Origin of the sequence: Nocardiopsis sp. NPDC006198 (assembly GCF_040613895.1) — a bacterium.
Classification (GTDB): domain Bacteria; phylum Actinomycetota; class Actinomycetes; order Streptosporangiales; family Streptosporangiaceae; genus Nocardiopsis; species Nocardiopsis tropica.
Map to the genome: position 1 here is coordinate 57672 of NZ_JBEXSY010000020.1, position 57671 is coordinate 115342.

Below are 57671 nucleotides of genomic sequence, written 5' to 3' on the forward strand. Positions count from 1 at the left end.
GGGGGAGGCCCCGGCATGGTCATGAAGCCCGAGCCCTGGGGTGAGGCGCTCGACGAGGTCGTGGCCGGGGCCCCGGCCCGCCTGATCCTGCCCACACCCAGCGGCCGCCCCTTCCGGCAGGCGGACGCCGAGCGCCTGGCGGGGGAGGAGAGGCTGGTCTTCGGGTGCGGGCGCTACGAGGGCATCGACTCCCGGGTGGCCGCGGACGCCGCCCTGCGGATGCCGGTCGAGGAGGTCAGCATCGGCGACTACGTCCTCAACGGGGGCGAGTCCGCGACGCTGGTGATGGTCGAGGCGATCACCCGCCTGCTGCCGGGTGTTCTCGGCAACACCGAGTCGGCGGTCCAGGACTCCTTCGCCTCCGGCGGCATGGAGAACCTGGTCGAGGGGCCGGTGTACACCAAGCCCGTCATGTGGCGGAACCAGGAGGTGCCGCCCGTGCTGCTGTCCGGCAACCACGGGGCCGTGGACCGCTGGCGCCGCGACCAGGCGCTCCGCAAGACCGCGCGCAACCGGCCGGACCTGGTCGGCGCCATGCCGGAGGAGGCCCTCGACCGGCGTGACCGGGAGGTCCTCGCCGAGGAGGCCGTTCGGGAAGCCACCTGACATGTGGCAAACTGGGTGGGTTCCCCCTTGGTGACCCATGGCATCCGCATGCCGGCGGCACGACGTCGGCCTCTGTGACGGTCACCGGGTGGTCCGAATGTCCAGACCCGTACGGGCCCTCGCCCGCGCAACCCTCCCCGCACCACGCCGGGGACAGGGCGCGGAGCGCTATCGATGAGGAATCGCGAGATGCACACCGCCATCCAGGAGCTCGAGAAGGCTCAGCTCCGCACCGACGTCCCCGAGTTCCGCCCGGGTGACACGCTCAACGTCCACGTCCGCGTGACGGAGGGCACCCGCACCCGTGTCCAGGTCTTCAAGGGCGTCGTCATCCGCCGTCAGGGCTCGGGCAACCGCGAGACCTTCACCATCCGCAAGGTGAGCTACGGCGTGGGCGTGGAGCGCACCTTCCCGATCCACACCCCGGCCATCGAGAAGTACGAGGTCGCCGCCCGCGGCCGCGTGCGTCGCGCCAAGCTGTACTACCTGCGCGACCTGCGCGGCAAGGCCGCCCGCATCCGCGAGCGCCGCGAGCCCGTCTCCAAGTAGTCTTCCGCTCCCTTTCGGAGCCGAACGGCCCTCTTCCCGCACGGGAGGCAGGATAGGCTTCGGCTCGATGAGCAAAGACGAGAGGGATCCCGGCGCGGACGGGGTCCAGGACGAGGATTCCGCCCGGCCCGGCCCGGAGGAGCGAAGCTCCACCACTGGCTCCCGAGTCCCTGAGGACTCGGGAGCCAGTGGTGTCTCCGAAGTCGTTGGTCAGGAGCCGGAGGAGAAGGCGGACGCCGAGATGAGCAAGTCCCAGAGCAGTGAGAAGAAGGGGTCGTTCTGGAAGGAACTCCCCATCCTGATCGTGATCGCCGTGGTGTTGGCGTTCGTGATCAGGACCTGGGTGATGCAGGCGTTCTACATCCCCTCCACATCGATGGAGAACACGCTGCTCGTCGGCGACCGGGTGCTCGTGAACAAGGTCGTCTACCAGATCCGCGACATCGAGCGCGGCGAGGTCGTCGTCTTCAACGGCAACGGGTCGTGGGACGACCCGAACACCGTGACCGTGCCCGAGCCGACCAACCCCGTCGCGGGCGCCTTCAGCTGGGTGCAGCAGCAGCTGGGCGCCGCGCCCACGGGCAAGGAGTACATCAAGCGGGTCATCGGGCTCCCCGGCGACACCGTGGAGTGCTGCGACGAGCAGAACCGCATCCTGGTCAACGGCGTCCCCCTGGAGGAGGACGCCTACCTGTACCCGGGAAGCGTGGCCAGCCACACCGAGTTCGGCCCGGTCGAGGTGCCCGAGGGGCACCTGTGGCTGATGGGGGACCACAGGGCGATCTCCTACGACTCCCGCCTCAACCAGAACAACCCCGGTGGCGGCGCCGTCCCGATCGACCACGTGGTGGGCCGGGCTTTCGTCATCATCTGGCCGTTCAACCAGGTCGGCGGTCTGGGCGTTCCGGAGAGCTTCGAGGCCGTCGACGCCGCGGCCGGGTGACGCCGTGACGGGTCCCGGTCCGAAGACGGATCGGGACCTCCGGAGGGTTCCGGTGACCGATCCGTCGAAGGAAATCTGTTCCACGGGGCCCAGAAGTCCGTTCCGTGACGCATGATGGATCTCGGAGCGTCTTGATGTCCCCCCGACGCGTGGGTCCTCCCACGCGGGGAACAACCGGGGCGGTGGCGGTGTACACGTGATGAGGAGACCGGCACACCACGACCGGAGAGTGCGACGAAAGCGAGCGCGTGGATGAGTTCTGAGGACCTGGAGAAGTACGAGGCCGAGATGGAGCTCCAGCTCTATCGCGAGTACCGGGACGTCGTCGGGCTGTTCAGCTACGTCGTGGAGACCGAGCGCAGGTTCTACCTGACCAACAACGTCGACCTCCAGCCGCGTTCGACCGAGAACGGGGAGATGTACTTCGAGGTCGTGATGGAGGACGCCTGGGTCTGGGACATGTACCGCCCGGCGCGGTTCGTCCGCAACGTGCGCGTGGTGACGTTCAAGGACGTCAACGTCGAGGAGATCCAGAAGTCCGACCTGGAGATGCCTCCCGCGGACGGCGGCCGGGGCGGTCCCGAGCTGCCCTGACCCGAACCGTGCCCCGGGCATGACCGGTCCCCGGGGCGGCTCCCCGTCGCGGCCCTCGTGCCCGGGGCAGCGGCCGGTTCGTCCACAGGAACGAACTCCCCCTGGCGCGCCGGACGGCGATCACCCACCGTTGTAACGGGAGGTGGTCGACCGTGGACAGGTGGGCCGGATACCGGAGGACACTGGGCGGACGCGGGGAGGACCTCGCCGCGGTCTTCCTGCGGAGCGCGGGCATGCGGGTGGTGGACCGCAACTGGCGGTCGCCGTCGGGGGAGATCGACATCGTGGCCCGCGACGGACCGGTCCTGGTCGTCGCCGAGGTCAAGACCCGGACCTCCGTGCGGTACGGGCACCCCGTGGACGCCATCACACCCGACAAGCGGCGCCGTCTGCGCCGCCTCGGGAGGGCGTGGGCGGCCCGGCACCGGGTCCCGGCCGCGTCGCTGCGGGTGGACGGCGTCTGCGTCCTGATCACCGGCGGGCGCGTGTTCGTCTCCCACGAGCGGGGGATGACGTGATGACCCTCGCCCGCGCCCACTGCATCACTCTGCTGGGGGTCCAGGGGCACATCGTCGAGGTGGAGGTGCACCTGGGCGGCGGCGACCCCGGGGTGACGCTCGTGGGGCTCCCCGACGCCGCGCTGCGGGAGGCCCGGGACCGCATCCGCGCGGCCGTGGCCAACAGCGGCGAGGAGTGGCCCAGCGGCCAGATCACCATCAGCCTGTCCCCGGCCAGCCTCCCCAAGGCGGGCAGCCTCTTCGACCTCGCCATCGCCGCCGCCGTGCTGTGCGCCACGGGCGCGGTGCCGCCGGACCGCCTGGCGGGCACCGTCCTCATCGGCGAGCTCGGACTCGACGGGCGGGCGCGCCCGGTGCTCGGCGTCCTTCCGGCGATGGTCTCCGCCACCGAGCAGGGCTACCGCGGGTTCGTCGTGGCGCGCGGCAACGCGGCCGAGGCCCGCCTGGTCCCCGACGTGGAGGTGACCGCGGTGGGCAGCCTGATGGACCTGTGCCAGTGGCTGCGCGGGGAGTTCTTCCTGGAGGAGGCCGCCGGGCCGGAGGCGCCCTGTGCCCGGGAGCCGGACGACCCCGGGCCGGACCTGGCCGACGTGCTGGGCCAGCCGGTGGCGCGCCGGGCGGTGGAGGTCGCCGCGGCGGGCGGGCACAACCTCATGATGCTCGGCTCCCCGGGCACGGGCAAGAGCCTGCTCGCCGAGCGCCTGCCGACGGTCCTGCCCGGACTGCGCCCCTCCGAGGCGCTGGAGGCCACGGCCATCCACTCGGTCGCCGGGATGCTCCCCCGGGGCTCGCCCCTGGTCACCCGGCCCCCGTTCGCCGCCCCGCACCACACCTCCTCCCGGGCGTCGATCATCGGCGGGGGCAGTGGCCACCCCGGGCCGGGCTGGGTGTCCAAGGCCCACCGGGGAGTGCTGTTCGTGGACGAGGCGCCCCAGTTCGGGAGGGGGGTGCTGGACTCCCTGCGCGAGCCGCTGGAGCGGGGGGAGGTGGTGTTGGCCCGCGCCTCCTCCACGGTGACCTTCCCCGCCAGGTTCCAGCTCGTGATGGCCGCCAACCCCTGTCCCTGCGCCAGGCCGGGCAGCATGTGCACCTGCCCGCCGGGGGAGCGGCGCAGGTACTTCTCCCGGCTGTCCGGGCCGCTGCTGGACCGGATCGACCTCAAGGTCGACCTGCAACCCGTGACGAGGGCCGAGCTGCTCGCCGACCGCGCGTTCGCGGAGTCCTCCGCCGTGGTCGCCGCCAGGGTGGAGAGGGCGCGCGCCCGCGCGCTCGCACGGCTGGCGCACACGCCCTGGACCACCAACGCGGCGATCCCCGGCGCGCGGCTGCGCCGGGACTTCCCGGTCGAGCCCGCCGCGCTGCGCGTCCTCGGACGGGCCATGGACGCCGGGCAGATCAGCGCCCGCGGGGTCGACCGGGCCCTGCGGGTCGCGTGGACGCTGGCCGACCTCGCGGAGCGGGACCGCCCGGGGGAGGAGGAGACCGCCTATGCCTTCGCGCTGTGGACCGGGCGGGCGTGGTGAGGCGGGGCGGCGATCCGCGCCCCGGGGTGCGGGCCGGTGCGCTCCGGAGGGGTGCAGCGGACACGGGTGGAAGGGGAGCACGGTGACCGTACGGGACTGGCAGGGGGAGGCCGACGCCCGGGCGCGGGCCTGTCTGACGGCGGTCGCGCCGCCGGGGGACCTGTGGCTGGGGGCGATGCTCGCCGAGCACGGTGCGGCCGGGGTGTGGGCGGGGCTGGTGGCGGGGGAGCCCCCGCCGTCCGTGCCGGTGGAGGAGGACGAGGACCCCGACCCGGAGGCGTGGGCCCGGCTGCGCCGCCGCTGGGACGGGTGGAGCGCGGCCGCCGCCCGGGTCGACCCCGACGGGCTGCTCGGTGAGTCCGCGGCGGCCGGGATCCGGTTCGTGGCGCCGGGCGACCCCGAGTGGCCCGGCCGGCTGGACGGCCTCGACCTCCCCGGCGGTCGCCGCTCGCACGGATTGTGGGTACGCGGCGGCGGGGACCTGCGCAACCTGTGCCTGCGCTCGGTGGCCGTGGTGGGCGCGCGCTCGGCCACGGCCTACGGCGAGCACGTGGCGGCGGAGATGGCCTACGAGCTGGCGGAGCAGGACGTGGTCGTGGTCTCCGGCGGCGCGTACGGGATCGACGGCGCCGCGCACCGGGCCGCCCACGCCAACGGGAGCACCGTGGTGGTACTGGCCTGCGGGCTGGACGTGGACTATCCGCGCGGCCACGCGGGCATGTTCGCGGACATCGCGCGGACCGGGGTGCTGGTGAGCGAGAGGCCGGTCGGCGCCACGCCCCGGGCCAAGGACTTCCTGATCCGCAACCGGCTGATCGCGGCGCTCACCCCGGGAACGGTGGTCGTGGAGGCGGGCAGGCGCAGCGGCGCGCTCAACACCGCCTCGCACGCCGTCGAACTCCACCGGGTGCTCATGGCGGTGCCCGGTCCGGTCACCTCCGCCATGTCGGTGGGCTGCCACGTCCTCCTCCGCGACTGGCAGGCGGGCTGTGTCACCTGCGCCGACGATGTCGTCGCCCAGGTCGGCGCGGTGGGGGAGCTGCCTCCGGAGAGCGGACCGGTGCGGGTCTCGGCCCACCTCGACGCGGAGAGCGCCCGGGTGCTGGAAGCGGTACCCCGGGCGGGGGCCGGTCCCGCGGTGGTCGCCGCCGCGAGCGGGACCTCCCTGGACGTCGCGATGCGCTCCCTGGGGCTGCTGGCCGCGGCGGGGCTGGTCGAACGGTGCCGGGCCGGATGGCGGCTGCCGCGCTGACGGAGGAGGCCGCGGCTCCGTGCCCCGCAGCGGGGCGGACCTTCGACCGTAGGGGGCGGCTGCCGCGCGGGGCCTGCCGTGCGGGGCCTGCGGTGGTGACCCTCGCGCCGCACGGCCCTTCTGCGGTGTGGGGCAGCCCGCCCCAGGGGCTTCCCGCCGACCGGGGCCTGCCGCTCGGGGCCGCCGCCGGGCGGGGCCCGCTGCGGCGCAGCCGCGCGGGGCGGCTCGGCGGGCGCCGAACCGGGCACGGATAGCGGGGCGCGATGGCGGGTAGGGTTCCGCCATGGCCAAACCGTACAGTGACGTCGTGCTCGCGGACGGCCCGCTGCTGTTCGTCTCCGGACAGACCCCCGAGGCCCCCGACGGGGACGTCGCCGGAGGGGTCGAGGGACAGACCCGGCAGGTCTTCCGCAACATGGAGCGCGTCCTGGCCCGCCACGGGGCGGACCTGGGACACCTGGTGAAACTCACCTACTACCTCCGCCACATCGCCGACCTCGACGAGTTCCGCAGCGCCCTGGTCGACTGCCTTCCCGGGGAGCACCGCCCGGCCGGGACCCTGGTGGAGGTGAGCGGCCTGGTCAACCCGAGGTACCTGGTGGAGATCGAGGGCGTGGCCTGCCTGCCCCGGGAGTGAGCGTGCTGGACCGCTTCGCCGCCCACCTGTCCGGTGAGCTGGGCCGCTCACCCCACACCGTGCGCGGGTACCTCGCCGACCTGCGCTCCCTGCTGGCCTTCCTGGAGGAGAACGGGTACCGGGTCGAGGACCTGGACGTGCTCCTGGTGCGCGGTTGGCTGTCCCGGTCCCGCGACGCGGGGGCGAGCCGAGCCACCGTCTCCCGCCGCGTGGCGGCCGTGCGCGCCCTCACCCGGTACCTGCACCGCGAGGGGGTGCTGGCGGCCGATCCCGGCCCGCGCCTGTCCGGCCCCTCCCAGCGGCGGTCCCTGCCGGCGGTGCTGGACGAGGGGCAGGCCGCCGCGGCCCTCTCCCGGCCCCCGGGGGATGCCCCCCTCGACCTGCGCCGCCGGGCGGTGGTGGAGGTGCTGTACGCCACCGGCGTGCGGGTCGCCGAGCTGTGCGCCCTCGACCTGGCCGACGTGGACCGCGAACGCGACACGGTGCGCGTCCTGGGCAAGGGCGCGAAGGAGCGCACGGTCCCCGTGGGCGCTCCCGCGCTGGACGCCCTCGACGCGTGGCTGTCCGGCGGACGGCCGGAGATGGCCTCGGCCGCCGGCGGCGCCGCGCTGTTCGTCGGCGCGCGCGGCGGCCGGCTGGGGGTGCGCCAGGCCCGTGAGGACGTGCACGCGTACCTGCGCGCCGCCGGCGCGGACGGGGCCCCGCACGGACTGCGGCACAGCGCCGCCACGCACCTGCTCAACGGCGGGGCCGACCTGCGCAGCGTGCAGGAGTTCCTGGGCCACGCCAGCCCGCGCAGCACGCAGATCTACACGCACGTGTCCGTGGAGCGCCTGCGCGACACCTACCGCCGGGCCCACCCCCGGGCCTGAGCGGACCACCGTGTCCGCCGGCCGCACCCGCGTGCGGGCGGAGGCTGCGTCCCGGCCGTGCCCGCCCTCATCACCCCGGCGATCGCATCCGCGCGCGGGCGGAGGGCGTCGTGGTGCGCGATGCCGGCCAGGACACCGATCGGCCGCACCCGCGTGCGGGCGGAGAGCCCTCTGCCCGTCTCCGGGGCGCACCTCCCCGGGGCCCACCGGCGGGTGCGGGACGGCTGCCGCGCTCCTTCGCCTCCGGCCGACCCGCGGGACCGCCCCCTTCCAGGGGCCCAGGGGCGCCGGCCGGTGCGAAATCCGCCACTCCGCGCCCGCCGGGCCGGGAGCGCCTCCGGGACGCGCGCCTGCGCCCGACCCGTGTCCCCGGGGCCGCACCGCCGGAGCGGGGGCGGTAGGAGTGAAGGGCGCCGACCGCACGGGGCCACCGGGCCGGCGGGGGTCCGGCCCGGGCCGGCCCGAGGGGGAGGAGCCGGACCTCGCCGAGGCCGAGCAGGCCGAGCGGGTCGAGGTAGTCGTCGCCGCGGAGCAGGCCCCAGTGCAGGCAGGGGCGGTCGCGGCAGTGGGGTGGGGCGGCGGCCAGGACGCCGAGGAGGTCCCCGGCGGAGACCGGGTCGCCGCGCGCCAGGTCGGACTCCACCGGGAGGTAGGTGGTGCGGAGGTCCCCGTGGGCGACGCTGACCAGGGGTGTCCCGGCCACCGTGCCGGCGAAGCGCACCCGGCCGGAACCCGCGGCGTACACCTCCTGCCCGGGCTCGGCGGCCAGGTCCGCGCCCAGGTGCCCCGGGAGCCAGCGCTGCTCGGGAGGGTCGAAGGGGCGCAGCACCCCGGGGGCCGGGGACAGGGGCCAGCGCCAGCCGGTGTCCCCCGACGCGGGGGAGGCGGGCGACCACAGGAGCGAGGCGAACAGCAGCGGGAGCAGGAGGCGGGAGAGGTCCATGCCTCCAGGGTCGGGGAGGGGGGGCGGGGGCCGCCAGGGGCTTGCCGGCAACTGTGGACAACCCCGGCCCCGGGGCGCCGGACGGGGGCGCGGGGTCACTCGTAGGCGCAGCACAGGTCCGGTGTGTGCCCGGCTGAGGATAGAATCGTCCGTGGCCCGTCGGGCCGATCACAATACGCACGTCCACGCGCCTCCTCACGGAGGGGTCGTACCTACGGTCCACCCCGCTTCGGCGGGATGGCGGTGCGGCCGGGGCGTCAGGCACAACCGACGGCGGAGAGACTCTCTCCGCCACCGCAAGGAGGACCAGTCATGGCCACAGTCGTGACGACTCGCCAGCTCCTGGAGAGCGGCGTCCACTTCGGGCACCAGACCCGTCGCTGGAACCCGAAGATGAAGCGCTTCATCCTCACGGAGCGCAACGGCATCTACATCATCGACCTCCAGAAGTCGCTGGCGCACATCGACCGCGCCTACGAGTTCGTCAAGCAGACGGTCGCCCACGGCGGCACCGTCCTGTTCGTCGGTACCAAGAAGCAGGCGCAGGAGGCCATCGACGAGCAGGCTCGTCGTGTCGGCATGCCCTTCGTCAACCAGCGCTGGCTGGGCGGCATGCTCACCAACTTCTCCACCGTCCACAAGCGGCTCCAGCGCCTCAAGGAGCTGGAGGAGATCGACTTCGACGACGTCGCCGGCTCCGCGCTCACGAAGAAGGAGCTCCTCAACCTTCGCCGTGAGAAGGAGAAGCTGGAGCGCACCCTCGGCGGTATCCGCGACATGTCCCGCGTGCCCAGCGCGGTCTGGATCGTGGACACCAAGAAGGAGCACATCGCGATCAGCGAGGCTCGCAAGCTGAACATCCCGGTCGTCGCGATCCTCGACACCAACTGCGACCCGGACGAGGTCGACTACCCGATCCCGGGCAACGACGACGCCATCCGCTCGGTCAGCCTGCTGACCCGCGTGATCGCCGACGCCGTGGCCGACGGCCTCATGGCCCGTTCCGGCGCCTCCGAGGGCACGGGCGAGCAGAAGGCCGCCGAGGAGCCCCTGGCCGAGTGGGAGCGCGAGCTCCTGGAGGGCAAGACCGAGACCGAGGCCGCCCCGGCCGCGGACGCGGACGCCCCCGAGGTCGACAAGGAGCTGACCGAGGCCCCGGTCGAGACCCCGAAGCCCGAGGTCGAGGCCGCGATCGAGTCCGAGGCTCCGGCTGAGGCCCCGGCCGAGGCCCCGGCGCAGGAGTCCACCGAGGGCTCCGCCGAGTAGTCAGCGGTCCCAGGGACGACGGAACACCCCCGGTGCCGCCCCGCCTCCGGGCGGGGCGGCACCGGGGGTGCACGTCCAGGCTCCGCTCCTCTTTCCGAACAGACTCTCCACTCCAAGGGAATCCGAGAACAGTCATGGCGAACTTCACCGCCGCGGACGTCAAGAAGCTGCGCGACATGACCGGCGCGGGCATGATGGCCTGCAAGAAGGCCCTGACCGAGGCCGACGGCGACATCGACAAGGCCGTCGAGGCCCTGCGCGTCAAGGGTGCCAAGGACGTCGGCAAGCGCGCGGAGCGCACTGCCGCCCAGGGCATGGTCGTCCTCAAGCAGGACTCCGAGGGCAAGGCGACCCTCATCGAGCTCAACTGCGAGACCGACTTCGTCGCGAAGAACGACCAGTTCATCGCGCTGGCCAACCAGGTCGCGGACTTCGTCGCCGCGCACGAGAGCGACGACCTCGCGACCGTGGCCGCCTCCGAGATCGAGCCGGGCACGAGCCTCCAGACCTTCATCGAGGGCAAGGGCGCCGTGATCGGTGAGAAGCTGGAGTTCCGCCGCTTCGCCAAGTTCGACGGCGTCTACGTCGCCAGCTACCTGCACAAGTCCGACCCGGACCTGCCCCCGACCATGGGCGTCCTGGTCGAGCTGGACAAGGCCGACGCCGAGGTCGGCAAGGACCTCGCCCAGCAGATCGCCGCCCTCGCCCCGCAGTACATCGGCAAGGACGACGTCCCCGCCGAGGTCGTGGAGAACGAGCGCCGCATCGCCGAGCAGACCACCCGCGAGGAGGGGAAGCCCGAGCAGGCCATCCCCAAGATCGTGGAAGGCCGCCTCAACGGTTTCTTCAAGGACGTGACGCTGCTCGGCCAGCCGTTCGTCAAGGAGAACAAGAAGTCCGTCCAGAAGGTCGTCGACGAGGCCGGCGTGACCGTCAAGCGCTTCGTCCGCTTCAAGGTCGGCCAGGCCTAAGAGCTTTGAGATGATGGAGGTGCCGGGGAGACTACTCCCCGGCACCTTCGGTGGATATGGGCGGATTTCGGAGCACGCGCTCCCTGTCCGCCCTCAGCAGGAACACTCGGGGGACCCTGTGCCACTCGGGGACGACAAGGGAGGCCACAGGCCGTGAACGAAGCGACGATCACCGAACCGGCGATGCACGATTCCGGTTGGAAGCGCGTGATGCTCAAACTCTCCGGGGAGGCGTTCGCCGGCGGGGGCGGACTGGGCATCGATCCCGAGGTCGTGCAGTACGTGGCGGAGTCCATCGCCGAGGCGGTCTCCGAGGGCATCCAGGTCGCCGTGGTCGTCGGCGGCGGCAACATGTTCCGCGGCGCGCAGCTCACCGAGGGCGGCATCGAGCGCGGACGCGCCGACTACATGGGCATGCTCGGCACCGTCATCAACTGCCTCGCCCTCCAGGACTTCCTGGAGCGGCTCGGCGTGGACACCCGGGTGCAGACCGCCATCCACATGAGCCAGGTCGCGGAGGCCTACATCCCGCGCCGCGCCATCCGCCACCTGGAGAAGGGCCGCGTGGTCATCTTCGGCGCCGGTCTGGGCGCCCCGTTCTTCTCCACCGACACCACTGCCGCCCAGCGCGCCCTGGAGATCGGCGCGCAGGCCGTCCTCAAGGGCACCCAGGTCGACGGGGTCTACGACTCCGACCCGCAGCGCAACCCGGACGCGGTCAAGTTCGACAAGCTGAACTACAACGAGGTCCTCACGAAGGGCCTCAAGGTCATGGACGCCACGGCGGTCAGCCTCTGCATGGACAACGGGATGCCCATCGTGGTGTTCGACCTGATGAGCCAGGGCAACATCCTGCGCGCGGTCCGGGGTGAGAAGATCGGCACCATCGTGGGGCCGACCACCGCCTGACACCGGCCCCAGGGCCGCCAAGAAGCCACGAACACCACAGCCGAGAACCGGGAGCGCCACATGACCGAAGAGACCCTCCTCGAGGCCGAGGAGAAGATGGAGAAGGCCGTGACCGTCGCGAAGGAGGACTTCGCGACGATCCGCACGGGCCGTCCCACCCCGGCCACGTTCAACAAGATCACCGTCGACTACTACGGTGCCCGGACGCCGATCAACCAGCTGGCCTCCTTCTCGGTTCCGGAGCCGCGCATGGTGGTCATCTCCCCGTTCGACGTCAACTCGCGCACCGACATCATCAACGCCATCCGCAACAGCGACCTCGGGGTGAACCCGTCCGACGACGGCCAGGTCATCCGCGTGGTGTTCCCGGACCTGTCCGAGGAGCGCCGCAAGGAGTACGTGAAGGTCGCGCGGACCAAGGCCGAGGACTCCAAGGTCTCGATCCGCAACGTCCGCCGCCGTGCCAAGGACACCTTCGAGAAGGCCGTGAAGTCGGGCGAGCTGGGCGAGGACGAGGCGCACCGCGCCCAGGCCGAGCTGGACGAGCTCTCCCAGAAGTACGTCGCGGCCATCGACGAGGTGCTGAAGCACAAGGAAGCCGAACTGCTCGAGGTCTAGCCGGTGACGACTTCTTCCAGCGGCTCCGGAGGCGATGACCACTCACCGGAGCACAGACCCGACGCGGGACCGCAGGACGATCCCGACAGGGCCGGCCAGCGCTTCGTGCTGCACAAGCCGGGGGGCGAGCCGGTCAGGACCGGCCGCAACCTCCCGGTGGCCATCGCGAGCGGGTGCGTCCTGGGCGCTCTCGTCTTCTTCTCCATCTTCCCCCTGCCACAGCTGTTCACGATCATCACCTCCCTGGGGGTGCTGATCGGGCTGCGGGAGCTCAACCGGGCGTTCGCGGGCAAGGGCACGACCCTCGCCCTCGTACCCCTGGCCGTGGGCGGCGTCGCCATGCAGGTGGCCGCCTACTTCGGGGGAACCGAGTGGCTGGCGGGGACCACCGCCCTGACCGCGATCATCGTGCTGGTGTGGCGGCTGCGCGGCGGGGCGGACGGGTTCGTGGCCGACGCCTCGGCGAACCTGTTCACCCTGGTGTACCTGCCGTTCCTCCTGGGCACGTGGCTGCTGCTCGTCTCGCATCCCGAGGACGGCCAGTACCGGCTGGTGACGTTCATCGTGGTGACGATCTCCAGCGACATCGGCGGCTACTTCGCCGGGATCATGCTGGGCCGGCACAAGATGGCGCCGGTGATCAGCCCGAACAAGACCTGGGAGGGCTTCGGCGGCTCCGTGGTGGGGTGCGCGGTCGCCGGCGCCCTGTGCGTGACGCTGATGCTGGACGGCCCCTGGTGGGTCGGCGCGGTCCTGGGTCTGGCCGTCGTGCTCGCCGCGACGGTCGGGGACCTCATCGAGTCGCTGTTCAAGCGCGACCTGGGGGTCAAGGACATGGGCCGGTTCATGCCGGGCCACGGCGGACTGATGGACCGGCTGGACTCGCTCCTCATCGCGGGTCCCGTGGTGTGGATCGTGCTCAGCCTCCTCCTCTAGGGGAAGCACGGAGGACCGTGTCGAGGGGGCGGACCCGGGGGGTCCGCCCCCTCGGCGTCCCCGGTCGGGAGTGGCCGGTGGCGGGGCGTGTGGATACGCTCGTCGGGTGGAAGAACCGCTGATCGAACGAATGCGTGTGTACGGCGAGACGATCTTCGCCGAGATGACGCGCCTGGCCATGGAGACCGGGTCGGTCAACCTGGGACAGGGTTTCCCCGACACCGACGGTCCCCGCTCCCTGCTGGAGGGCGCCTCCCGCCGCGTCCTGGAGGGGGTGAACCAGTACCCCCCGGGGCCGGGGAGGCCGGAGCTGCGGCAGGCGGTGAGCCGGTACCGGGCCCGCCACTACGGCATCGAACTGGATCCCGACAGCGAGGTCTACATAACGGTCGGGGCTACCGCCGGCATCGCCGCCGCGATGCTCGCCCTGGTGGAGCGCGGCGACGAGGTGATCGTCTTCGAGCCGATGTACGACTCCTACGCCGCGATGATCACCCTGGCCGGGGGTGTGCGCAGGTCGGTGACGCTGCGCCCCGACGCCGTCTCGGGGCGGTTCACCTTCGACCCGGAGGAGCTGCGCGCCGCCGTGGGGCCCCGCACCCGCATGGTGCTGGTGAACTCGCCGCACAACCCCACCGGCACGGTCTTCACCCCCGACGAGCTGGAGGAGATCGCGCGGGTGTGCCGGGAGCACGACCTGATCGCGTTCACCGACGAGGTGTACGAGTTCCTGACCTTCGACGGCAGGCCGCACGTGCCGCTGGCGACCCTCCCGGGTATGCGGGAGCGCACGGTGTCGGTGTCCTCGGTGGGCAAGATGTTCGCCGTCACCGGCTGGAAGACCGGCTGGGTGATGGGACCGGAGCCGCTGGTCAGCGCGGTGCGCACGGTCAACCAGTTCCTGACCTTCTCCGCCAACGGCGCGCTGCAGCTGGCGGTGGCGGACGCGATCGACGGCGAGTGGGAGTGGGTGGCGGCCCAGCGCGCGGCCCTCCAGGGCAAGCGCGACCGCCTCGCGTCGGGCCTGGCCGCCGCCGGGTTCGAGGTGAACGTGTCCGAGGGCACCTACTTCGTGATGGCCGACATCCGCCCCCTCGGGTTCGGCAGCGGGCTCGACGTGGCGAGGGCCCTGCCCGCCGGGGCCGGTGTCGCGGCGGTGCCCGCCCAGGTGTTCTACGACCACCAGGAGGAGGGGGCGCACCTGCTCCGCTTCGCGTTCTGCAAGAGGGACGAGGTCCTGGACGAGGCCGTCTCCCGGCTGACCGCGTGGCACGGGCGCGGGGCCTGAACCGCGACGGGGCGCCGCCGGACCCGGCACGCGGTCCTCCCGGCCGGGAGGACCGCGTCCTCATGTGCGGGGAGCGCCGGCGCGGGCGTCCATCGCCTCGACCAGGCGGCGCTCGGCGTCCGCGCCGGGGGCGATCCGGGGGAGGCGCCACAGGAGCGCGGCGCCCGCCGCCCACCACAGGGCGACCATGAGCCACTCGTGGGGCCAGCCCAGAGCGGCGGGCATGCCGGGCAGGTACAGCAGGAACAGCCCGAAGGACAGGACGAGGGCGGTCACGCCGACCGGCACACCGGCCGGGACGGTGAAGGGCCGCTCCATGGCGGGGTCGCGACGGCGCAGCACCAGGAAGCTCACGACCACCAGCATGTAGGCGGCGACGATGTTCATGCCGCCCGCGTTGGTGAGCCAGACGAGCATCGGGCGGCCGAAGAACGGGGCAGCCAGGGACAGCGCCCCGATGAACAGGACGGCGTTGGAGGGCGTGCGGAAGCGCGGGTGCAGGTGGCCGAACCAGGCCGGGAGCATCCGGGCCCCCGCCATGGCGAAGACGAGGCGGCTGCCCCCGATGAGGAAGGCGTTCCAGCTGGTCAGCAGTCCGGCGATGCCGCCGAGGACGAGCAGGTCGCCCATGGCGTCACTGCCCCACAGGGCGGCGACGGAGTCGGCGGAGGCCAGTTCGGACGCGGAGAGCTCGGCGGCGGACAGCCCGGCGCCGGCGGTGAGCACGACCATCACGTACCAGGCGGTCGCGCAGAACACGGAGACCACCAGCAGCGTGCCGACCATGCGGTGGGGGATCCTGATCTCGGAGGCGGACTGGGGGATGACGTCGAAGCCGACGAACAGGAACGGGACCGCCACCAGCACCACGAACACGCCGGGCACGCCGCCGGTGAACAGGGGTTCCATGTTCTCGGCGGAGCCGCCGACGAACGACCCGGTGAGCATGACCGCGCCGACGGCGACCAGGAACAGCACGGCGACGACCTGGAAGGCGCTGGCCGGCCTGATGCCGACGTAGTTGACCGCCGTCATCAGCACGGCGACGACGACGCCCACGGCGACGAGGTCGGCGTGCACGTCGTATCCCGCGACGGTCCACAGGTGCCCGACGCCCATGCCGGGGAAGAGGTAGACGAGGGTCTGGGGGACGGCGACGGCCTCGAAGGCGACCACGGACACGTAGCCCAGGACCATGGCCCAGGAGGCGGCGAAGGCGCCCCTGGGGCCGATGGCGCGCATGGCGTAGTGGTGCTCGCCGCCCGCGTGGGGCATCGCGGAGACGAGTTCGGCGTAGGTGAGGCCGACGAAGGCCATGACGACGCCGCCGATGACGAAGGCGAGGGCGGCGCCGAGGCTGCCCGCCGCGCCGATGAAGTCGCCGACGAGCACGATCCAGCCGAAGCCGATCATCGCGCCGAAGCCGAGCGCGAGCACGTCACCCCTTCCCAGGACCCGGACGAAGTTCTGGCGCTTGTCGGTCATGGGCGATCCCAACGCTCGTGCCTGTGATGGGGGACACAAAAGCACGTCGGCGGATCAGAGTGAAGGTGTCGTTCCGGACATATTCTCCCGCCCTGTTGTCCAGGCAGTCGCAAGATCCGATGATCCTCTGTCATGCCGGACGGGGGAGGGCGGCCATGGAGTCACGCACAGTGGCCGGAGGTTCGGGTGTCGCGCCTGGTCGGTCGCGGGGCGCTCGGGGACGGGGCCGTGCGGGTCACGGCGGGTGTGCGCGGAAGGGCGGTCGTCGGCGGCCCCGGACGGCCGCCGCGACACGTCGGCCCCGTGTGGCGGGCGAGGCCGGGCCCCGGCCGCCCCCACGGGCGGCCGGGGCCGTTCGGCGGAGCCGGCGCGCGCCTACCGCTCGGGCTCGAACCAGACCGCTCCCAGGGGCGGGAGGGTGATCGGCGCCGAGTGCGGCTGGCCGTGCCACGGGGTCGGCTCGGCGTCGACGTGCGCCGGGGCGGCGTGCCCGGAGCCGCCGAACCTCGTCTCGTCGGTGTTGAGGACCGCGTTCCAGCGGCCGCCGGACGGCAGGCCGATCCTCCGGTCCCCACGGGGCACGGGCGAGAAGTTGACCGCGCAGGCCAGCACCGAGCCGTCGTCCCCGTGGCGCAGGTACGAGAGCGTGTTGCCCTCGTGGTCGCCGCCGTCCAGCCACCGGAACCCCGCGGGGTCGGTGTCCCGGGACCACAGCGCCGCCCTGGGCCGGTAGAGGTCGTTCAGGGTCTTGACCAGGCGCTGGACGCCCGCGTGGTGCTCGAACTGGAGGAGCCACCACGGCACGCCCTCCTCATGCGACCACTCGTCCCCCTGGGCGATCTCCCCGCCCATGAACAGGAGCTGCTTGCCGGGGTGCGACCACATGAAGGCGAGGAGCGCCCTCAGGGTCGCCGAGCGCTGCCACTCGTCGCCGGGCGGCTTGTTGAACAGCGAACGCTTGCCGTGCACCACCTCGTCGTGGGACAGGGGCAGCACGTAGTTCTCGCTGTACGCGTAGACCATCGCGAACGTGACGTCGCCGTGGTGGTACTTGCGGTGGACCGGTTCCTTCTTGACGTACTCCAGGGTGTCGTGCATCCACCCCATGTTCCACTTGAACCCGAAGCCGAGCCCTCCGCGGTCCACCGGGGTCGTCACGCCCGTGTACGCCGTGGACTCCTCGGCGATCATCGCGACGTGCGGGTTGCGCCGGTACACCGTGGTGTTGAGCTCCTTGAGGAACCCGATCGCCTCCAGGTTCTCCCGCCCGCCGAACACGTTGGGCTCCCAGGCGCCGGAGTCGCGGGAGTAGTCCAGGTAGATCATCGAGGCCACCGCGTCCACGCGGAGGCCGTCGACGTGGAACTCCTCCAGCCAGTACAGGGCGTTGGCGACGAGGAAGTTGCGCACCTCGGTCCGCCCGTAGTTGAAGATCAGCGTGCCCCAGTCGGGGTGCTCGCCCCGCCGCGGGTCCGGGTGCTCGTACAGCGCGGTCCCGTCGAACCGGGCGAGAGCCCAGTCGTCCTTGGGGAAGTGCGCGGGCACCCAGTCCAGGAGCACGCCCACCCCGGCCCGGTGCAGGGAGTCCACCAGGTACCGGAACTCGTCCGGCGACCCGAAGCGCGGCGTGGGCGCGTAGTACGACGTCACCTGGTAGCCCCAGGAGCCGTCGAACGGGTGCGCCGTGACCGGTAGGAACTCCACGTGCGTGAACCCCAGGTCGGTCACGTACGCGACCAGCTGCTCGGCCAGCTCGACGTAGCCCAGGCCCGGGCGCCAGGAGCCCAGGTGCACCTCGTACACGCTCATCGGGGCCCGGTGCTGCTCCACCCCCTTGCGCTCGGCCGTCCACGCCTGGTCCCCCCAGGAGTACGACGACGTGGTGACCACCGACGCGGTGGCCGGCGGCACCTGCGTGCGGCGCGCCATCGGGTCGGCCTTGTCCCGCCAGTGCCCGTCCGAGCCGAGGACCTGGAACTTGTACAGGGCTCCGTCGCCCACCCCGGGCAGGAACAGCTCCCACACACCGGAGGAGCCCAGGCTGCGCATCGGGGATCCGACGCCGTCCCAGTGGTTGAAGTCGCCGATCACGCGGACGCCGCGCGCGTCCGGCGCCCACACGGCGAACCCCGTGCCGGGCACCTCGCCGATGGGGGTGTCCTCGACCCGGGTGTGCGCGCCGAGGGCGTTCCACAGCTCCTCGTGGCGGCCCTCGCCGATCAGGTGCAGGTCGAGCTCGCCCAGGGTCGGGGCGAACCGGTACGGGTCGGCGGCCACGTGCTCGGCGGCCCCCTCGGCGTAGCGGGCCGCGATCCGGTAGTCGGGCGGGGACCCGAGCCCCTTCCCGGACACCTCGCCGGAGAAGACCCCGCGGTGCAGGTGTTCGAGGCGCACCCGGGAGCCGTCCCGAAGCACGGCGTGCACGTCCAGCGCGCCGGGGCGCAGGGCCCGCAGCACGGTCCCGCGGCCCTCGGCGTGCGGGCCGAGCAGGGAGTGCGGGTCGTGGTGGCGGCCCTCGACCAGCCGGTCCAGGGCCGACAGGAGTGCGGGGTCCGGCTCGGCGGCCCTCCGCCGGGCGGCGGGAGCCCCGGTCCCGGACCCGCGGGCCGCCTTCGCGGGGGCCCTCCCCGTGCCCTTTCCGGCGGCCTTCGCCCCCCGGTTCCCCGGTGCGGGCTTCCCGCCGGAGGGCTCCGGCCCCGCGGAGGAGGGGGCCCCGGCCGCGGGGGTGCGCGCGGCGGCCTTCGCCGCCCCCGCAGTCCTCCCCGTCCCGGACGCGGCCTTTCCGGCCTTCCCTGTGGTGGTCCTCGCCGCCGCGGTCCCCTTCGGGGCGGCGGTCCCCGCGGTCTTCGCGGAGGTCCCCGTCTTCGCGGCGGCGGGTGTGCTGTCGGCCGAGGTCATACGGCTCCGTAGTGCTCGTTGCGGTCGGTCGTCACGGGTCGTGGTGTGTGTGCGGGCGGTCCCCCCGAACGGGAGGGGCCGCCCCGGGCTATCCGGGCACGGGCGGCGCCGCGGCCGCGGCGGCGATGGACTCCAGCGGCACCCGCAGCCAGTTCGGCCGGTTCCGGGCCTCGTACAGGACCTCGTACACGGCCTTGTCGAACTCGAACGCCCGCAGCACCGCCAGGTGCTTGTCCGGGTCAGGTCCGCCCCCGTCCGCGTAGCCGCGGCAGAAGGCCTCCCGGTTGTTCCGGGCCCAGGCGCGGGCGGCCCACTCCAGTTCGGGGTCGTCCGGGTGCGCCACCAGCAGGAACCCGGCCGCGTAGTCGAAGGAGCGGAGCATCCCCGCCACGTCCCTCAGGGGGCTGGACAGGCGCCGGCGGTCCCGGACCGGCATGGTGGGCTCGCCCTCGAAGTCGAGGAGCACCCACCCCTCCCCGGTGCGGACGACCTGGCCGAGGTGGTAGTCGCCGTGGATGCGCTGGATCGGCAGGGGCTCGTCCACCTCGGCGAAGTCGGCGTAGGCCGCCATCACGCGGGGAGCGTGCTCGGCCAGCTCCGGTACCTCGGCGCCGGCCGTCGCCAGCCGCTCCACCATGGCCTGCGCCAGCTCCCCGGCCCCCGCCGGGGAGAGCACGTCCGTGGGCAGGGCCCCCGCGAGCGACCGGTGGACCCGGGCGGTGGTGCGTCCCAGCCGCGCCGCCTCCCCCGCGAAGGCGCTCTCGCGGTCGGTCCCCGCCCCCTCCAGCAGGGCGCGCGCGCCGGCGGTGGCGAGCACCCACCCGTCCGCGGCCTGCGGGATGAACGTCTGCAGCATGGCCAGGGTCGTGGGCGTCGCGTACCCGGGCAGGTCGGCCTCGATCCACCCGCACGGCCGGGCCGCGTACGGGGACCCGGACAGCGCCATGTTGAGCTCCAGGTCCGGGTTGGGGCCCGGCCAGAGTCTGCGGAAGGTCTTCAGGACGTAGTCCTGTCCGAAGACCAGCGACGTGTTGGACTGCTCCCCCGTGAGCATCCGCCCGGGCGAACCGGTGCGGATCCGCTCCCCGGGCAGGGTCCGGAACCGGACCTGCCCGGAGAGGCCGGGGGCCGCGGGCAGCGCGAACCGCTCCAGGAGGAGACCGGTCAGCTGTGCGTCGTGGGCCGCGTCGTAGACCGCCTTCGGCCTCCCGCAGGCGGCCCGGCACACGCCGATGGCGGCACGGGCCAGGTCCGGCGGCAGGGAGCCCGGCGGACGCGAGCCCAGGAGCACCTGGTAGCGGGAGCTGTGCCCGCGCTGCCCGGTCCGCACGACGAGGACGTCGAGGCCGGGGCCGTCCGGTCCCGTGGTCACCAGGGTGTGTCTGCTCTCGATCCGGATCTGCTGGATGGGGATCCCCTTGCCGGAGAACCAGCGCTGCCGGGGCAGCCAGGCTGCCAGGAGCTCTTCGAGTTGGGACATGTCAGAGAGGACCGTTTCCCTTCCCGCCACCGCCCCGGTCCGTCGGCTCCGGTACCGGGCCGGGGGCGGCCGGTTCGGCGGCGGGCCGGGCGGGGGTCCCGGGCGCGCCGTCGCGGAGCGCGGGCACGGTACCGGCCGGGGCGCTGGACGTCGTGGTGGCTGTGGCGCGGCGCTCCGCGCCGGGCGGGTCCGCCGGGCGTCCGGCGGCGTCGAAGGCGGTGCGCACGCTGACCCCGGCGGCCGGAAGGCCGTAGGAGGGCAGCCCGTCCCGTTCACCGTCCGTTCCCGCCGGCTCGTGGTCCGCGGGGAGCTGGAACCAGTAGAAGCCGTGGCCGGGCAGGGTGAGCAGGTACGGCAGTTCCCCGATCTCGGGGAAGCGCACGCCCCCCACGCACTCCACCGGGCTGACCCCGGCGTAGCGGGACAGGTCCAGCTCGACGGGCTGCGGGAACCTCGACAGGTTGTTCACACAGAGCATGCGGTCGTCGCCGTGCTCGCGGATGAACGCCAGGACGCCGGGGTTGGTGGCGTTCAGCTCGGTGAACTCCCCGGTGCCGAACACGGGGTGGCGCTTGCGGATCTGGATCATCCGGCGGGTCCAGTGGAGCAGCGAGCCGGGGTTGTCGCGCTGGGCCTCCACGTTGAGCGCCTGGTAGCCGTAGACCGGATCCATGATCAGCGGCAGGTACAGGCGGGCCGGGTCGCCCTTGGAGAACCCGGCGTTGCGGTCCGAGCTCCACTGCATGGGCGTGCGCACGGCGTCGCGGTCGCCCAGCCAGATGTTGTCGCCCATGCCGATCTCGTCGCCGTAGTAGAGGACGGGCGAGCCCGGCAGGGACAGCAGCAGCGCGGTGAACAGCTCGATCTGGTTGCGGTCGTTGTCCAGGAGGGGCGCGAGCCGCCGCCGGATCCCCACGTTGGCGCGCATGCGGGGTTCCCTGGCGTATTCGGCGTACATGTAGTCGCGTTCCTCGTCGGTGACCATCTCCAGGGTCAGCTCGTCGTGGTTGCGCAGGAAGATCGCCCACTGGCAGTTCCGCGGGATGGGCGGGGTCTGGGCGAGGATCTCCGAGATCGGGAACCGCTGCTCCTGCCTGACCGCCATGAACATGCGCGGCATCAGCGGGAAGTGGAAGTTCATGTGGCACTCGTCGCCGCCGGACCCGAAGTCGCCGAAGTAGTCGACCACCTCGGAGGGCCACTGGTTGGCCTCGCTCAGCAGCACGCGGTCGGGGTAGAGCCGGTCCACCTCGGCGCGCACGCGCTTGAGGAACTCGTGCGTCTCCTTGAGGTTCTCGCAGTTGGTGCCCTCGCGCTCGTACAGGTAGGGCACGGCGTCCAGGCGGAACCCGTCGATGCCCAGGTCCAGCCAGTAGCGCAGAACCTCCAGGATGGCCTCCTGGACGGCGGGGTTCTCGAAGTTGAGGTCCGGCTGGTGGGAGAAGAAGCGGTGCCAGTAGTACTGGCCCCGCACCTCGTCGTAGGACCAGTTGGAGGTCTCGGTGTCGACGAAGATGACGCGGGCCCCGTCGTAGCGGTCGTCGGTGTCCGACCACACGTAGAAGTCCCCGTACGGACCGTCGGGGTCCTCCCGGGAGGCCTTGAACCACGGGTGCTGGTCGCTGGTGTGGTTCATGACGAGGTCGGTGATGACGCGGATGCCGCGGCGGTGCGCCTCGTCGAGGAGCTCCACGAAGTCGGCGGTGCGGCCGAACTCGGGGAGGATCTTGAAGTAGTCCGAGATGTCGTATCCGCCGTCGCGCAGAGGGGACTCGTACATCGGCAGCAGCCAGAGGCAGTCGATGCCGAGCCACTGGAGGTAGTCCAGTTTCTGCACCAGCCCCGCGAGGTCGCCGGTGCCGTCGCCGTTGGAGTCGAAGAACCCCCGGGCGAGTACCTCGTAGAAGACGGCGTGCTTGTACCAGTAGGGGTCACCGGTGCCGCCGGAGGACATGAGCGGGCCGGTGGCGGCCCCGGTGGCCGGGGCGAGCGGACCGTGTTCGGCGTGTACGCGTCCGCCGGGGCCGTGCTCGTCTTTGCTCATCTGCTGCTCCCCACCAAGAATGTTCGACATCGGTTCAACGGGCGTTCCGGGCACGGGCGGGGGCCGGCGGGGGTGGCCCGCCGGCCCCGGTCCGTGGTCCGGGGCCGCTATCTGCCGTTGACGGTGAACACGTGCGCCGGCCCGGTCGCGGGGTCGAGGCGGACGTAGTTGTCCGCGCCCCAGGTGTAGGAACGACCGGTCAGTTCGTCGGTCACCTCGAGTTCCTCCTCCCACGTGTGGCCGATGGACGGCAGATCCAGGTGCACGGTCGCCTCGTGGGCGTGGTGCGGGTCGAGGTTGACGACGGCGATGACGGCGTCGTCGGGGTCGCCGGGCCCCGCTCCGGGCCGGTGCTTGGAGAAACAGATCAGCTCGGGCCGGTCGACGTGGTGGAAGCGCAGGTTGCGCAGCTCCCGCAGGGCCGGATGCGAGCGGCGCAGCTCGTTGAGCCGCGTGATGAGCCCGCTGATGGACTCCCCGGCGGCCTCGGCCGCGGCCCAGTCGCGGGGCCGGTACTGGAACTTCTCCGAGTCCAGGTACTCCTCGCTGCCCGGGGCCGCCGGGGTGTTCTCGCACAGCTCGAAGCCGGAGTAGACGCCCCAGGAGGGGGAGAGCAGCGCCGCCAGCACCGCGCGGACCTCGAAGGCGGGCCGTCCGCCGTGCTGGAGGTAGGCGTTGAGGATGTCCGGGGTGCAGGGGAAGAGGTTGGGGCGCAGGTAGTGGGCGGTCTCCCCGGTGAGCTCGGTGAGGTAGTCGGTGATCTCGTCCTTGCCGTTGCGCCAGGTGAAGTAGGTGTAGGACTGGTGGAACCCGACCTTGGCCAGGGTGCGCATCATGGCGGGGCGGGTGAAGGCCTCGGCGAGGAAGAGCACGTCGGGGTGCTCCCGGGCCACGTCGGCGAGCAGCCGCTCCCAGAAGGCGACCGGTTTGGTGTGGGGGTTGTCGACCCGGAAGATCCGGACCCCGTGGTCGATCCAGTGCTGGACGACGCGCCGGATCTCCGTGTACAGGCCCTCGAAGTCGTTGTCGAAGTCGAGGGGGTAGATGTCCTGGTACTTCTTGGGCGGGTTCTCCGCGTAGGCGATGGAGCCGTCGGCCCGGGTGGTGAACCACTCGGGGTGCTCGGTGACCCACGGGTGGTCGGGGGAGCACTGGAGGGCCAGGTCGAGGGCGATCTCCAGGCCGTGCTCGGCGGCCTCGCCGACGAACGCGTCGAAGTCGGCGAGCGTGCCCAGGTCCGGGTGGACGGCGTCGTGGCCCCCCGCGGCGGACCCGACCGCCCACACCGAGCCGGGCTCGCCGGGGCCGGCGGACAGGGCGTTGTTGGCGCCCTTGCGGTGGCTCGTGCCGATCGGGTGGACGGGGGGCAGGTAGACGACGTCGAAGCCCATGCCGGCGATGGCGGGCAGGCGTTTGGCGGCGGAGGCGAAGGTCCCCGAGCGCTCCTGCCCGGGGGCCGTGTCGACCTGGGCGCCCTCGGACCGGGGGAAGAACTCGTACCAGGAGCCGAAGAGCGCCCGCTCGCGGTGGACGACGACCCCGGTGCGCCCGGACCTGGTGACCAGCTCGCGGATCGGGTGGTGTTCCATCCCGTCCAGGACCTCGGGGGTGATCGCCGCGGCGAAGCGGTCCAGCGGGTCCGCCGAGGCGTCCCTCAGGACCTCGGCCGCCCTGGTGAGGGCGGGGTTGCGGGGCACGCGCCGGCCGGCGCGTGCGAGCAGCCGGGCCCCCTCCTCCAGTACGGGCCCGGTGTCCTGGCCCAGGGGGAGTTTGACCCGGGCGACGCGGTGCCAGGTGGTGAAGGGATCGGTCCACGCCTCGACCGAGAAGGACCACGTCCCCTCGGAGGGGAGGCTGATCTCGGCCTCGTAGCGGTCGGTGCCGGGCGCGTGCTCGCGCATGGGCACGAGGCGTTCGCGGCGGCCCCGGGGGGAGTACACGACGACCCCTGCGGCGAGGGAGTCGTGGCCCTCCCGGATGACCGTCGCCCCCACGGTGAAGTGTTCCCCGGGAACTGCTTTCACCGGACCGAGGTCGTTGTCTGGAGAGATGTCGAGGATGGGCAGGCGTCCGATCACTGGCTACACCGTAATTGTCGTGGTTCGGGCGTTTCTGGGCGCGAGCGGTTTATGGCAGGTGAAAATAACCTGTTGTTAATCCGACGCAAGACGGAGTTAACGAAGATCCGGAACGGAAACTGTCCGGATTACGGCTTCGGTTCCCTCTGCTGTCTATCGTCTGCCCTCTTGTGGTGTTTGGCGGAGTGTCGGGGCCGGATAATTTGTGTGTTCCTCATCACACTGGCCGGAAGGCTTGGGGCCTGGTATTTGTCGGGTTTCACCTGGGTAAACCGTACATATCAGTCATAAGGAACCAGGGGATTCAGGTGCCTCTGTGGTTGTTTTCTGATGGTCTGTGGTGAAAGGACGGAAAATTCGTCGGTCGTGTTGGGTGGCGGGTCGTCCTGGGTAGGGATCACCGAATGCACCCTGGGTCCGCCGGGCTGTATTCCGGACATCAGGGTGTGTCGGAATGATCGCCCGGGGCCCTTTTGTCGCGAATTCGGGCATGCTCTCCGCGGGCGCCGTCCGCCGAGGTTGTTTCGCCCGGATGACGAGTGGACCGCGCACCCGTTTCGCGGCCTCCCGCGGGTGCGTCGGGGTCGGGCGCTTTGCCGCGGATTGGGCAAGCTTTTCGATGACACGCCCGATTCGGCCTCCCGGGCTTTGCGGTACCCCTGCGAGCGTGGAGGTCGCAGTGCCCTGTCTCCGCGCGCGCGACGCGGACGGGGCGTCACACGGCCGAGGGGGGCGACGTGACGGAGCCGAACCAGGACGGTCCTCCGCAGGGGGAGCGGGGCCAGGACGGGGGTCGGGCCCCGCGGCACGCGCGGGAGGCGGGAAGCCCCGGCCGCCGTGGCCGGGGGGCCGACGGGCCCGGCGCGGCCGCCGGAGGCGCCTCCGGGGCGCCGCGCTGGAGGAGGTGGGCCGACCGGGCCGTCCTCCCCCTGGTGGACCGGCTCCGGGAGCGCGTGACCGCACTCGGCGACGCGGTGGAGCACGGGAGGGGCGCCGGTGACGGCGACCGCCCGGACGGAGGCCGCAAGGACGCCGTCCTGCGCCTCACGGGCACGGGAGCGGTCGCCGGTCTCCTGACCGCCGCGCTGGTCATGCCGTGGGTGGGCGGGCTGGGGCTGATCGGAAGGGACACGGCCGCCGCCTTCATGGCCCTCCCCAGCGACCTGGAGATCTCCCCGCTGGCGGAGCGCGTGCTCCTCACCGACGTCGACCACAACCCGATCGCGGAGGTCGCCGACCGCGAGCGCGAGGTGGTGCCCCTGGACGCGGTCAGCCCGTGGGTGCCCGCCGCTCTCATGGCGATCGAGGACGACCGGTTCTACGAGCACTCCGGACTGGACCTGCGCGGTGTGCTCAGGGCCGCCATGCGCACCGCGCAGGGGGACACCCAGGGCGGGTCCACCATCACCCAGCAGTACGTCAAGAACCTGCTCATAGAGCAGGCCTCCACCGAGGAGGAGGTGGAGCGCGCCAGTGAGCAGACCCTGGGCCGCAAGCTGCTGGAGCTGCGCCACGCCATCGACATCGAGGACCGCCTCACCAAGGACGAGATCATGGAGGGCTACCTCAACCTCGCCTACTTCGGGGCGGGGGCGTACGGCATCGAGGTGGCGGCCCAGCGGTACTTCTCCGTCTCCGCCGCCGACCTGGACCCGGCGCAGGCCGCCACCATCGTCGGGCTCGTGCGCAGCCCCTCGTTCTACGACCCGCTCAACAACCGCGAGGCCGCGCGCGAGCGCCGCGACCTGGTGCTGGAGCGGATGGGCGCGACCGGGCACCTGGACGCGGCGCAGGTCGAGGAGTACGCGAGCCGGGGGCTCGCACTGGACCCGACCCCGCGCGGAGGCAGCTGCTACCACTCGGAGCAGCCGTTCTTCTGCGACTTCGTCATGCGCTGGCTGCGCGGCTCCGACATCCTCGGGGAGCTCCAGGGGGAGCGCGACGAGGCGCTCACCAAGGGCGGCATCACCGTGCGGACCACGCTCGACGGGGAGACGCAGCGGGCCGCGCAGGAGGCCATCGAGCGGTACGTCCCGGCGGAGGAGTCCACCAAGTTCTCCGCCCAGGCCGTCGTCGAGCCCGGCACCGGCCGGATCCGGGGCATGGCGCAGAACCTGCGCTACGGGTTCGACGACGAGGCGCTCGGCACGACCTCCATCAACCTGGCGGTGGACAGCGAGGCCGGCGGTTCGCTCGGCTACCAGGCGGGGTCGACGTTCAAGACGTTCACCCTGGCCGCCGCCCTGCACTCCGGGCTGGGCTACGGCACCAGCTTCTCCTCGCCCGAGAGCGTCTCGGTCGGAGGGCTCGAGAACTGCGACGGCGGCGTGATGTCCGGGTGGAGTGTGAGCAACGCCGGGGAGAGCGACGGCGGCCGGCACAACATGATCAGCGCGACCAAGGGGTCCGTGAACACCTACTTCGCGCAGCTCCAGAAGCGCGTCGGCCTCTGCGAGACCTCGGAGATGGCCGAGCGGGTCGGCATCCACCGCGCCGACGGCCAACCGCTGGGGGTCTGGAGCTCCTTCACCCTGGGGGACCAGGAGGTGTCCCCGCTGACCGTCGCCAACGCGTACGCCACGTTCGCCGCCCGCGGCACCTACTGCGAGCCCGTCCCGGTGGTCTCCGTGCGGATCGGCCGCGAGGGCGCCGAGGGCACCCGGGAGGTCGAGGCGCGCACCGACTGCGAGGAGGGCAGGGTCGAGCGCGACGTCGCGGACGGGGTCAACCACCTGCTCCAGCAGACGTTCAAGGGCGGCACCGCCAACGGCCTCGGCCTCGACCGCCCCGCCGCGGGCAAGACCGGCACCACCGACAACGCCGCCTACGCCTGGTTCGCCGGCTACACCCCGAACCTCGCGTCGGCCGTGGTCGTCGGCGACATGCGCGGAGGCGAGGAGAACCCGCTCCAGGGCGTGACGATCGGCGGGCGCTACTACGGCATCGTCTACGGCGGCACGCTGCCGGGCCCCATCTGGCAGGCCACCATGCGCGGGGCCACGGCCGACCTTCCGGCCGAGGGCTTCGCCCCGTCGCCGAAGGCGTTCGGCAACCCGTCGGCGACGCCTCCCAAGGGCGGGGACGACGAGGGCGACGCCTGACCGCGCCCGCCGGCGGGCGCGGCCGGACGGGGGCGGGAACGGGGGCCGTGGGGAGGGAACACCCCGCGGCCCCCGTTGTTGACGCATAATGGAGGGAAACCGACAGGGGAGCGCGTGAGCGCTGAGAGTGCGGCACCCGGCCGCAGACCCTTACACACCTGATCTGGGTCATGCCAGCGAAGGAAGTCCTAGGAACCCGTCTCCGGCGGCGTGCTCCCGCGCACCCGGGACGGACCCGGCGCGCGGCACGTCCTCCGGCGTCGCTCTTGGCCACATGGGCCCTCGTCCACCCCGACGAAGGGACACCACCTGATGAGCACCGAGACCGGGCGTACCGGATTCTGGCGCGACGTCCTCGGACGGCTGCGCGGCTGGCGCACCGTCGACATCGTCGTTGCGGCCGTGATCGGCGTCGCCGTCGGCGTCGTCTTCTGGCTCTGGAACATCGTCTGGTCGGTCACGACCCCGCTCTTCGTGGGCTTTCCCCCCGCGCAGGCGGCGGTCTACGGAATGTGGCTGATCTCCGGCGTCCTCGGCGGACTGGTCGTCCGCAAGCCCGGCGCGGCACTGCTCACCTCGATCGCGGCCTCCCTGGTGTCGGCGGTGCTGGGGACGCAGTGGGGGGTCATGGTGATCATCGACGGGACGCTCCAGGGCCTCCTCCCCGAGCTGGTCTTCCTCGCCTTCGGCTACCGGCGCTGGGGCATGGGCGCGGCAGTGCTCGCGGCGGCCGCCGCCGGCCTCTCCCCGGCCGTTCGCGACAACCTCGTCTACAACGTGACCTGGCCCCTGCACTTCCAGCTCGTCTACGGCGTCATCGTCGTGATCAGCTCGGCGGTCATCGCGGGCGTCGGCGCCCGCCTCCTCACCACCGCGCTCGCCAGGTCGGGCGCGCTGGCCCCCTTCCCGTCGGCCAGGGGCTGACCCGTGGCCGACCACGACCGCCGCGGCCCCTCGGGGGCGACCGCGGAGCACCCCGCGGCACCGCCCCCCCTCCGGCCCCCCGGAGGGGGCGGCGCACGCGTCGAGCTGTCCGGCTGGGGGTGGCGCCACGCGGGCCGCGAGTCGTACGCCCTGCGCGGGGTGGACCTCACGGTCGAGCCCGGTGAGCGCGTGCTGCTGCTCGGCGCCTCCGGGGCGGGCAAGTCCACCCTGCTGCACTCCCTCGCCGGACTCACCGGCCCCGACGGCGCCCTCAACGGCGACCAGGAGGGGACGCTGCTGGTCGACGGCCTCCCCGCCGACCGGGGCCGCGGAGGCGTCGGCCTGGTCGGCCAGGACCCGGAGACGCAGCTGGTGATGGCCCGCGCGGGCGACGACGTCGCCTTCGGCCCGGAGAACCTGGGGGTGGACCCCGCCCTGATCTGGCCGAGGGTGGACGACGCGCTCGACGCGGTCGGGTTCCCGTACGGGCGGCGCCACCCCACCGGCGCGCTGTCGGGCGGTGAGAAGCAGCGCCTGGTCGTCGCCGGCGCGCTCGCCATGCGCCCGCGCCTGCTCCTCCTGGACGAGCCCACCGCCAACCTCGACCCCGCCGGGGCCGCCCTGGTGCGCGGTGTCCTGGAACGCCTGCTCGCCGAGACCGAGGCGACCCTGCTCCTGGTCGAGCACCGGGTCGCCGACGTGGTCGGGCTGGTGGACAGGGTCGTGGTCGTCGAGCCGGGCGGCGGGGTGGTCGCCGACGGCGATCCGGCGGCCGTGTTCGCCGCGCACGGGCGCTCCCTCGCGGAGCAGGGCGTGTGGGTCCCCGGGCACGAGCCCTCCCCCGGCCCGGCCCCCGCGCCGGGCGGCGGCCCCCGCGTCGAGGCGGTGGGCGTCGCCGCGCGCACCCCCTTCCAGCTGGGGGCGGGCGCCCCGCCCCGGAGGACCGTGCTGGAGGGGGTGGACCTCTCCGTCGCGGCCGGTACGGCGACCGCCCTGACCGGCCCCAACGGTGCGGGCAAGTCCACGCTGCTGACCCTGCTGGCGGGGCTCTCCCGACCCCACAGGGGCGCGGTCCTGCCGCGCGGCCCCCTGGCGGAGGCCGACCGGCGGCCGCTGGCGCGATGGCCCGCCCGGCTCCTGTCCCGCCACGTGGGCACCGTGTTCCAGCACGCGGAGGACCAGTTCGTCACCGGCACCGTGCGGGACGAGCTGCGGTTCGCCCCGCGGCGGGCCGGGGCGGACGGGGCCGGGACCGAGCGGCGGGTGGACGAGCTGCTGGAGCGGCTGCGCCTGACCGGCCTGGCCGACGCCCACCCCTACACGCTCTCGGGCGGCGAGAAGCGGCGGCTGTCGGTGGCCACGGCGCTCAGCTCCGGCCCCTCGCACGCGCCCGGAGTCCTCGTCCTGGACGAGCCGACCTTCGGCCAGGACACCCGGACGTGGACGGAGCTGGTCGAGCTGCTGGGCGGGCTGAGGGCCGAGGGGTGCGCCGTCGTCGTGGCGACCCACGACGAACTTCTCCTGCGGCACTTCGCGGACGTGCGGGTGCGTGTGGCGGGGGGCCGCGCGGTCCCGGGCACGGTGGGGGAGGCGGAGCTGTGAGCGTCTCGGAGGACCGGGGCCGCAGGGGCGGCGTCCCCACCCCGGACGCGCCGGGCGCCGGGGGAGCGCGCCGCTGGCTCGTCCGGCTCAACCCGGCGGCCAAGCTGCTGGCCGCGCTGCTGCTGGGGCTCGGACTGGTCCCCGCCGTGGACGCGGTCACCGGCGGGGTGGTGCTGGCCGGCGTTCTGCTGGTCCTGCCCTTCAGCGGGATCGACCGGCGCACCCTGCTCGTCCTCGGCGGCCCCTTCCTGCTCATGGGACTCTCCAGCGGGCTGGTCAACTACCTGTACGGCGAGCACGGCGCGGAGGGGGCGCTGGGCGCCGCGGTGCGCCTGCTCGCCATCGCCCTCCCCGGCCTCCTCGCGGCCGTCAGCAGCGATCCGACGGAGATGGCCGACGGGCTCGTGCAGAGGTTGAGGGTGCCCGAGCGCCCCGCCATGGGCGTGCTGGCGGCGCTGCGGCTCATCCCCCTGCTGGCCGACCAGTGGCGGACCGTGACCCTGGCGAGGCGGGCCCGCGGACTGGAGGCCGGGCGCAACCCGGTGCGGATGGTCACGCTGTTCTTCGGCAGGCTGTTCGCGCTGCTGGTGCGGTCGATCCGGACGGGGACCCTGCTGGCGACGGCGATGGACGCCAGGGCGTTCGGCACCGGGCCCCGCACACGGGCCAGGGAGAGCCGCTGGCGGGTCGGGGACACGCTCCTGCTCGCGGGTGCGGCCCTGCTGCTCGCGGGGGCGTACGCGCTGTCCGCGCGGCTCGGCACCCTGGTGCTGCTGTTCTCCTGACCCGGGTGATTAGGTGGCCCGGACAGTGACGTCGAAGTGGAAGAGGTGGAGTTCGTGGGCGAGTTCGTGCGCGTGGAGACCGATCCGGACCACCCGGCGGTGGCCGTCATCCGGTTGGACCGGCCGAAGGTCAACGCGCTCAACGCCGTGCTGACGGCGGAGATCGCCGAGGCCGCCACGAGGGTCTCCGCGGACCCCGCCGTGCGCGCGGTGGTGCTCTACGGCGGCGAGCGCGTGTTCGTGGCGGGCGCCGACATCAAGGAGATGGCGGACCGCACCCACGCGGAGATGCTGGAGTACGGGCGCAACCTCCAGAACGCCCTCACACTGGTGTCCCGCATCCCCAAGCCCGTCGTGGCCGCCGTCACCGGGTACGCCCTCGGCGGCGGGCTGGAGCTGGCGCTGGCCGCCGACTTCCGGGTGGTGGGGGAGGGGGCCCGGCTGGGCGTGCCCGAGATCCAGCTCGGCGTCATCCCCGGGGCGGGCGGCACCCAGCGCCTGCCGCGCCTGATCGGCCCCGCCCGGGCCAAGGAGATGATCTTCAGCGGCAGGCACGTGCGGGCGGAGGAGGCCGGGCGCATCGGGCTGGCCGACGAGATCGTCCCGGACGGGGACGTCTACCGGGCGGCCGTGGCCCTGGTGGCCCGGTACGCGGAGGGGCCCGCCGTGGCGCTGGCCGCGGCCAAGGAGGCCGTCGACCGGGGCCTGGAGACGGACCTGGACTCGGGACTGGAGATCGAGCGCCTGCACTTCGCCGGGCTGTTCGCGACCGAGGACCAGAAGAACGGGATGCGGAGCTTCGTCGAGCAGGGGCCGGGCAAGGCGGTGTTCAACGGGCGCTGACGCGGGCCTCCGCGCAGTTCGGGGCGGGGGTCCCGGCCGCTCGGGCCGGTGCGCCCGCCCCTCCCTTCCCCAAAGCTTTGTTGTTTTTTGGCATGGTTTTAGTCATTTGTCAGGTTAAGTAGCGATACAGGACCTGCTCCGGTCGTCCGGATCCGGCCAGTCGAGACGAGCGGGGCGGAACCGCCCACGCCAGTTTTCCGTCATACTCGGTGGTGGTCGTCCGAGGGCGGACGGGCCGCCGGCCCCCCATGACCCTCCGGCGGTCCCGAACAGACCACACAGGTCCGAGACGGGCCACACAAGCCAATGTTGACCCATCCCCCGGCCGATAAGCTGGACGTGGTGGTATGCGGTCTTTTGAGGGGATGAGTTCTCGATGGCAATGTCGGCAGGTTTCCCCACGGGTGAGGAGCTGCCGGAGCGCATCGGCCACTACGTGATCCGCCGCCGTATCGGGCAGGGCGGAATGGGCGTGGTGTACCAGGCCGAGGATCCCCGGACCGACCAGTTCGTCGCGCTGAAGGTCCTCAAGCCGGAGGTCGCGGGCGACCACATCGCACGGGCCCGGCTGGCCCGCGAGGTCGAGACCATGCGGCGGGTGCAGAGCCCCAACGTGGCAGAGGTCATCGACGCCGACACCCAGGCCGAGCTCCCGTGGGTGGTCACCGAGTACATCCCCGGGCCCACGCTGGACGCGACCGTCACCGACCACGGCCCGCTCCGGGGCCGCGCGCTCACGCGCTTCATCACCGGGCTCGCCCGGGCGATCCAGGACATCCACGCGGTGGAGGTGATCCACCGCGACCTCAAGCCGGGCAACGTGATCATCTCCAACGGCGAGCCGATCGTCATCGACTTCGGCATCGCGCACGCCGTGGACGGCGCCAAGCTGACGCAGACCGGCACGTTCGTCGGCACCCCCAGCTACCTGTCCCCGGAGGTCATCGAGGGCACCGACCTCGGCCCGGCCACGGACATCCATGCCTGGGGCGGCACCGTCGCCTTCGCCTCCACGGGACGCCCGCCCTACGGCGCGGGCTCCTTCGAGGTCATCTTCTTCCGCATCCTCAACGGCGAGATCGACATGGACGGGATGCACGAGGCGCTGCGCCCGCTGGTCAACCGCGCCGTCTCCCGCGACATGCGCAACCGCCCCACGGCCGCGGAGCTGGTCGCCGAGGCGGGCCGCCTCAACCTGGACCTGCCCTGGACCGAGGACCAGGAGGTCCGGTCCACCGGGCTCACCGGCGGCCACACCGTCTACAACCCCTCCACGGGCGTGGGACCGGAGGACTCCGGCACGGGCGGCGGACGGGGAGCGGGCGGGGCCGCGGCCGCGGGCGCGGCCGGCGCCGTGCTCGGCGGAGCCGCCGGATACCTGGCGGGACGCGGCGCCGGCGACGAGGGCTGGGGGCCCGCGCACACCGCCGGCGGCGCGAACCCCGCCTCCAGCGCGTGGTCCGGTCCCGGCGGGTCCCCCCGCTCCACCCACGCCGCCGAGGCGGGCGGGTGGCGCTCCGACGAGGAGGCCACGGACGACCTCTCCGGCGCGCGGGGCGCCCAGCGGTCCTGGGACGCAGACGAGGACCCGACGGACGACCTGTCGGGCGCGCAGCGGGGCTGGAGCGACCCGGAGTCGACCGACGACCTGGGCGGGCTCCGGGGGACCGACCGGATCACCCCGGGCGGCCGCGAAGACCTCGACGACCCGCAGGGCACCATGCGGATCAGCCCCGTGGGGGACGACCCGGACGACGCGGGGAGCACCCGGCGCATCCGTCCCGGCGAGCCCCCGCGGGACGACCCGCAGGGGACGATGATGATGGACCCCGTGGAGCCCGGCCGGGGGCGCCCCCAGACGGCCGACCCGGAGGACGGGTACCAGGCGCCGCACACGCAGTTCTTCAACACGCCCCTGCACAAGGGCGATTTCGCGGACATCCTCACGCCGGTCGAGGAGGGGCGCAACAGCCGCAACACGCAGGAGTTCGGCGAGGACGACTACGAGGAGCGCGGCGGCTGGCTCAGCCGCTTCAAGCGGGGCAGCAACGACCGGGTGGGTGACTACTTCCGCGGTGACGAGGAGGGCGTCGACGCCGACGGCGACGGTTACATCGACGAGGAGTACGAGGCCGAGGCGTGGCGGATGCACCCGCTGGTGCTCATCCCCGTCATGGTCGCCCTCGCCGGCGTGTCCCTGTGGTTCCCCTGGTTCGGCGCCCTCCTGGGCGTCGTGATCATCGCGGGCCTGGGCGCGCTGGACGTGGTCAAGGCGGAGCACGCGCGCCGCCTCCAGACCCGGGGGCCGCGCAACTCCGACAGCATGGTGGTGGCGCTCAGCTTCCCCTGGGCGTTCGGGCGCATGGCGGTCCGCACCGCCGGGTTCGGCCTGATCTACCTGCTGGCCGGGATCCTGGTCGGCATGGTCTACGCGACGATCGTGGACGCGACCCCGGGCCAGGGCGCCAACTACACCGGCGCCTTCGCCATCTTCGTGATGGTCCTGCTCAGCTACATCATGCCGAGCGGCCGTGAGGCGCGGCACCAGGCGGTGTGGCTGGTGGAGCGGGCGCGGTTCCGGAGCCTGTACCTCTACATCGGCGTGATCGTCGGCATCGTCCTGCTGACCATGCTGATCCTGTCGATCGGGCTGTCCTCCACCCCCGACTGGGCGCCGTTCGGCGGGCCGTCCGACTGGTTCGACGGCGGATCGTCGTGACGAGCGGCCCCCTCCCGGCACGGGAGGGGGCCCTCGCGGTTCTCCGGTGGTTCCACCGGTGGTGCGACCGGTTCCGGACCGCCGTGCGCGACCTAGGGTGGTGGGCAGGCCGGCACCCCGGCCGCGCGGGCCGGTCCCGGCGGGGCCGCGCTCGGCGGGGCCGCCGAATCCGGTGGCAGGGTGTTGGTTAGGGTTTCCTAAGTCACACTTGGGGTCGAGGGTTGGCCTTCAAGCTACTAGCCAGTAACATCTGGTGTACGGGCACATCGCGGGACCGTCCTTGACGTGAAAGGCGGACCCGCCGTCGAATGACCGAACGGCATTCGGCATTGTTGGCAGAACGGGGCGCACCGGCGTCCGCCCGCCACACGGCGGATCAGAGTGCAGGGAGGTCGGCCACCGGCCATGAATATTGTCGTTTTGGTCAAGCAGGTCCCGGACACGGCGACCGAACGGAAGCTCAACCCCGACGACAGGACGCTCGACCGCGCAGCGTCCGACGGCGTCATCAACGAGCTCGACGAGTACGCGATCGAGGAGGCCCTGCTCCTCAAGGAGAAGCACGGCGGCGAGGTCACCGTCCTGACGATGGGACCGGACCAGGCCACCGACTCCATCCGCAAGGCCCTCTCGATGGGCGCGGACAAGGCCGTCTTCGTCAACGACGACGCGCTCCACGGATCGGACGCCCTCCAGAGCGCCTACGCGCTCGCGCAGGCCCTGGGCACCGTCGAGTTCGACCTGGTCGTCCTCGGCTCCGAGTCCACCGACGCGCGCACCGGCGTCATGGGCGCCGCGCTCGCCGAGTACCTCGGCCTGCCGCAGCTCACGCTCGCCGGCAAGGTCGACATCGACGGCGGCGCCATCAGGATCCAGCGCCAGACCGACTACGGCTACGACGTGGTCGAGGCTCAGCTCCCGGCGGTCGTCTCCGTCGTCGAGAAGATCAACGAGCCCCGCTACCCGTCCTTCAAGCTCATCATGCAGGCGAAGAAGAAGCCGGTCGACAAGAAGTCCGCGGCCGACGCGGGCATCGACACCGGCCGGGTCGGCCTGGCCAACGCCACCACCGAGACCGTCGACTTCGCCGCGGCGCCGCCGCGCGCCGCGGGCACGATCGTCAAGGACGAGGGTGACGGCGGCGTGAAGATCGCCGACTTCCTCGCCCAGAAGAAGTTCGTGTAGGCCAGGCGAGAGACTCAGGAAGGTTCAAGGATTATGGCTGAGGTCCTCGTCCTCGTCGACCACGTCGACGGACAGGTCAAGAAGGTCACGACCGAGCTGCTGACCGCGGCCCGCCGCATCGGCGAGCCCGCGGCCGTGTGGATCGGTGACGGCGCGGAGTCGGGCAAGGCCGCGCTGGCCGAGTTCGGCGCCGAGAAGGTCTACGTCGCCCCGGCCGAGCTCAACGACTACGTCGTCGCTCCCAAGGCCGAGCTGCTCGCGAAGCTGGCCCAGGACAAGGGCGCCGCCGCGATCCTCGTCTCGGCGACCGCCGAGAACAAGGAGATCGCCGGGCGCACCGCCGTCAAGCTCGGCTCCGGTGTGCTCACCGACGTCGTCGACGTCGACGCCGACGTGGTCACCGAGCACAGCATCTTCGGCGGCGGCACCGTCACCCACGCCCGTGTGCGGACCGGCGTGCCGGTCGTCGCCGTGCGCCCGAACTCCGTCCCGGCCGAGGCCGCCGCCGGAGCGGCCGTCGAGGAGGCCGTCTCGGTGGACGTCTCCGACGCCGCCAAGGCCGCCAAGGTCGTGGAGCGAGTGGTCCAGGAGCAGGGCGAGCGCCCGGAGCTCACCGAGGCCGCGATCGTGGTCTCCGGCGGCCGCGGCGTCGGCTCCGACGACTTCTCCGTCGTCGAGGGGCTGGCGGACTCGCTGGGCGCCGCCGTCGGCGCCTCCCGTGCCGCCGTCGACTCCGGCTGGTACCCGAACCAGTTCCAGGTCGGCCAGACCGGTAAGACGGTCAGCCCGAACCTGTACCTGGCCCTGGGCATCTCCGGCGCGATCCAGCACCGTGCGGGCATGCAGACCGCGAAGAACATCGTCGCGGTCAACAAGGACCCCGAGGCGCCGATCTTCGAGCTCGTCGACTTCGGTGTCGTGGGCGACCTGCACTCGGTCGCTCCGCAGCTCACCGAGGAGATCAACAAGCGCAAGTAGGCGCACGCGCCGAACACGCCCAACGCCCGGCCGGGGTCATCCGGCCGGGCGTTCTCGCTGTGTCCGCAGAACCACCGGAAACCCTGTTACGGCCAGGCCGGTACTCCGTCCGGAGGCCGTCCGGAGCCGCTGCGGGCCGCCGGGTTTTCCGCCGGGGAGGCCCGGGTAGGCGGGGCCCACGGAGCCGACCGGGGCGGGCGCCCCGGGGCGGCGGGACCTGGGAGGGGCGATGGCGGAACACGGGGGCGCGGTCCGGGTGCGCGCGGGCCGACGCGTCGTGGAGGTGCGCAAGCCGGACAAACCGCTGTTCGGTGAGGGCGGGCCGACCAAGGAGGACCTGGCCCGGTACCACGAGCGGATCGCACCGCTGATGCTGCCGCAGCTGAAGGGCCGCCCGATCGCCCTGGACCGGTACCCCGACGGGGTCGGAGCCGGCGGGTTCTTCGTGAAGCACCCCTCCACGCCGGAGTGGGTGCGGACCGTGGAGACCAGCGGCGGCACGATGATGGAGTGCCGGGACGCGGCGACCCTGGTGTGGTGCGCCGACCAGGCGGCGATCACCCTGCACGCCTGGCAGTCGCGGGAACCGGACCTCGGCCTCCCCGACCGGATGGTGCTCGACCTCGACCCGGCGGGGGACGGGGAGGAGGCCTTCGCGGAGTGCAGGGCCGCCGCCCGGGACGTGCGCGAGGCGCTGGACGAGGTGGGGCTGGCCGCGTACGTGATGACGACCGGTTCGCGCGGGCTGCACGTGCGGTCGCCGCTGCGGCCCGAGGCCGACGACCAGGAGGTGCGGCGGCTGGCGGAGGGCGTCGCCGACCGCGTGGCGGCGCGGAGACCGGAGGAGCTGACCACCGAGGTGCGCAAGGAGGCCCGGAAGGGGAGGCTGTTCGTGGACTTCCTGCGCAACGGCCGCGAGCAGCTCGCGGTCGCCCCGTACTCGGTGCGGGCCAGGCCCGGCGCCCCGGTGGCGGCCCCGGTGACCTGGGAGGAGCTGGACGGCCTGGAGTCGTCGCGGGCGTTCGGCACGGACCTGGAGCGCGAGGCGTGCCCGTTCGCGGGCATGGGGCGCCACGCCCGGTCGCCGCGCAGGGCACTGGAGCGGTTGGAGCGGCTCGGCTGACCCCTCAGGACCCGGGGGCGCCCTCCGGCCACACGCAGGGCGAGGAGGCCCCGATGGACAGGCTGCCCTGGGCGCTCGACTGGACGGACATCCGGAAGGAGTCCTCCTCGTTCTCGACGAAGACCGCCAGGTCTTCGGGGCGTCCGTCGTCTGTCACCTGGTAGCCGTTGGCCGTCCAGTACTCGTGCAGGAGTTCGACGCTGGCCTCGTTGTCCTCAGCGGGAAGGCCGCGCAGCCAGTAGGTGCGGCCGACCGACGCGCGTCCGCTCTCACCTCCGTCGACCGTGTCATCACAGGGGTTGGCGATGTCGCCTCCCAGGGCTTCGAGCTCCGGGGCTTCGGGGAACACCGCCACAGCCGCGGCGATGTGCTCCTCCACCCTGGTGTAGGCCTCGTCGTGGGTCATTGCTGCTTCCTCCTCCGAGGTATCCGAGTCCACACCGGGACCGCAGGCGGTCAGAGCCACCACGACGGCGATGCCGCTGCATGCGCGTCCGAGAGCGTTGGTATCCACTGTTCCCCTACTTCTGTCCGGCGATGACCTCACCCATGTACCGCAGGGACCTGGTGTCGGGATCGAAATATTCCGAATGTGCGTCGTTGAGCGGCCACTGGCCCCCGTCGGTGCCCGGGTTCGATCTGAACTCCGTCGCTCCGAAGCCCGGATCCGTCGGGTCCATTCCGTGGGTGAAGCCGGTGAGGTGCGTGATGTTGTCGTTCTCGGCTGTGGAGACGTGGACGTTCTCAGGGGGGAGTCCCAGGTCGCTCACGTGGTCGGCGTTGGCGCCGGGGCTGCCCACCAGCACGATGTTGTCCGCGTTGAGTCCTTCGTCGCCCTGTGCGGTGTGACCCACCACGGTGGAACCGTAGCTGTGGCCGATCACTGTGTTGTTCGACGGGGACGGGTTCACGTGGGTCGCCCGCAAACCGTCCTGGAAACTGCTCAGCTCGTCGACCGCGTCCTCGGCCCGGCCCGCGCCGGCGGCTTCGACGGCGTTGGGGGCGTCGTATCCGATCCAGCTGATGACGGAGTGGTTGCTCTCCTCGTCCGCGATGGTGGCCGACTGCACGAGGGCGTCGGCCCGGTCCATCTGGGAGTCGACGCTCTGCCAGGTGGTCGTCGTGCCCGGGACGAGGGTGGCCACGTTGTCGGCGGTGTCGGGGTTGCCGTTCGCCACGATCGCGCGTCCCCCGCCCTCGGCGTCGAGGGCGAGCAGGTACCTGTCCGCGCTCTCGTCGTTGAGGCTGTCGCGCAGGGTGGTCAGGGTGGAGAGCTCTCCTTCGAGGTCCGTCAGGTCGGTCTGGGCGTTGTAGGCGCCCATGCCGCCGTCGGAGTCCGTCAGGGAGTCGAAGGCCTCGTCGCGTTCCTCCTGCGCGTTCGCGACCTCCTCCTCCAACCGCTCGATCTCGTCGTCCAAGTGCTCCCGGTTGAGCTCGTCGCGCACGGTTGAGGGGATGCCGTCGAGTTCGCGGAGCAGGTCGGGGTGGTCCCGCACGGCCTGCGCCTGCTCCTCCTCCGTCATGGAGGTCCACCACAGGTTGACGATGGACGGGTGCTCGTCGCCGGTCAGCTCGTCCGGGACCATGCCGGGAACGGCGTCGCCCAGGTACAGCAGCTGACTGCCGGACAGGAGGGCGGACTCGACCAGGCGCTCCAGGGTCTCCTGGCCGGGTCCGTCGCGCAGGTCCTTCTCCGCCTGTTCGGCCCGGTCCATCAGGGTGTCCCAGTGCCCGGCGTGCTCGGTGAGCAGTTCTTCCCGAAACTCCTCCATGCGTGCGGCGGGCCTCCCCGTCGCCTCCTGGCCCACGCTGCCGAGAATGGAGTCGTTGCCCGCGTCCCTGATCGCGGACTTCTCCTCCTCCCACCGGGTCTCCAGCTTGGCCCGCTCGACCCGGTAGGCCTCGATGTCCAGGCCCCACTGGCGCAGGACGGCCGCCCCGTAGGTGAGGGCGGCGGCGGCCTCCTGCCAGGCGGCCAGCTCCTCCGACGAGCCGGAGACGATGTTCCAGGCGATGAGGTCGGTGAACTCACCGGCGGACGACTGGAACTGGCTGTGGGCGCCCTCGGACTGGCCGGTCATCTTCCGGCACACGGCGTCGAGGTCGTCGGCGCCCGACTCGATGGCGCCGACGTCGGCGTCGATGTCGGCGGGCAGGCCGAGGGACATGGAGGCGACGTCGCTCACAGGTGTCTCCGGGGGGGTGGGTGGCGGGCGCGGGGTCAGAAGTTGATCTGGATGTCGAGGGCCTCCAGGCCCTCCTGGTACTCCTCGGCGCTCTCGTGGTCCGAGTCGGTGATCGCCAGGTCGGCGCCCTGGACGTTCTGGGCCAGGTTGATGCCGTTCTGCGCGACCCGTCGGATGTGCTCCATGGCGTCCAGTTCGTAGTCGGCCAGACCGGACGAGACGTGTTCGGAGACCGCCGCGGCCAGCCCTTCGACGGCGGCCTCGAAATCGGTTCCGAGGAAGACCATGGCCTCGGCCAGCGCTTCGGCCTCCTCGGCCTCGGACATGGCCTCGACGGGGTTGACTCCGGTACCGCTGGACACGGGGACTCCCAGGGGGTGGGGAAGGGGGCAGGAGAAGCCTACAGACAGTGCCGGAACGGTGTCAGATCCGGACATGCGGGTCGCATGGCGGTCCGTGCGGCCCTGAACTGGGGATTCGACCGGAGGCGGCGAACCGGCGCGAGGTTCTGGCCGTTTGTGGACACGTGGGGCACGTGCGGCCGGAGGGGACCGGTGCAGCTGGTGCGACAGGTGTGGTGGCGGGGATTCCGGGAACGATGCCATCACCTCGGCCCGGTCCGGCCGCGGCACCGCTTCCGACAGAACCGCGGGGGAGACCCACATGGAGGGCTACGAGGCCCAGATCGGCCTCGTGCTGGTCCTGGTCGTCGTGAACGCCGTCTTCGCCGGCAGCGAGATCGCGCTGATCACGCTGCGGGAGGGGCAGCTCAGGAGGCTGGAGGCGAGCGGTCCCGGGGGCCGGGCGGTCGCGAGGCTGGCCCGCGACCCCAACCGGTTCCTGGCCACCATCCAGATCGGCATCACCCTGGCCGGGTTCCTCGCCTCGGCCACGGCCGCGGTGTCACTGGCCCGCCCGCTGGTCGAACCCCTCGGCTTCCTCGGTTCCTACGCCTCCCCGGTCTCCGTCGTCCTGGTGACCGTCGTGCTGACCTTCGTCACCCTGGTCCTGGGCGAGCTCGCGCCCAAGCGCATCGCGATGCAGCGCGCCGAGCCCTGGGCGCTCCTCGTCGCCAGGCCGATCAACGCCCTCGCCGTCCTCTCGCGGCCCGCAGTGTGGCTGCTCGGCGTCTCCACCGACCTGGTGGTGCGCCTGGGCGGGGCGGACCCCGGGACCGGCAAGGAGGAGGTCTCCGAGGAGGAGCTGCGGGAGATGATCTCGGCCCAGGGCGACATGACCCCCGAACAGCGGACGATCCTCTCCGGCGCGTTCGAGATCACCGGCCGCACGCTGCGCCAGGTCCTGGTGCCCCGGCGCGACGTGGACACCGTCCCCGCCTCCCTGCCCGCCGGCGAGGCCGCCCTGTTCCTCGCCGAGCGCGGGCACTCGCGCGCGCCCGTGGTCACCGAGGGGGACGTGGACGACGTCGTCGGGGTCGTGCACTGGTCGGACCTGCTGCGGGGCGAGGGGGACGCGGGCGCCCTCGCCCGCGAGCCGCTGCTGCTGCCGGTCTCCCTGTCCGTGTCGCAGGCGCTCCACCGGATGACCGGCGAACGGCAGCAGATGGCGGTGGTGATCGGTGAGAGCGGGGCGGTCGACGGCATCGTCAGCCTGGAGGACCTGCTCGAGGAGGTCGTCGGCGAGATCTACGACGAGACCGACGCGGACGCGCGCGTTCCCACCAGGGTCGACGGCGGAGCCCTCCGCGTGCCCGGCGCCTACCCCGTCCACGAGCTGGACGACCTCGGCGTCGTCCTCACCTCGCCCCCGGAGGGCAGCTACGTCACCGTCGCCGGGATGGTCCTGGTCGTGCTCGGCCACATCCCGGAGGGCCCGGGGGAGAGCGTCGACCTGGGCGGGTGGACGGCCACGGTCACCGAGGCCGACGGCCGGGTCGTCGGCGAGCTGCTGCTCGTCCCCGACGCCTGACCGCCGGCCCGCGCCGCCCGGGGAGCGGCGCGGCCGTACGGGCCCCGAACGCCACCGACTCCCTGAACACTTCGCCAAGGAGCGGCACGCCCCTTTGCCCGCGGGGCCTTTCCGGGGCACGGTGGCGGAGAGTGACGCCGACACCAGGGGGAGCCCGATGCACGCCGACCAGACACCCACCCCCTACACGGGACTGGACCGGATGACCATCGGCGGCGAGTGGCGCCACGGCTCCTCCGGCGAGGTCCACCACGACGTGGACCCCTACGACGACACGGTCCTCGCGGAGGTCCGCCTGGCCGACGAGGGTGACGTCGACCTCGCCTACCGGGCGGCGGAGCGGGCCTGGCCGGTCTGGGCCGCGACGCCCGCCTACGAGCGGGCCGAGGTGTTCCGCCGGGCGCTCCGCATCCTCGACGCGCGCCGTGCCGAGGTGGCCGAGTGGCTCGTCCGCGAGGCCGGGGCCGTCCGCGACCGCGCCGAGTTCGAGATCGACCTGGTCCGCAGCGGCATGGCCGAGGCCGCCTCCTACCCCACCCGGGTCGAGGGCCGCATCCTGCCCGGGATCACCCCGGGGAAGGAGAACCGCGTCTACCGCGAGCCCCTGGGCGTCGTCACCGTGATCAGCCCCTGGAACTTCCCGTTCCAGCTCTCCCACCGCTCCGTCGCGCCGGCCGTCGCCCTCGGCAACACCGTCGTCCTCAAGCCGGCCGAGAACACGCCCGTCACCGGGGGCCTCCTCCTCGCCCGCGTCTACGAGGAGGCGGGGCTTCCCCCCGGCGTCCTCAACGTGGTCCTCGGCAAGGGCGGGCAGATCGGCGACGCGCTCGCCACGCACGAGTCCTCGCGGATGGTCTCCTTCACCGGCTCGACCGACGTGGGCCGCCACATCTCCCGGCTGATCCCGCTCAAGAGGCGCACGCTCGAACTCGGCGGCAACAGCCCCCTCGTCGTGCTGGACGACGCGGACCTGGACCTGGCGGCCGACGCCGCCGTGTTCGGCTCCTACTACCACCAGGGCCAGATCTGCATGGCCACGAACCGGATCATCGCCACCACCGGCGTCCACGACGAGCTGGTCGACCGGATCGTCGCGCGCGTACGCGCACTGCGGGTCGGGGACCCGGGCGACCCCGCGACCCAGATCGGCCCCGTCATCGACGACGACCAGGCCGAGGGCATCCGCGACCTGGTCGACCGGTCGGTCGAGGTCGGCGCGCAGCTGCTGCTGTCCGGCGAGCCGGGCGGACCGGCGGGAAGGGTCCTGCCGCCCTACCTGCTGCTCGCGGGCAACCACGCCCCGTGCGCCGCCGAGGAGGTGTTCGGACCGGTGGCCACGGTCATCCGGGCGACGGAGGAGGAGGACGCGCTCCGCATCGCCAACGACACCGAGTACGGGCTCTCCAGCGCCGTCCACACCCGTGACGCCGAGAAGGGGGTGCGGTTCGCCCGGCGGCTGCGGGCGGGGATGACGCACGTCAACGACTCCACGCTCAACGACGAGGCCAACACGGCGTTCGGCGGGGAGGAGCACTCCGGCCACGGGAGGTTCGGCGGCGAGTGGGCGGTCGAGGCGTTCACGACCGACCACTGGGTCAGCGTCCAGCACGTCCCCCGCACCCTGCCGTTCGGCTTCGGCGGGCGCTGAGGGGGCGGAAGGCCCGCGTCACCGCTTGCGCAGCACCAGCAGCAGGTTCCAGGTGACGACCTCGCGCAGGAAGGGCACGTGCACGACCGGCTTCGTCCACGTCGGCAGGTAGCGGGGCCGGACGTCCACGGCGTCCACGTCGGGGCGCCCGCGCGCCCAGCGCAGCATCTCCCCGGCGTACGCGGCGTACATGCTGCGGCCGAAGTCGTTCTTGGGCCGGCGCCCGTTGCGCCGGGCGAACCGCTCCGCGGCGTACGGACCCCCCAGGTAGTGCCACGGGGAGGTCTCGTGCCCGCCCCAGGGGGACAGCCACAGCGTGTACGACAGGTAGACCAGCCCGCCGGGCCTGGTCACCCGCACCATCTCGTCGGCCATCCGCACGCGGTCGGGCACGTGCTCCAGGACGTTGGAGGAGAAGCACACGTCCACCGAGCCCGTGCGCAGCGGCAGGTCCAGGGCGCTGCCCCGGACGCCGTACGCGTCGGCCGCGCGGCCGTGCAGGGTCATCTCGCGGGCGTCGGAGTCCACGCAGAGGCAGCGTGCCCCGGCGGAGCGGAGCTCGTCGGCGAAGTAGCCGGGGCCGCCCCCCACGTCCACGACGAGGCGGCCGTCCAGGGGCGTGTAGGAGCGCAGCTGGGCGACGGTGTCGCGGGCCAGCGTGCCGTAGAAGAACGCCGGATCGGACTGCTCCCTGCGGAACGCGGAGAACAGGGCGACCGAGCGCCCCAGGGTGGCGCGGAAGGGCGTGGTCCCGTCGTCGCGGGCTGCGGCGGGGGTCACGCGGCCCCCCCTCCGGCCGGTGCGGCCCCGTCCAGCACCACGAAGTGGCGCAGGTGCCGCCAGTGGTCGCCTCCCCAGTACTCGTCCGAGGCCGCGATCCGGCCGCCGGGCACCAGCTCGGCGATCCGCCCGGTGCGCAGGGTGTGCATCCGCATCGGCGCCGGGTAGCGCAGCACCACCCTCTGCGCCAGCGCGACCAGGGGCCACGGCACGTACCGGAACACCATCCCCTTGAAGGTGCGGCGCTCCGTCTCGGGCACGCCGAGCACCATCACGCCGCCGGGGCGCAGCACGCGGGCGAACTCGCGCACGTACCCCTCGGCCAGCGCGGTCGGCAGGTGCTGGAGGACGAGATCGGTGTACACGAGGTCGAACGAGTCGTCGCCGAACAGGGACAGGTCGGCCCGCTCGTTCAGCGTGAACGCGATCCGTCCCCCCGAACGGTCCAGGCGGCGGGCCTCCTCCAGCATCGGCGCGGAGATGTCCACCCCCACGACCTCGTCGAAGTGCGCGGCCAGCGCGTTGGACAGCCGTCCGGCGCCGCAGCCGAAGTCCAGGACCCGGCCGCCCCCGGGGCGGATGCCCAGCTCGTCCATGCGGGCGACCGCCGGGTCGACGTCGGCCCGGCCCGAGGCGAGGAACTCGTCGTCGTCCCACCCGCCGTCGCGCTTGTCCGGGTCCACGCACACCGCCCACAGCGGTTCGGCGGAACCCAGCCGGGTCCAGTCACGGCGGACCTGTTCGAGCCCCACCGGCATCACCTCCACGGTGCTCACGACCCCGCCGGAACATGGTTCTGCATCATGTTCCTGTTCTGGGCTGCCAGGCCTTGGAGACCTGCGCCCGAGGTCAAGGAAGAAAGTGGAACGTGTTGTATTCTGGCACCCATTTTCCGGGTTGGCCAACCTACGGCGGGAGAGAACCGATGCCGCCTGTTCCCCCCACGGCGAGTGGACACGACGGCGCGGAGGCGCAGGCGCCCGGTGGGAAGGCCGGGGTACGCCGCCCGGCCGGGGACCCCGGCGGGGAGGGACCCGGCCGGGGCGGACCGGTCCGCGACGCCCTCGCCGTCCTGGGCCTCCTCGCGCGCGACCGGCTGGTCCTGGCGGGGCTGCTGGTCGTCGCGGCGGCGGTCGGCCTCAAGCTGTACGTGCTCACGCAGTCCTACTTCGTGGAGGACGACTACCTCTTCTTCGCCTCCGCGTACGCGAGCGACCTGGGCCCGGACTACCTCCTCACCCTCCACAAGGGGCACCTGATGCCGGGAGCCCTGTTCCTCGTGTACCTCCAGACCACGTTCTGGCCGTACGAGTGGTGGGTCAGCGCGGGCAGCATGCTCGCGTTCCAGGCCGCCGCGCTGCTGGGGTTCTTCCGCCTGCTGTGGGAGCTGTTCGGCCGCCGCCCGGCCCTCCTCGTCCCCCTGACCGTGTACGCGCTGGCCCCGTTGACCGTCCCCGTCCTCGGGTGGTGGTCGGCTGCGCTCAACGCCGTGCCCTTCCAGCTCGCGCTGGTGCTCGCCGCGCTGTGGACCGTGCGCCACCTGCGCACCGGCGACGCCCGGTTCGCCTGGTGGGCGTCGGGCGCGGTCGTGTTCGGCATGCTCTTCACGGTCAAGGCGATGTTCCTGCCCCCCGTGCTGTTCGCGGTGGCCGCGGCCTTCCTGTACCCGGGCGACCCGCTCGTCGCGGTCCGCAGGGCCTGGGTGGTGCACCGCCCCCTGTGGACGGCGATGGGCGCCCTCTTCGCCGCGTACGCGGTGTTCTACCTGGCGCGGATGCGCGCGGGCGAGGGCGGCGAGGGCGCGGGCGTCCCCGAGAGCGAACCCGCCCTGGCCATGCTGCGCGGGCTCCTCACCGAGGTCTTCCCGGTCGGCGCCCTGGGCGGCCCGCCGGAGTGGGGGCCGGTCACCCCCACGGGTGGGCTCGTCGACCCGTCGGGGCCCGTGGTGCTGGGGGCCTGGGCGGTGTTCGCGGTGATCGTGCTGTCGAGCCTGTGGCTGCGGCGCCGGGCGTGGCGTGCCTGGGCGCTCCTGCTCGGCTACCTGGTCGTCGTCGACATCGTCCCGACCGTCATCGCGCGCGGCAGGTTCCAGGAGGTGGCCGCCGCCGACCCCCGCTACGTGGCCGACGCGGCCCCGGTGTTCGCGCTCTGCCTGGCGCTGGCCTTCCTGCCGACGCGTGAGGAGCGGGCGCGGGCGCTGACGGGCGGCGCGGGGGAGCGCGCCGGCTCCGCGGCCGACGCCTACCGCGTGCGTCCCCGGCGGGCCGCCCGGACCGCCGCCGTGCTGGCGACGCTGGCGTACACGGCGTCGGCGGTGTGGTCCACGCACGCCTACGCGGGAACGCTCGGCGGCGACCGCCTCCAGTGGTACCTGGACACGGTCCGGGCCTCCCTGCGGGAGGTTCCGGAGGAGGGCGGCCTGTACGCGCGCCCCGTCCCGGAGGACGTCGTGCTGGAGTGGAACGGCCAGCGCCGCCTGAGCTCCTGGGTGCTGCCGCCGCTGGCCGAGCCCGACGTCGCGGAGCGGATGGTGGAGCCGGAGGAGTCCGGCGCGGCGTACGTGTTCAACGACGCGGGCTACCTGGTCCCGGCGCGGCCGTCCGACAGCAGCTACGTCTTCGGACCCGGGGGAGGGGACCGCTGCCTGGAGCCCTGGGAGGGGCTCATGTCGTGGCCGGTGCGGGTCCACGGCGGCCTCGCCCAGGTCGTCACCCTCGGCTACACGGCGGAGGAGGACGTGCCGGTGGTGGTCGCCCTGGGCGACGACTGGATCGAGGTGGAGCTGCCCGCCGCGGAGGAGAACGGGACACGGTACGTCCCGGCGGGGGCGCCCGGCGAGCAGCTGTCGGTGTTCGTGCCGGAGGACCCCGACGACCGCGGCGGGCTGTGCCTGAGCTGGGTGTCCGTGGGCGGCATGGCCCCCGCGGTCGAGGGCAACCCCTGGGCGCCCGAGGAGGACGACCGCACGGGCGGCGGCGCGGAGGCGGACTAGCCGCTCTTCTCCGCGTCCTTCCGGGACCAGCGCCGGCTCGGCTCCTCCACCCAGTGGAAGGTCGCCGCGGCCAGGAGGACCGTCCCCGCCGTCACCGGCACCATGTCCAGCCAGAACGACCCGGTGAAGATCTCCTGACCGGAGAAGTCGCGCCACAGGTACAGGACGACGAACTGCCACAGGAACACGCCGTAGGAGATCCGGGCGAGGAACTGGCACACCCGGTGCCGCAGCAGCGAGTCCAGCCAGCGGCCGTCCCGCCAGGCCGCGGCGCTGCGGAGGGACGCGGGCGGGGAGGTGGGGCGGGGGGCCAGGGCGGCCGGGGCCACGACGAAGAACGCGAAGCCCGTCCCGGCCAGGGACGCCGCGGCGGAGGTCCAGATGTCGCCCGAGCCGATGAACCGCCCGCCGGTGGCCTCGGTGGCGGTCAGGGCGAGGAAGCCGCCCGCCACCAGCCAGCACACCCCGGGCGACGCGGCCACGGTGCGGCAGAAGCGGCGCACCGGGCCGTCGGCGCCGGGCTCGCGCCACGCCCACTCCGACAGCACGGCCAGCGCCATCCCCGCGGCGAACAGGCCGAGCGCGCGCGGCAGCCAGGCGTGCATGTACTCGCGGGGCTCGGGATAGAACTGGGGCACCAGCGCGGCCAGGGCGAGCACCCCCATGGCGGCGAGCCCGGCGAGGAGCCGCCGGCCGCGGGCGTCCACGGTCCTCCCGCCCCTCGCCCACAGGGCCAGGAGCAGGGCGAACACCGGCAGCAGCAGGTAGAAGGACACCTCGACCGACAGACTCCACATCTGGCCGAGGCCGTAGGGGCCGGTCCCCACCCACGGCGGGTCGGTGTCGAAGGGGAAGGCCAGGGTCAGGACCTGGAGCCAGTAGGAGGGCGAGCCGAGCTCCTCCCGGGAGTAGAGGAGCAGCGCGGCCACCGCCACGACCCAGTAGGCGGGGAACACGCGCACGACCCGGCGCCACAGGTAGGGGCGGGCCCGGGGGCCCCGCGTCCCGTCCAGGGCGGCGCGCGCCCAGGGCCGGTACAGCAGCACGCCGGAGAGCGTGAAGAACAGGGGCACGGCGAGGTCGAACGCGGACACCAGCCCGCCCAGGACGCCCGGGGCGAGGGAGTCGCCGGTCTCCGTCGCGACGTGGAAGACCAGGACCATCAGGGCGGCCGCGGCGCGGATGCCGTCGAGGGTCTCGTGGCGTCCGTCGACCTGGGGCAGGACCAGCGCCGGATCGGGGTCCCGCGGCGGGGGCCGCGTGCCGGTGGAGGGGGAGCCGGGGAGGGTGCCGTCGGAGGTGCTGCCGGTGGGTGCGCCGGTGGGGTCCTCGGGCGCGGAGGGAGTGGGCGCCATGGGCCTTCCAGAACGGGGGAGCGTTGAAACGCGCTTCACTAGAACGTGTTATAAAAATTCAGACACGCCCTGGTGACGTCGTTCACTACTGGGCAGTACTCTACCCGGAACTGGACCTAGTTCCACTAGACGCAGTTTCAGATCTGGACTCTCATCCGCCCAGGAGGGCACATGCGCCGTACCGTTGCGGTCGTTCTCATCGCGTTTGGAGTCTTCTTTCTCGCCGCCGCACCCATGATGCGCACGTGGATGTCGAGCTCCCTGATGAAGACTCCCCTGGACTACTACAGCGAGACAGTCAACGTCGCCGAAGGTGCCACCTACTTCAACATCGAGGACGTGGAACTCGTCGAGGACGCCACCCTCGAGGCCCACGCGACGATCCGCGCGGACGTGGCCTCCAGCACCGACGAGATCGTGGTGTGGGACCAGTTCACCTGGCTGAAGGACGCCGAGACCGACTTCGGCATCAGCTCCACGAGCCGCCGCGCCGGACACGACCGCGTCACCGGCGAGGCCGTCGACTGCTGCGACTCCATGGTCAACGAGGAGTCCGTCGTCCAGAGCGGGCAGGCCTGGAAGTTCCCGTTCTTCACCGAGCAGCGGGACTACGACTTCTACGAGACCACCGTCCAGGAGGTCGTCCCCATGGAGTTCCAGGGGGTCGAGGCGGTCGAGGGCGTCGAGGCCTACCGGTTCGTCCAGACCGTCGAGCCGACCGTCATCGACGAGCGCACCCTCCCGCGCTCGGTCGCCGGCCTGGAGGGCGACGGGGACGTCACCGGGGACGAGGTCTTCTCCATCACCCGCACCTACTGGATCGAGCCCACCACCGGATCGCCCCTCAAGGTCAGCGAGGACCAGAACCGCGTCGTCGTCGTGGACGGCGAGGAGGTCCTGACCCTGCTGGACGCCGAGCTCGTCTTCGACGACGAGTCGGTCCGCAACGCCGTCGCCAACTCCGAGCAGGGCCGCACCGTGCTGCCGCTGCTGCACACCACCCTCCCGATCGCCTTCCTCGTCGTCGGCGTGGGCTTCGTGGGCATCGCCGTCGTCCTGTACGTCTCAGGCCGCCGCAGTGACCACCACAACTGACCCCCGCCCCCCACTCCGCCCCCGGCCCTCACCGGCGTGCCCGAGAGGGTGCGCCGGTGCGCCCGTCCCGGAGCCGGGGCGCCCGTGACGCGGAGCGCGGAGCGGACCGGGCACGCGGGCGACGGCACACCCGGAGGCCCCGATGTCCAGGGGAGCCCGCGCGACCTCCTGGGCACGGCCCGCGCGCTGGTCCGTGCCTGCCGGCCCCGGCAGTGGATCAAGAACCTCCTGGTCCTGGCGGCCCCCGGAGCGGCCGGGGCCCTGGGGAGCCCCGACGCGCTGCTGACCTGCGCCGCGGTGTTCGCGCTGTTCTGCGCGGCCGCCAGCGGCACCTACCTGCTCAACGACGTCCACGACGCCGACCGCGACCGCGCGCACGCGCGCAAGAGCCACCGGCCCGTCGCCTCTGGCGCGCTCCCGGTCCCCGTCGCCGTCACGGCCGGAGCCGTCCTGGGCGCGGCGGCCCCGCTGGCCTCCCTGGCCCTCGGCGATCCGCTCCTGACGGGCCTGGTCACCGGATACGTCCTGCTCACCCTGGCCTACACCCGCCGCCTCAAGGACGTGGTGGTGTGCGACCTGGTCGTGGTCGCCGCCTGCCACGTGCTGCGCGCCGCCGCGGGCGGAGCCGCGGTCGGCGTGCCGCTGACCTCCTGGTTCGTCATCGTGGTGTCGCTGGCCGCACTGCTCGTCGTGGTCGGCAAGCGCGAGGCCGAGCTGCGGGCGTTCCGCGACGCGGGCGCGTCGGCCGCCGCGCCGGTGCGGGAGACCCTGCGCGGGTACACGGTCACCTACCTGGCCCAGACCCGCACCATGGCGTCGGCGGCGATGATCGTCACCTACTGCCTGTGGGCCCTGGACCGGGGCGACGCGTCGCAGCCCGTGTTCCACGCGGTGAGTATCGTTCCGTTCATCATGTTCGTCCTGCGCTACAACCTGCTCGTGGACCGGGGGGCCGGGGAGGAACCCGAGGAGATCGCCCTGCGCGACCGCCCCCTCCAGGTGACCCTCGTGTCGCTCGCCGCCCTCGTCGGACTGGGGATCCACCTGTGAGTCCACCGCCGCCGGACCGTGCGCCCGCCCGCGGCGGGACGCGCCCCGCCCTCCTCACCGGCTGGGGCCGCACCGCCCCCACCGCCGCGCGCGTGGCGCGGCCGCGCACCGCCGAACAGGTCGCCGAGGCGCTCTCGCGGGCCGGAGCGCGCGGAGCCCTCGCCCGCGGACTGGGCCGCTCCTACGGCGACGCCGCGCAGGCCGCCGGCGGGCTGGTCCTGGACTGCACCGCGCTGACCGGCCCGATCCGGCTCGACACCGCGCGCGGCGAGGCCACCGCCCCGGCGGGGACCACCCTCGGCGGGCTCGTCGCCCACCTCCTCCGGCACGGGTACTTCGTCCCCGTGGCCCCGGGGACCGGCCAGGTCACCCTGGGCGGGGCGGTCGCCGCCGACGTCCACGGCAAGAACCACCACGCCGACTCCTCGATCGGCGCCCACGTGCGCGCGCTGACCCTGGTGACCCCCGACGGGAGGGCGCGCGCGCTGGGGCCGGAGGGCGACGGGTCCGAGCTGTTCTGGGCGACCGTCGGCGGCATGGGGCTGACCGGTGTGGTCACCGAGGCCACGCTGGCCGTGTTCCCGGTCGAGACGGCGTACATGAGGGTGGACACCGACCGGACCGCCGGACTCGACGCCACCCTGGAGCTGATGTCGCGCCCGGGATCCGACCGCCGCTACTCGGTCTGCTGGGTCGACCTGCTGGCCGCGGGCGGCGCGATGGGCCGGGGCGTGTTCACCCGGGCCGACCACGCGCGGATCGGCGACCTCCCCTCCACGCTCCGGCGCGAGCCGCTGAGGCACCGGCCGGGCACGGTCCTGGCGGCGCCGCCCTGGGCGCCGCCGGGGCTGCTCAACCGGTGGACGGTGGGGGCCTTCAACGCCGCCTACCTCCGCGCCGCGCCCCGGCGCAGGCGCGGCGAGGCGCAGCCGCTCGCCGGGTTCTTCCACCCGCTCGACGCGGTGCGGGGATGGAACCGCATGTACGGTCCGCGCGGGCTGGTGCAGTACCAGTTCGTCGTCCCGTTCGGGGCGGAGGGCGCCCTCGCCGCCGTCATGGAACGGCTCTCCCGGGCGGGCGCCCCGTCGTTCCTGGCGGTCCTCAAGCGCATGGGGGAGCCCACCCCGGGCCCGCTGTCCTTCCCCCGGCCGGGATGGACCCTCGCCGTGGACCTGCCCGCCGACCTGCCCGGCCTCGGCCGCCTGCTCGACGCCCTCGACGAGAGACTGCTGGAGGCCGGAGGCCGCCTGTACCTGGCCAAGGACAGCAGGGCGCGCGCCGAGACCGTGCACGCGATGTACCCGGAGCTGCCCGCCTGGCGGAGGGTGCGGGACCGGGCCGACCCCGGGGGCGTGCTCGTCTCCGACCTCGCCCGCCGCCTGCGGCTCGTCTGACCGCCGGGCCCGGCGCCGACGCGGGGCCGCGCGGACACCGGACGCCCCCCGCACACCACGACACCCCACACGACCGGAGGGAACCCATGCGCGACTCGGTGGGACGGGTACGCACCGTGCTGCTGCTCGGCGGACGCAGCGAGATCGGCCTCGCCATCGTCGAGCGGCTGGTCCGCGACGGCGCCCGGGAGGTGGTGCTGGCCGCGCGCGGCGGGGCGGAGCCCCCGCCGGGCGCGCTCACGGAGCTCGGCGCCTCCGTGCACTCGGTGGAGTTCGACGCCGGCGACCCCGACGCCCACACGGGCACGGTCGCGGAGGCCGTCGGCCTGGTCGGCGACCTGGACGTGGTCGTGGACGCGTTCGGCGTGCTGGGGGACCAGGCGGCGTACGAGGCGGACCCGGCCTCCGCGGCCCGGGCCGCCGCCGTGAACTACACGGGGCACGTCTCCGCGGGGCTGGCCGTCGCGGCCCGCCTGCGCGAGCAGGGGCACGGCGCCCTGGTGGTCCTGTCCTCCGTCGCCGGGGTGCGGGTCCGCAGGTTCAACTACGTGTACGGGTCGGCCAAGGCCGGTCTGGACGGCTTCGCCCAGGGGCTCGCCGACTCCCTGCACGGGTCCGGCGCGCGGGTGCTGGTGGTGCGGCCGGGATACGTGCCCACCCGTATGTCCGCCCACGTGGACCCCGCGCCGTTCCCGGCCACGCCGGGCCAGGTGGCGGAGGCGGTGGCCTCCGGACTGCGCTCGGGGGCGACCACCGTGTGGGCGCCGCGCGTGCTCCGGCCGCTCTTCGCGGGGATGCGGCTGATGCCCCGCGCGCTGTGGCGGCGCCTGGGGCGCTGAGCCGGGGGAGGCGCGCTCCCGGCGGGGAAGGCCGGGAGCGCACCCGGGTCAGGGGCCGGAGGGGACCGGCGGGTCGGACCGGGCGTCCCCCGGTTCCGACCGGAGCCCGTCGGCGGTCAGCCGGTAGAACGCCAGGGGGACCAGGCAGCACAGCATGACCGCGGCGGGCACCAGGGTGCTGCCGACCAGCATGCCGCGCAGCGCCTCGTCGCTCTGGCGCACGGCCTCGCCCGCGCCCGACTCCACGTAGCCGCTCAGCGCCAGGGACAGCGACAGGAGGCCCGTCCCGACCGCCTGCGCCATCGCCTCCCCCGAGGTCCACACGCCCGACAGCACACCGCTCTGGCGCCGCCCCGAGCCGTGCGTGTCCGCCATGCAGTCGGCCAGCATCGACCACGGCAGCAGGGTCGTGCCGGACAGGCCCACGCCCACCAGCACGGAGGAGAGGACCGCGCCGGGGAGGCCCCAGACCGGGATGAGCAGCAGTCCGAGGCCGCCCAGGGAGAACACCGCCGCCGCGAGCCCCGCGGCACGGCGCTTGTCCACGCGCACGGACAGCCGCTTCCACAGCGGCGCCGACGCGATCAGCGGCACCAGGACGCACACCATCAGGACGCTCGTGTAGCGCGGCTCGCCCATGACGTTGGCCGTCACGTACGGAACCCCGGCGACCATGGTGCCGCCCGCCGCCGCCATCAGCAGGTTGGCGGGGAAGAGCACGCGGAAGTGCCGGTGCGCGAACGCCGCGCGCAGCTGGGCCGGGAGGCCCTCGGTGCGGTGCGGGAAGACCGTCCGCGGCGCCCTCCGGGTGCCGATCACGGCGCCGAGCATCGACACCAGCACCACGGCCCCCATGACCAGGCCCATGAGCCGGTACCCGGCCACCTCGTCGCCGGGGGCCGACTGGAGGACCGGCGCCAGCGCTCCGCCGAGCATCAGCGCGAGCCCCACGAACGCGGTCCGCCACGTGTTGAACGTGGACCGCTCGTGGTAGTCGGAGGTGATCTCCCCGGGCAGGGCGGCGTGCGGGACCTGGAACACGGACGACGCCAGGGCCGCGGCCACGAACACGACCGCCACGTACAGGGCGGCGGCGTTCCCCTCCAGGGGAGGGCCGGCGAACATGGCGCCGAACAGCACGGGCAGGGTCAGCGCGCCCGCCAGCATCCAGGGGCGGCGCGGCCCCCAGGAGGAGCGGGTCCTGTCCGACCGGATACCGATGTACGGGCTGACCAGGAGGTCGACCAGTTTGGGCAGGAGGACCACCAGCCCCGCCAGGGCGGGGCCCACCGCGAGCGTGTCGGTCAGGTAGATGAGCAGCAGCAGCCCCGGGACCGTGTTGAAGATGCCTGTGGCCACGGCGCCGCTGCCGTACCAGGCGTGCACCGAGCGGGGCAGCGTCCCGGTCCCCCCGGCGGGCGCGGCGCCGGGTGCGGGGCCGACGGCCGTGGTCACGCGCGTCCTTCCGCGGAGGCGGGTGCCGGGCCCTGCCCGGAGGCGGTCCCGCCGCCGGCCGTCCCGCCGTCCCCGCCGTACAGCTCGGCGTGGCCGACCGGGTCCACGTCGTGCGCCACCGGGCACCCGGCCGGGAACGTGCCGATGCGGTCGACGTCGTACCCCTCGGGGTAGCTGCGGATGTTGGGGTTCATGTCCGCCCACAGCGGCTCCTCGCGCGGCCTCATGCGGCGCACGACCTTGGCGCGGAGCTTCAGCGCCAGGTCGGCCGACCTGCGCCAGGCCCGGCTCGGCGGCTCGTACCGGAAGGCCTCGATGAGCGAGTCGTCCAGGATCGCCATCGAGAACCTGCGCGCCAGGCCGGCCACGCGCGGCGGGTAGAACGTCACCATCAGGTCGAGGGTGGAGTCGGAGACGGCGCGCCCGGCGTCGGTGTAGGCGAAGTGCTCGCGCTCGTAGGAGTCGAGGAGGTCCCGGAACTCCTCGTAGGTCCCGGGGATGTCCCTGATCCCCATGTACTTGCCGAGCCTGCGGTAGTAGTGCGTGATCGCGGAGACCTCGTGGTCCGACAGCCTGCGCCAGCCGTAGCCGTAGTCGTTGAGCCAGCGCACGGGCATCACGACGAAGGTGCTGAGCACGTACCGGTAGTCGTCGTTGCCGATGTCGTAGGAGCGGTGCATCTGGTTCATCCGGCGCAGGGAGTCGCGTCCCTTCCCGGGGCCGAACCCGTGCCGCATCATGTTGCCGAGGATGAGCGCGGTGTCGTCGTAGCGCTTCTGGGTGCTGCCGGTGAACTCGTTCGTCCTGCCGAGCAGCCCGCCGATGCTGGGGACGGCGTAGGTGCGGTACAGGGCGATCCCCAGGGCGCGTCCCATGTCCCACGGGAACTCGTGGGAGTTGAGGATCTGCATGATGCGCACGCAGTCGGCCTCGGCGTCCAAGCGGTGGATCTCGTCGCGGAAGTCGAAACGTTTCAAGGGAGGTTCCTTCGGGAGGGGGCGGGGGGTCGGGGCGGCGGCCTGGGGCGCGAGGGGGCGCGCGGACGGGCGGGTGCACTCCCGGACGGCTACTGCCCGGGGGTTCCCGCGGCCCCGGCGGGGCCGGGGGCCTCCGGTCCGTCGACGGCTCCGGGGGCGGAGCCCGCCGGGGCGACCGCCTGGCCGGGCGCCGGGACCCGTGCCCCGGTGGGGGCCACCTCCCGGGTGAGCATGCCGTGCGGGACCGGGCACCCCTGGGGGAAGGTGCCGATCCGGGAGGGCTCGTAGCCTTCCGGGTAGCTGCGGACGTTCGCGCTCTCCCGGGCCCAGCGCGGCTTCTCGCGCGGCGGCATCAGCCGCACCACGCGTGCCCGCAGTTTCAGCGCGCCCGAGCCGAGCCGGCGCCACGCGGCCGACGGCTCCGGGTAGCCGAAGGCCTTGATCAGCCGGTCGTCCAGGAGGGCCTTGGTGAAGGGGCGCACCAGGGGGCGCTGCCAGGCGGGGTAGAAGTCCGCCATCAGGCCGAGCGTGGAGTCGGAGACCGCCCGGCCGCCCTCGGTGTAGGCGAAGTGCTCGCGCTCGTAGGAGTCGAGGAGGTCCCGGAACTCCTCGTAGGTCCCGGGGATGTCCTTGATCCCCATGTGCTTGCCGAGCTTGCGGTAGTAGTTGGTGCCGGCGGCGATCTCGTGGTCGGTCAGCCTGCGCCAGCCGTAGCCCCAGTCGTTGAGCCAGCGCACCGGCATCACGACGAAGGTGCTGAGCACGTACCGGTAGTCGTCGTTGCCGATGTCGTAGGAGCGGTGCATCTGGTTCATGCGCCGCAGCGCGTCCCGGCCGCGCCCCGGGCCGAACCCGTGCTCCATGATGTCGTTGAGGATGAGGGCGGTGTCGTCGTAGCGGTGCTGGGTGCGCTCCGTGAACTCGCGGGTGTGCGCGAGGAGCTCCCCGATGCTGGGAACGGCGTAGGTCCGGTACAGCGCCAGGCCCAGGGCCTGTTCGAAGTCCCACGGGAACTCGTGGGCGCCCAGGATGCGCACGATGCGCTCGCAGTCGGCCTCGGCGTCCAGGGCCTGGATCGTGTCTCGCCACTCGAACCGCTTCATGGAGTACTCCAGTCGCCTTCGTGCGGGCCCGCCCGAGACGGGTCCATGGTCTGCGGGTGCGCAGCGCACGACGGCGCTCCACGGGGCGCACTTTACCCGGGGAGCCCGTGTGTACACCGGGCCCGGTGCCCTCCGTGCCGGTCCGGATCCGAACCGTGTCCGGACCGTTCCCCGATCAGTGCCGTGCCGGCGTCCGCCGGTACGCGGAAGGGGCGGAGGGCGACCGCCCCCCGCCCCTTCCGCGTCCGCGCGCCTCAGGCCGCCATGCGCTCGGCGACCCGGTTGACCAGCGTCAGCAGGACCTGTTTGGACGACTCCCGCTCGCGGGCGTCGCACAGCACCACCGGGATCGCCGGGTCGAGGCTCAGCGCGTCGCGGACCTCGCCCGGCTCGTAGGCGTGGGAGTCGTCGAAGCAGTTCACCGCCACGATGAACGGCACGCCGCGGCGCTCGAAGAAGTCCACCGCGGCGAAGCACGTCTCCAGGCGGCGGGTGTCGGCGAGGACGACGGCCCCCAGCGCGCCCTCCGACAGCTCCTCCCACATGAACCAGAAGCGCTCCTGGCCCGGGGTGCCGAAGAGGTACAGCACCAGGGCGGAGTTGATCGTGATGCGGCCGAAGTCCAGCGCCACCGTGGTGGTCGTCTTCGATTCCACCCCGGACAGGTCGTCGACCCCGTAGCTGGCCTCGGTCATCACCTCCTCGGTGCTCAGCGGGGCGATCTCGCTGACGGACCCGACCAACGTGGTCTTTCCGGCGCCGAAACCTCCGGCGATCAGGATCTTCAGCGCGGAGGGAACGATCGTCTGCGTGTCGTCAGAGTCGCTGGATGCCATCGAGAACCGCCTGGAGTACGTCCCGGCTCACCGGGCTCTTAGCTGTGTAGGGGGCACGGGCCAACGCGAGGCCGCGGTTGAGGAGGTCGCTCAGCAGAACCTTGACCACGGCCACCGGGATGTCCAGGTGCGCGGACACCTCGGCGACCGACTGCGGCCGGCGGCACAGCTCCAGGATCCGGAGCTGCTCCGGTTCCAGGGCCATCTCGTCGACCTCGGCCCGCTTGGCCGCGATCACCACGCTGATCATGTCCAGCCGCACGGTGTCCGCGTGCTCGCGGCCCTGCGCGATCACGTACGGGCGGACGAGCGGACCGGCGTCCTGGTGGCCGGGCGCCCCGGACCCCGCCGGGGTGGCCGCG

Annotated in this window: 48 protein-coding genes and 1 riboswitch (2 of these 49 cut by a window edge); of the genes, 31 read left to right on the forward strand and 17 right to left on the reverse strand. The window is 72.9% G+C overall.

The genetic code is table 11. The features are described from left to right. The 9 genes from trmD to ABZ234_RS16015 all read left to right on the forward strand — a co-directional run. Positions 1–606, forward strand: partial view of a tRNA (guanosine(37)-N1)-methyltransferase TrmD gene (gene trmD, locus ABZ234_RS15975; protein ID WP_355012547.1) — the 3' portion only. It extends 159 nt beyond the left edge of the window; only the last 606 of its 765 coding nucleotides appear in the window; the start codon falls outside the window, past its left edge; its stop codon occupies positions 604–606. 189 nt (positions 607–795) lie between these two features. After that, complete coding sequence (gene rplS / locus ABZ234_RS15980) at positions 796–1155, forward strand: 50S ribosomal protein L19 (RefSeq protein ID WP_267950508.1); 360 nt, start codon at positions 796–798, stop codon at positions 1153–1155. Between the two features lie 67 nt (positions 1156–1222). Continuing rightward, complete coding sequence (gene lepB, locus ABZ234_RS15985; RefSeq protein WP_355012548.1) at positions 1223–2098, forward strand: signal peptidase I; 876 nt, start codon at positions 1223–1225, stop codon at positions 2096–2098. Positions 2099–2350: 252 nt separating this feature from the next. Beyond that, on the forward strand, positions 2351–2692 hold the full coding sequence (locus ABZ234_RS15990) for a DUF2469 domain-containing protein (protein ID WP_267946444.1): 342 nt from the start codon (positions 2351–2353) through the stop codon (positions 2690–2692). A 152-nt stretch (positions 2693–2844) separates the two neighbouring features. Next, positions 2845–3210 carry a YraN family protein gene (locus ABZ234_RS15995; RefSeq protein WP_330158512.1) on the forward strand — a complete coding sequence of 122 codons (366 nt, stop codon included), beginning with the start codon at positions 2845–2847 and terminating at the stop codon, positions 3208–3210. After that, the gene (locus tag ABZ234_RS16000; protein ID WP_355012549.1) at positions 3210–4733 is read left to right on the forward strand and encodes a YifB family Mg chelatase-like AAA ATPase; all 1524 of its coding nucleotides are present in this window, start codon (positions 3210–3212) and stop codon (positions 4731–4733) included. The genes ABZ234_RS15995 and ABZ234_RS16000 overlap by 1 nt, the downstream gene beginning before the upstream one ends. 82 nt (positions 4734–4815) lie before the next feature. Beyond that, the gene (locus ABZ234_RS16005) at positions 4816–5985 is read left to right on the forward strand and encodes a DNA-processing protein DprA (RefSeq protein ID WP_267946441.1); all 1170 of its coding nucleotides are present in this window, start codon (positions 4816–4818) and stop codon (positions 5983–5985) included. A gap of 283 nt (positions 5986–6268) precedes the next feature. Then, on the forward strand, positions 6269–6622 hold the full coding sequence (locus tag ABZ234_RS16010) for a RidA family protein (protein WP_267946440.1): 354 nt from the start codon (positions 6269–6271) through the stop codon (positions 6620–6622). A 2-nt stretch (positions 6623–6624) separates the two neighbouring features. Next, positions 6625–7494, forward strand: a complete 870-nt coding sequence (locus ABZ234_RS16015; protein WP_352984106.1) for a tyrosine recombinase XerC — start codon at positions 6625–6627, stop codon at positions 7492–7494. Between the two features lie 70 nt (positions 7495–7564). On the opposite strand, the gene ABZ234_RS16020 is transcribed toward ABZ234_RS16015, so the two are convergent. Beyond that, the gene (locus tag ABZ234_RS16020) at positions 7565–8437 is read right to left on the reverse strand and encodes a M23 family metallopeptidase (RefSeq protein ID WP_355012550.1); all 873 of its coding nucleotides are present in this window, start codon (positions 8435–8437) and stop codon (positions 7565–7567) included. A gap of 312 nt (positions 8438–8749) precedes the next feature. Between ABZ234_RS16020 and rpsB the strand changes: the two genes are divergently transcribed. The 6 genes from rpsB to ABZ234_RS16050 all read left to right on the forward strand — a co-directional run bounded on the left by rpsB (position 8750) and on the right by ABZ234_RS16050 (position 14425). After that, on the forward strand, positions 8750–9703 hold the full coding sequence (rpsB, locus tag ABZ234_RS16025) for a 30S ribosomal protein S2 (protein ID WP_267946437.1): 954 nt from the start codon (positions 8750–8752) through the stop codon (positions 9701–9703). A 134-nt stretch (positions 9704–9837) separates the two neighbouring features. After that, positions 9838–10674: a translation elongation factor Ts gene (gene tsf / locus ABZ234_RS16030; protein ID WP_267946436.1), complete on the forward strand. Its 837-nt coding sequence runs from the start codon at positions 9838–9840 to the stop codon at positions 10672–10674. 183 nt (positions 10675–10857) lie between these two features. After that, entirely contained in the window at positions 10858–11583 is a 726-nt protein-coding gene (gene pyrH / locus ABZ234_RS16035; protein ID WP_267950507.1) for a UMP kinase, read from the forward strand. Between the two features lie 60 nt (positions 11584–11643). Beyond that, a complete protein-coding gene (frr, locus tag ABZ234_RS16040) occupies positions 11644–12201 on the forward strand; it encodes a ribosome recycling factor (RefSeq protein ID WP_267946435.1) in 558 nt (185 codons plus the stop codon). Between the two features lie 3 nt (positions 12202–12204). Continuing rightward, positions 12205–13137 (forward strand): phosphatidate cytidylyltransferase, encoded by a 933-nt coding sequence (locus tag ABZ234_RS16045; RefSeq protein WP_355012551.1) that lies wholly within the window; start codon positions 12205–12207, stop codon positions 13135–13137. A gap of 106 nt (positions 13138–13243) precedes the next feature. Further along, a complete protein-coding gene (locus ABZ234_RS16050) occupies positions 13244–14425 on the forward strand; it encodes a pyridoxal phosphate-dependent aminotransferase (protein WP_267946433.1) in 1182 nt (393 codons plus the stop codon). Positions 14426–14485: 60 nt separating this feature from the next. Here the strand turns inward: ABZ234_RS16050 and ABZ234_RS16055 are convergent, their stop codons facing one another. The 5 genes from ABZ234_RS16055 to ABZ234_RS16075 form a co-directional block, all read right to left on the reverse strand. After that, positions 14486–15910 (reverse strand): APC family permease, encoded by a 1425-nt coding sequence (locus tag ABZ234_RS16055; protein ID WP_344176434.1) that lies wholly within the window; start codon positions 15908–15910, stop codon positions 14486–14488. Between the two features lie 375 nt (positions 15911–16285). Further along, a complete protein-coding gene (gene glgB, locus ABZ234_RS16060; protein ID WP_355012552.1) occupies positions 16286–18808 on the reverse strand; it encodes a 1,4-alpha-glucan branching protein GlgB in 2523 nt (840 codons plus the stop codon). Between the two features lie 88 nt (positions 18809–18896). Continuing rightward, the gene (locus tag ABZ234_RS16065; RefSeq protein ID WP_355012553.1) at positions 18897–20288 is read right to left on the reverse strand and encodes a phosphotransferase; all 1392 of its coding nucleotides are present in this window, start codon (positions 20286–20288) and stop codon (positions 18897–18899) included. Between the two features lies 1 nt (position 20289). Beyond that, a complete protein-coding gene (gene treS / locus ABZ234_RS16070) occupies positions 20290–22332 on the reverse strand; it encodes a maltose alpha-D-glucosyltransferase (RefSeq protein WP_267946429.1) in 2043 nt (680 codons plus the stop codon). A gap of 107 nt (positions 22333–22439) precedes the next feature. Beyond that, positions 22440–24410: an alpha-1,4-glucan--maltose-1-phosphate maltosyltransferase gene (locus tag ABZ234_RS16075; RefSeq protein ID WP_355012554.1), complete on the reverse strand. Its 1971-nt coding sequence runs from the start codon at positions 24408–24410 to the stop codon at positions 22440–22442. 974 nt (positions 24411–25384) lie between these two features. On the opposite strand from ABZ234_RS16075, the gene ABZ234_RS16080 reads away from it, so the two are divergent. The 9 genes from ABZ234_RS16080 to ligD all read left to right on the forward strand — a co-directional run bounded on the left by ABZ234_RS16080 (position 25385) and on the right by ligD (position 37670). Next, positions 25385–27511, forward strand: a complete 2127-nt coding sequence (locus tag ABZ234_RS16080; protein ID WP_355012577.1) for a transglycosylase domain-containing protein — start codon at positions 25385–25387, stop codon at positions 27509–27511. 94 nt (positions 27512–27605) lie between these two features. Continuing rightward, positions 27606–27713, forward strand: a riboswitch (TPP riboswitch). Between the two features lie 110 nt (positions 27714–27823). Then, positions 27824–28435 (forward strand): ECF transporter S component, encoded by a 612-nt coding sequence (locus tag ABZ234_RS16085; RefSeq protein ID WP_267946427.1) that lies wholly within the window; start codon positions 27824–27826, stop codon positions 28433–28435. Positions 28436–28540: 105 nt separating this feature from the next. After that, positions 28541–30037, forward strand: coding sequence for an ABC transporter ATP-binding protein (locus ABZ234_RS16090; protein WP_355012578.1), 1497 nt, complete (start codon positions 28541–28543; stop codon positions 30035–30037). Then, the gene (locus ABZ234_RS16095; protein WP_355012555.1) at positions 30034–30822 is read left to right on the forward strand and encodes an energy-coupling factor transporter transmembrane component T; all 789 of its coding nucleotides are present in this window, start codon (positions 30034–30036) and stop codon (positions 30820–30822) included. Before ABZ234_RS16090 ends, ABZ234_RS16095 begins: the two co-directional genes overlap by 4 nt. Before the next feature lie 36 nt (positions 30823–30858). Next, the gene (locus tag ABZ234_RS16100; protein ID WP_355012556.1) at positions 30859–31665 is read left to right on the forward strand and encodes an enoyl-CoA hydratase-related protein; all 807 of its coding nucleotides are present in this window, start codon (positions 30859–30861) and stop codon (positions 31663–31665) included. Positions 31666–32041: 376 nt separating this feature from the next. Beyond that, positions 32042–34384: a protein kinase gene (locus tag ABZ234_RS16105; RefSeq protein ID WP_352984118.1), complete on the forward strand. Its 2343-nt coding sequence runs from the start codon at positions 32042–32044 to the stop codon at positions 34382–34384. A gap of 405 nt (positions 34385–34789) precedes the next feature. Next, the gene (locus ABZ234_RS16110) at positions 34790–35569 is read left to right on the forward strand and encodes an electron transfer flavoprotein subunit beta/FixA family protein (RefSeq protein WP_267946423.1); all 780 of its coding nucleotides are present in this window, start codon (positions 34790–34792) and stop codon (positions 35567–35569) included. A gap of 33 nt (positions 35570–35602) precedes the next feature. Next, positions 35603–36547, forward strand: coding sequence for an electron transfer flavoprotein subunit alpha/FixB family protein (locus ABZ234_RS16115; RefSeq protein ID WP_267946422.1), 945 nt, complete (start codon positions 35603–35605; stop codon positions 36545–36547). Positions 36548–36776: 229 nt separating this feature from the next. Then, positions 36777–37670 (forward strand): non-homologous end-joining DNA ligase, encoded by an 894-nt coding sequence (gene ligD, locus ABZ234_RS16120; protein ID WP_355012557.1) that lies wholly within the window; start codon positions 36777–36779, stop codon positions 37668–37670. A gap of 4 nt (positions 37671–37674) precedes the next feature. Here the strand turns inward: ligD and ABZ234_RS16125 are convergent, their stop codons facing one another. The 3 genes from ABZ234_RS16125 to ABZ234_RS16135 are packed head-to-tail and all read right to left on the reverse strand — an operon-like array spanning position 37675 to position 40218. Further along, positions 37675–38184, reverse strand: a complete 510-nt coding sequence (locus ABZ234_RS16125) for a hypothetical protein (RefSeq protein WP_355012558.1) — start codon at positions 38182–38184, stop codon at positions 37675–37677. Positions 38185–38191: 7 nt separating this feature from the next. Further along, positions 38192–39856 carry an alpha/beta hydrolase gene (locus ABZ234_RS16130; protein ID WP_355012559.1) on the reverse strand — a complete coding sequence of 555 codons (1665 nt, stop codon included), beginning with the start codon at positions 39854–39856 and terminating at the stop codon, positions 38192–38194. 35 nt (positions 39857–39891) lie between these two features. Continuing rightward, positions 39892–40218 (reverse strand): hypothetical protein, encoded by a 327-nt coding sequence (locus ABZ234_RS16135; protein WP_267946418.1) that lies wholly within the window; start codon positions 40216–40218, stop codon positions 39892–39894. A gap of 301 nt (positions 40219–40519) precedes the next feature. Here ABZ234_RS16135 and ABZ234_RS16140 point away from each other — a divergent pair, with 301 nt between their 5' ends. Then, positions 40520–41785 carry a hemolysin family protein gene (locus ABZ234_RS16140; protein ID WP_355012560.1) on the forward strand — a complete coding sequence of 422 codons (1266 nt, stop codon included), beginning with the start codon at positions 40520–40522 and terminating at the stop codon, positions 41783–41785. A 157-nt stretch (positions 41786–41942) separates the two neighbouring features. After that, positions 41943–43433 (forward strand): aldehyde dehydrogenase family protein, encoded by a 1491-nt coding sequence (locus ABZ234_RS16145; RefSeq protein ID WP_355012561.1) that lies wholly within the window; start codon positions 41943–41945, stop codon positions 43431–43433. An 18-nt stretch (positions 43434–43451) separates the two neighbouring features. Here the strand turns inward: ABZ234_RS16145 and ABZ234_RS16150 are convergent, their stop codons facing one another. After that, positions 43452–44213: a class I SAM-dependent methyltransferase gene (locus ABZ234_RS16150; RefSeq protein ID WP_355012562.1), complete on the reverse strand. Its 762-nt coding sequence runs from the start codon at positions 44211–44213 to the stop codon at positions 43452–43454. Continuing rightward, entirely contained in the window at positions 44210–44989 is a 780-nt protein-coding gene (locus ABZ234_RS16155; RefSeq protein WP_355012563.1) for a class I SAM-dependent methyltransferase, read from the reverse strand. Before ABZ234_RS16155 ends, ABZ234_RS16150 begins: the two co-directional genes overlap by 4 nt. A 149-nt stretch (positions 44990–45138) precedes the next feature. On the opposite strand from ABZ234_RS16155, the gene ABZ234_RS16160 reads away from it, so the two are divergent. Continuing rightward, positions 45139–47205: a hypothetical protein gene (locus tag ABZ234_RS16160; protein WP_355012564.1), complete on the forward strand. Its 2067-nt coding sequence runs from the start codon at positions 45139–45141 to the stop codon at positions 47203–47205. Here the strand turns inward: ABZ234_RS16160 and ABZ234_RS16165 are convergent. Further along, the gene (locus ABZ234_RS16165) at positions 47202–48560 is read right to left on the reverse strand and encodes an acyltransferase (RefSeq protein ID WP_355012565.1); all 1359 of its coding nucleotides are present in this window, start codon (positions 48558–48560) and stop codon (positions 47202–47204) included. The genes ABZ234_RS16160 and ABZ234_RS16165 overlap by 4 nt on opposite strands. A gap of 171 nt (positions 48561–48731) precedes the next feature. On the opposite strand from ABZ234_RS16165, the gene ABZ234_RS16170 reads away from it, so the two are divergent. The 4 genes from ABZ234_RS16170 (at position 48732) to ABZ234_RS16185 (ending at position 52938) form a co-directional block, all read left to right on the forward strand. Beyond that, positions 48732–49655: a DUF3068 domain-containing protein gene (locus ABZ234_RS16170; RefSeq protein WP_267946412.1), complete on the forward strand. Its 924-nt coding sequence runs from the start codon at positions 48732–48734 to the stop codon at positions 49653–49655. A 168-nt stretch (positions 49656–49823) separates the two neighbouring features. Further along, positions 49824–50705, forward strand: coding sequence for a decaprenyl-phosphate phosphoribosyltransferase (locus tag ABZ234_RS16175; RefSeq protein WP_355012579.1), 882 nt, complete (start codon positions 49824–49826; stop codon positions 50703–50705). Then, complete coding sequence (locus ABZ234_RS16180) at positions 50702–52099, forward strand: FAD-binding oxidoreductase (RefSeq protein ID WP_355012566.1); 1398 nt, start codon at positions 50702–50704, stop codon at positions 52097–52099. The genes ABZ234_RS16175 and ABZ234_RS16180 overlap by 4 nt, the downstream gene beginning before the upstream one ends. Positions 52100–52185: 86 nt before the next feature. Continuing rightward, the gene (locus ABZ234_RS16185) at positions 52186–52938 is read left to right on the forward strand and encodes an SDR family NAD(P)-dependent oxidoreductase (protein WP_344176400.1); all 753 of its coding nucleotides are present in this window, start codon (positions 52186–52188) and stop codon (positions 52936–52938) included. 48 nt (positions 52939–52986) lie between these two features. On the opposite strand, the gene ABZ234_RS16190 is transcribed toward ABZ234_RS16185, so the two are convergent. The 5 genes from ABZ234_RS16190 to ABZ234_RS16210 form a co-directional block, all read right to left on the reverse strand. After that, positions 52987–54393 carry an MFS transporter gene (locus ABZ234_RS16190; RefSeq protein WP_355012567.1) on the reverse strand — a complete coding sequence of 469 codons (1407 nt, stop codon included), beginning with the start codon at positions 54391–54393 and terminating at the stop codon, positions 52987–52989. Next, positions 54390–55370 carry an oxygenase MpaB family protein gene (locus ABZ234_RS16195; protein WP_355012568.1) on the reverse strand — a complete coding sequence of 327 codons (981 nt, stop codon included), beginning with the start codon at positions 55368–55370 and terminating at the stop codon, positions 54390–54392. Before ABZ234_RS16195 ends, ABZ234_RS16190 begins: the two co-directional genes overlap by 4 nt. A gap of 89 nt (positions 55371–55459) precedes the next feature. After that, on the reverse strand, positions 55460–56473 hold the full coding sequence (locus ABZ234_RS16200; protein WP_355012569.1) for an oxygenase MpaB family protein: 1014 nt from the start codon (positions 56471–56473) through the stop codon (positions 55460–55462). Between the two features lie 254 nt (positions 56474–56727). Continuing rightward, complete coding sequence (locus ABZ234_RS16205; protein ID WP_344176392.1) at positions 56728–57309, reverse strand: ATP/GTP-binding protein; 582 nt, start codon at positions 57307–57309, stop codon at positions 56728–56730. Beyond that, on the reverse strand, positions 57290–57671 hold the 3' portion of the coding sequence (locus tag ABZ234_RS16210) for a DUF742 domain-containing protein (protein ID WP_355012570.1). It continues 104 nt past the right edge of the window; 382 of the gene's 486 nt are visible here — the last part of the coding sequence; the start codon falls outside the window, past its right edge; it ends in the stop codon at positions 57290–57292. Before ABZ234_RS16210 ends, ABZ234_RS16205 begins: the two co-directional genes overlap by 20 nt.

Coding starts and splice junctions, on each gene's coding strand:
- rplS (WP_267950508.1), top strand. CDS start 796: ATGCACACCGCCATCCAGGAGCTCGAGAAGGCTCAGCTCCGCACCGAC.
- lepB (WP_355012548.1), top strand. CDS start 1,223: ATGAGCAAAGACGAGAGGGATCCCGGCGCGGACGGGGTCCAGGACGAG.
- ABZ234_RS15990 (WP_267946444.1), top strand. CDS start 2,351: ATGAGTTCTGAGGACCTGGAGAAGTACGAGGCCGAGATGGAGCTCCAG.
- ABZ234_RS16000 (WP_355012549.1), top strand. CDS start 3,210: ATGACCCTCGCCCGCGCCCACTGCATCACTCTGCTGGGGGTCCAGGGG.
- ABZ234_RS16010 (WP_267946440.1), top strand. CDS start 6,269: ATGGCCAAACCGTACAGTGACGTCGTGCTCGCGGACGGCCCGCTGCTG.
- ABZ234_RS16020 (WP_355012550.1), bottom strand. CDS start 8,437: ATGGACCTCTCCCGCCTCCTGCTCCCGCTGCTGTTCGCCTCGCTCCTG.
- rpsB (WP_267946437.1), top strand. CDS start 8,750: ATGGCCACAGTCGTGACGACTCGCCAGCTCCTGGAGAGCGGCGTCCAC.
- tsf (WP_267946436.1), top strand. CDS start 9,838: ATGGCGAACTTCACCGCCGCGGACGTCAAGAAGCTGCGCGACATGACC.
- pyrH (WP_267950507.1), top strand. CDS start 10,858: ATGCACGATTCCGGTTGGAAGCGCGTGATGCTCAAACTCTCCGGGGAG.
- frr (WP_267946435.1), top strand. CDS start 11,644: ATGACCGAAGAGACCCTCCTCGAGGCCGAGGAGAAGATGGAGAAGGCC.
- ABZ234_RS16055 (WP_344176434.1), bottom strand. CDS start 15,910: ATGACCGACAAGCGCCAGAACTTCGTCCGGGTCCTGGGAAGGGGTGAC.
- glgB (WP_355012552.1), bottom strand. CDS start 18,808: ATGACCTCGGCCGACAGCACACCCGCCGCCGCGAAGACGGGGACCTCC.
- ABZ234_RS16065 (WP_355012553.1), bottom strand. CDS start 20,288: ATGTCCCAACTCGAAGAGCTCCTGGCAGCCTGGCTGCCCCGGCAGCGC.
- treS (WP_267946429.1), bottom strand. CDS start 22,332: ATGAGCAAAGACGAGCACGGCCCCGGCGGACGCGTACACGCCGAACAC.
- ABZ234_RS16085 (WP_267946427.1), top strand. CDS start 27,824: ATGAGCACCGAGACCGGGCGTACCGGATTCTGGCGCGACGTCCTCGGA.
- ABZ234_RS16105 (WP_352984118.1), top strand. CDS start 32,042: ATGGCAATGTCGGCAGGTTTCCCCACGGGTGAGGAGCTGCCGGAGCGC.
- ABZ234_RS16110 (WP_267946423.1), top strand. CDS start 34,790: ATGAATATTGTCGTTTTGGTCAAGCAGGTCCCGGACACGGCGACCGAA.
- ABZ234_RS16115 (WP_267946422.1), top strand. CDS start 35,603: ATGGCTGAGGTCCTCGTCCTCGTCGACCACGTCGACGGACAGGTCAAG.
- ligD (WP_355012557.1), top strand. CDS start 36,777: ATGGCGGAACACGGGGGCGCGGTCCGGGTGCGCGCGGGCCGACGCGTC.
- ABZ234_RS16140 (WP_355012560.1), top strand. CDS start 40,520: ATGGAGGGCTACGAGGCCCAGATCGGCCTCGTGCTGGTCCTGGTCGTC.
- ABZ234_RS16145 (WP_355012561.1), top strand. CDS start 41,943: ATGCACGCCGACCAGACACCCACCCCCTACACGGGACTGGACCGGATG.
- ABZ234_RS16160 (WP_355012564.1), top strand. CDS start 45,139: ATGCCGCCTGTTCCCCCCACGGCGAGTGGACACGACGGCGCGGAGGCG.
- ABZ234_RS16165 (WP_355012565.1), bottom strand. CDS start 48,560: ATGGCGCCCACTCCCTCCGCGCCCGAGGACCCCACCGGCGCACCCACC.
- ABZ234_RS16170 (WP_267946412.1), top strand. CDS start 48,732: ATGCGCCGTACCGTTGCGGTCGTTCTCATCGCGTTTGGAGTCTTCTTT.
- ABZ234_RS16185 (WP_344176400.1), top strand. CDS start 52,186: ATGCGCGACTCGGTGGGACGGGTACGCACCGTGCTGCTGCTCGGCGGA.
- ABZ234_RS16200 (WP_355012569.1), bottom strand. CDS start 56,473: ATGAAGCGGTTCGAGTGGCGAGACACGATCCAGGCCCTGGACGCCGAG.
- ABZ234_RS16205 (WP_344176392.1), bottom strand. CDS start 57,309: ATGGCATCCAGCGACTCTGACGACACGCAGACGATCGTTCCCTCCGCG.